Genomic DNA, 56863 nt, shown 5'->3' with positions numbered 1-56863 from the left:
TGCTCGTGCTGTCGCTGCGTGATCACGCGTACGCCAAGGCGCCCTACCTGCTGGCCGGCGGCGGCAAGGACCTGATGGGCGAGGAGAAGGCCACCGAGGCCCAGCTCGCGCACATGGACGTCCTGGCGCTCGCCGAGGGCAACCGTCCGCTGATCGGTGGCGTCGACGAGAACGGCATCATCGACCCGGACGTGCTCTGGTCCTGCACCACCTGCGGCGCCTGCGTCGAGCAGTGCCCGGTCGACATCGAGCACATCGACCACATCGTCGACATGCGCCGCTACCAGGTGCTGATCGAATCGAGTTTCCCCTCCGAGGCCGGCGTCATGCTGCGCAACCTGGAGAACAAGGGCAACCCGTGGGGCGCACCGCAGAACACCCGCGAGGACTGGACCAAGGGTCTGGACTTCGAGGTGCCGCGGGTCGGCGAGGTCGAGGACTTCGAGTACCTGTTCTGGGTCGGCTGCGCCGGCGCGTTCGAGGACCGGGCCAAGAAGACCACCCGCGCGGTGGCCACGCTGCTGAACGAGGCCGGCGTCAACTACGCCATCCTCGGCGAGGGCGAGACCTGCACCGGTGACCCGGCCCGCCGCATCGGCAACGAGTTCATCTTCCAGATGCTGGCCCAGCAGAACGTCGAGACGCTGCAGGAAGCCAACGTCAAGAAGATCGTGGCCACCTGCCCGCACTGCTTCAACACCCTCGGCAACGAGTACGAGCAGCTCGGCCTCAAGGTCGAGGTGGTGCACCACACCCAGCTGCTCGCGCACCTGGTCAAGGAGGGCAAGCTCACGCCCGTCCAGCCGATCGAGGGCGACGTCACCTACCACGACCCCTGCTACCTGGGCCGGCACAACCGGGTCTTCGACGCTCCTCGCGAGGTACTCGGGGAAACCGCCACCCTCGTCGAGATGCCGCGGAACCAGGAGCGTTCCTTCTGCTGCGGTGCCGGTGGCGCGCGGATGTGGATGGAGGAGCGGATCGGCAAGCGGATCAACGTGGAGCGCACCGAGGAGGCCCTGGCCACCGGCGCGAAGACGATCGCGGTCGGCTGCCCGTTCTGCTACACGATGATCGGCGACGGTGTGACCGGCAAGGGCAAGCAGGACGAGGTCGAGGTGGTCGACGTCGCGACCGTCCTGCTCCGCTCGCTCAAGCAGGAGGCCTAGTCGTTGGTGGCCGGTCGCCTCAGCGGCCGGCCACCTGCTCAAGAGCCTCCGCCGCCACCCCCACCGTCGCCACCACCCCCGCCGTCGCCACCGCCTCCGCCTTCTCCGGCGGCGACCACCGCGACGACCACCGCCGTCTGCACGTTCTGGAACGCCCGGCGCACCGCGTCGGCCGCCCAGTTGCCCTCGCTGATCTCCTTGAGCCGCGCCTTCACCAGCTTCCGGTCCAGGTCAGCGAAGAGCTTGCTGTCCATCCCGGCGGCGGACACCAGGGCACAGAGAGCACCGGTACGAGCATCGATCGTCCCGCTCCGCAGGATCGCCCCGGTCATCCGCTGCCGGGCATCGCTCCGGGCGACCGGCTCCGTCCCGTACGCCGACGGATACCTGGTCCGCGGGAAGACCAGCAGTACGGTGCTCCGCTCGGCCCGCAGCACCTCCGCGGTGACCAGCCGATCCAGGACCGCCTGCCGGATCCACTTGGTGAACTTGGCCACCCAGTGCGAAGCCTTGCGTTGCTTGGTGTCGTCGCCGATCCGGGCCAGCGCCTCGTCCAGGATCGGATCACCGAGCGGGCTGCGGTCCAGCACCACGACCTTGTCGTCCGCGATGTCGATCCGCCCGCCGAGGGCGAGTTCCATCAGAACCGCGCCACCGAGCCCATGAGCGAGCCGGGTGGTGTCGATGATCCGCGCCCCGCGGTCGTCGTGCGCGAGGAGGGCGAACTCTTCCAAGAGGTTCATACCTTGACGGTAGGACCACTTGTCATCGACACGGTTAGTGCCGGATGGTCCCGGTCCGGCACAATGAAGCCCGAGGTGAAGCGATCATGGACGGCCTGTTCCTGACCGCGGTGCTCCCGTTGGCGGCATTCGCGCTGCTCACGGCGGGCAACGCGTTCTTCGTGGCCGCCGAGTTCGGGCTGGTCACGGTCGACCGCGCGGAGATCGACGCGCGGGCGGCAGCGGGTGACCGCCGGGCCCGTACCGTCCGTAACGCGTTGCACGGGCTCTCCTTCCAGCTCTCCGGCGCTCAGCTGGGCATCACGCTCACCGCCCTGCTCACCGGTTACCTGGCCGAACCGGCGCTCTCCGAGCTGCTGGCGCCGATCGTGGAGCCGCTGGCCGGATCGTCCACCGAGACCGTCACGCACGTGGCCGCGCTGGTCGTGGCGACCCTCCTGTCGATGCTTTTCGGCGAGCTGGTGCCGAAGAACGCTGCCCTGGCCCGCCCGATGCGGGTCGCCCTGCTCACCGCGGCGCCGCTGCGTGGCTTCTCCACCCTCTTCAAGTGGCTGATCGCCGCGCTGAACGGCACCGCGAACTGGCTGGTCCGCCGTCTCGGCATCGAGCCGCAGGAGGAGCTGGCCAGTGCCCGCTCGCCGGAGGAGCTTGGCCTGCTCGCCGCGATCAGCGCCCGGGCGGGCGCGCTGCCCGCCGAGACCGCGACGCTGCTGCGCCGGACGATCCGCTTCGGCGAGAAGCGGGCGGCCAAGGCGATGACGCCGCGTGTCGACGTGGTCGGGCTGAAGACCACCGCGAGCGTCGCGGACCTGATCACGGTGGCGCGGGAGACCGGGCACACCCGCTTTCCGGTGTACGAGAACACGCTCGACGTGGTCACCGGGGTGGTCGGCGTGCGGGAGGCGCTGGGCGTACCGCTCGAGCGCCGGGCCGCCACCCGCGTCTCCACCCTCGCCAGGGAACCGGTCTACGTGCCGGAGAGCCTCAGCCTGGACAAGGTGCTGGCGGCCCTGCGGGCGGCCGACGCGGACCTGGCGATCGTGGTGGACGAGTACGGCGGCACCGACGGCGTGGTCTCCGTCGAGGACCTGATCGAGGAGCTGGTCGGGGAGATCGCCGACGAGTACGACACCGACGTCGGCGAGACCGCCAGCCAGGAGCTGACCGCGCCCGGCGGCGAGAAGACGTTCCTCGTCGACGGCCTGCTCCGCGAGGACGAGGTGCTGGAGCAGGCCGGGTTCCGGCTGCCCGAGGGGCCCTACGAGACGCTCGCCGGTTTCCTGCTCGCCCGGCTCGGCCACATCCCGGTGGTCGGTGAGTCGCTGGAGGAGCAGGGGTGGGAGTTCACCGTGATGGAGGTCGACCGGCACCGCATCGAGCAGGTACGCGTGGTCGCCCCGCCGGAGCCCGCCGATGACTGAGCTGCTGTTCGTCGCCGTCCTCCTGATCGGCAACGGACTCTTCGTGGGCGGCGAGTTCGCCCTGATCGCCTCCCGGCGGACCGTGCTGGAACCGCTGGCCGAGACCTCCAAGGCGGCTCGCTGGGCGCTCTCCGCGATGAGCCAGATCCCGCTGATGATCGCCGGTGCGCAGCTCGGCATCACGATCTGCACGCTGGTCCTCGGTGCCATCGCCGAGCCGACCATCGCGCATCTGCTGGAGGGCCCGTTCGCGGCCACCGAGCTGCCGGCCAACGCGGTGCACCCGGTCGCCTTCGTGATAGCCCTGATCATCGTGACGTTCCTGCACACCGTGATCGGCGAGATGGTGCCGAAGAACATCACGCTGGCCGGTCCGGAACGTTCCGCGCTCGTCCTCGGCCCGTTCATGCTCGTCTTCTGCACCGCGACCAAGCCGCTGCTGAACGCGATGCGCTGGGCCTCCCGCATGATCCTCAAGCTCTGGAAGATCGAGACGACCGACTCGGTCAAGACCGTCTTCACCGCCGAGGAACTCGCCGGCATGGTCACTCAGGCGCGCAGCGAGGGCATGCTCGGCTCCGAGCAGTACGCCCGGATCCACGCCGCGCTCGGCCTCAACAGCCGGACCGCCGCCGACACATTGCTCCCCTGGTCCCGGGTCACGACGGTGGCCGCCGACGTGTCGCCGGCGACCTTGGAGGCGGTGGCGACGCGCAGCGGCCGCTCACGCTTCCCGGTGGTCCAGCGCGACACCCGCAGGGTGCTGGGCTTCGTGCACGTCAAAGACATCCTTGGGTACGCGGCCACGCAGCGCCGCCTGCCTATCCCGGCGGAGGTGGTCCGCCCCCTGGCCGTGGTGGCGCCCGAACGGAGCCTCGCCGACCTGTTGCTCACCATGCGCCGGGACCGATTGCACATCGTGCTGGTCAGCGACGGCCGGCGACCGCTGGGTGTGATCACATTGGACGACGTCCTGCACGCGGTGGTCGGTGAGCCGGCCGGAGCGGCGCATCCGGTGACGCGGGCCCGCTGACGTATTTCCGTCAGAACCACGCGGAGTTTCCATTTTGCGGTTAAGCCGCAATGCGGACAATAGCCCCATGCTTTACTCTCGACGGCGCGCTGCGGCACTCGGCGCCCTGTCCGCAACACTTGTTCTGATTTTTCTCGCGCACCATGCTCATGCCGCGGATGCCGGGCGCACCCCGCCCACCGGTGGGCTGCTGAACACCTCCGACGCACTTCCCGAGCCCAGCGTGCCCGGGCGCATCGGGGTGGCCGACGGCCCGGTGACCGTCCGCTACACGTTCGATCACGGCCCCGGCCGTCCGATCGTCGACGTGACCGGACGGCATCACCTGCGACCGGTGGGGCAGAACGGTGGACTGCTTCGTCTCGTACCCCAGCGCGGTGGCCTGGCCGTCGCCTACCCGGACCGCTGCGCCATGCCGAGGGAACGGGATTGCCCGCGCGCCATCCTGGAAGGCATCCGCGACGATGCCCTGAACCCAGGCCGGCGCCCGTTGCGCTACGGCGCGTCGATCCTGATGACCCACGCCGACCTGGCCGACGGTGCCAACGTGCTCCAAAAGGGATATTCGGTCGGCGGGGTGAGCCAGTTCAAGCTTCAGGTCGATCATCGGCAGGGCCATCCGAGCTGCGTGATCGCCGGCCAGCGAGCCCCGATCTACCGGGCCGAGCCGTTCATCGACGTGGCCGACGGGACATGGCACGACCTGGAGTGCCGCCGCACCTCAGACCGCCTCATCACGATCGTCGACGGGCTGCCGCGCGCCTGGGTGCCGGTCCCCCCGATGCTGTCGATCGCGAACGCCGAACCGCTGCGAGTCGGCGGCAAGGGCCCCGGCCGAGGCAACGACCAGTTCGCCGGCGCGATCGACGACGTCTTCGTCAGCATCGGCGACCTGAAGCCGGCTACGAACGGCGGCCGATGATCTTCTCGGTGTGCGGGCGGCGCGCGTCGACCATCCGGCGCAGCGGTGGGAACAGTGCCAGCAGCACCACGACGAGGCCGGCGGCAATAGCGGTGCAGGCCAGGAGGAACGCCGGACTGGGGTCGGCGTACACCGCGCCGGCCGCGTAGCTCAGCCTCGGAATGGTGCATCTAGGTAGGTTGCCGGTGTTTCGGAACGTACTCGGCAAGCGGGCCTGGGTGAAGAGAGGTGGCGAGCCGGCTCCCGCAGCACCCGCCGGAGGCGCCAAGCCGCAGGAGGTTTGACGCTGTTGCTGGCCGATCGTCGGATTTCGACATGGGTATCCCGCTGGTACCACTTCCTGCTATGCCTTCACACGACGAGCTGCCGGCACCTGAGCAGTCCACCAAATCGGAACCGGCAGGCTCGGCACCTGCGGGACGAAAACACTTTCCACCCGCGGTGTTCCAGCGTTGGGGGGCCTCGATGGCGGCGCTGCGGGACACAACGATGGTCGCGGGCGAGGACCTCCGAGAGGCATGGAAGACAGAGCCAGGGCGGCACATCTACTCGACGGCGGTGACCCTAATTCTGGGCTTTCTTGCGGCTGGTGTCGCCCTGTACACGTCGCTGCAAGCATGGCAGGCATCGATGACGACGACAGCGGCCAATCTGAAGGTGACTGCTGATCAAAACCACTGGCAGCAAGTCGAGGCTACAAGGGTTGAACGCAGCCAGGTCTACGTCGAGCTCCTGACGTCTGCCACCGAGATCCGGACAGCGACGAACCGCCTCATACGTTCGTGCCCCTCGATCAACAAGGCCAGCAACTTACCGGTCTCCGAGGCGTGCGAGGAGAGCAACATGCTGGAAGCAGTGGACCGCTTCCAGCGCGCTACGTCGAGAATGCGTGCGATTGCGTCGGCCGACGGACGCGGCGCGGCGGACGAGTTGGCGGCCGTGTTGCCCACGAGAAGCTACCGATTCCCAGATGGGACGGTGCATGGTGTCGACCGCGAAGCGTTCACCACCGCCTACACCAATGTGCTGAGGGCAATGTGTCTTGATACCCGACGCAACGGAGCGGAAGTGTGCGGCTGAGTGGGTGGTTCTCGGAGCGGTTGAGGTCACGTGGCTCTTCTTTTGAGAGGAGCGGTCCGTCCGCCGGCGTGGCGGCAGGTCTGGACGTGCATACGCACGGGTGGTCCCGATCGAGGCTGTGGCTGCCATCCCCGGGCGGCCCTCCACGGAATCCTCGCCCCGCGTGCGCGACCTCGGCGCCGCCTCATCTCGGTCACGACCGGATGAGGCGCACGCCCGTCGCGAGCAGCCAGACGAGCCAGGCGGCGAACCCTAGGAGCCCGACGAAGATCAGCGGCGAGCCGTCGGCGATCGCGAGGTTGCCCAGCCCCGCAGCGAGCAGCAGGCTCCCGCCCACCATGCCCAGCAGGCGCTGCCAAGCCGGAGTCAACCCGCTCGCGTGCGCGGCGAGGGCCGAGCCGATGCAGGTGGTGCCGAGCATCGGCAGCGCCAGCGCGAACGCCGCTGCGTGAATCTGCCAGACGAGCCCGAACGCGGGCGTCGGCTCGGCGAGCCCGCTGGCGGAGAGCGCGAGCCCGATCTGCAGGACGTTGACAAGCACGAAGATGGCCGACAGCGTCGCGCCAGCGGCCAAGGCGAGGCGTGACCAGTCGGTGCCCGCTCCGCCGCGCCGCTCCACGAGGCCGTGCAGGCCCGTCACGAACACGAGCAGCAGCGGCAGGTACAGGGCTACCAGACCGGACACGATCGCGACCGCGTCGCGGTTGGCCGCGTAGTAGGCCAGCACGTCCTCGATCGGAGCGTCGTAGGGCAGCGCGCCCGTTACCGCAAACAACACGTTCTCGATCACCACCAACACCGCGAACGCGATCGCCGCGGCACCGACGAGCCGGCCTCGAACGAACGAACTGCGGGCTGGCGTGGTGGCGGTCTTCTTCGGTGATCTCATCTCTTACTCCTTCGTTACGGTCGGATGACCGGCGGGTTGTCGAGCGGGTTCGGGGTTTTCGCTGATTCGTACACCGTACGTCGTACACTGTACGACGACCGTACGCTCGACGATCGTCAAGCCGTTCGAGCGAGTGAGGAGACCCGTGTCCGGGAAGAAAAAACGCCAGGTCGCGCCAGACGCGGGGCTGAGCAAGCAACGGGTGGTAATGGAGGCCATCCGGATCGCCGACCGCGAGGGGGTCCACGGGCTGAGCATGCGCCGGCTGGCCGGCGCGCTCGGCGCGGGCGCGATGTCGCTCTACTACTACGTGGCGAACAAGGAGGAGCTGCTGGACGCCATGATCGACATCGTGTTCGAGGAGATCGAGCTCCCACCCGCAGAGACCGACTGGCAGTCGGCGATGCGACGGCGGGCGGCATCCACCCGACAGGTTCTCGCACGCCACCCGTGGGCGATCAGCCTGATGGAGTCACGCACATCGCCTGGGCCCGCGAACCTCCGCCACCGCGAAGCGGTCACCGCCTGCCTGCGGGGGGCCGGCTTCTCGGTCCTGATGGCGACGCACGCCAACTGGCTGCTCGACAGCTACGTCTACGGTTTCGCCCTGCAGGAAGCCAGCCTGCCGTTCGACACCGCCGACGAGCTCGCGAACATGACCGAGGACGTCTACCTGCCCCAGCTTCCTCCTGACGAGTTCCCCTACCTCAACGAGTCCGCCGCGGCGCTCGTCGCTGCCGGCTACGACCCGGCAGAGGAGTTCATCTTCGGCCTCGGCCTCATCCTGGGCGCCCTCGAGCCCCTAAGAGCCTCCGCATAGCGACGCTCACCGACGGGAGGCAGACCGGGGATCGCCGACGCGATGGATGCGGCGGTCAAGGCGCTCCGGCGCAAGCCGAGCAAGCGCAAGCCGAAGATGGCCGGCGATGGCGACGGACCGGCCGCCAAGGCGAGCTAATGGCCCGTTAATGGCCCATTCCTGTTTCAGCATGACCTAGCAATATGGAAGCCCTGGCGGGACCATCGGTCCTGACCAGGGCTTCCGTCTGTGGAGCGGGTGACGGGAATCGAACCCGCACTGTCAGCTTGGGAAGCTGATGTTCTGCCATTGAACTACACCCGCAAGCGGCCCCACTGTACCTGATTATCCGGTGTGGTGGCGGGACCGCCCCGCCGTCTTCAGCCGGCGACTGCGAGGGTCCGCCGTAAGTTGCTTGGGGCGCGCCAAGTCTGCGCGAACGCCGGGGTGAAGGGAGTGGCGGCTAGCGGGAGAGCGCCGGCTGGGCCGTGGTGGCGGAGCATCGCGGTTTCGATGGTGAGCTCGTAAAGTCGCCAGTCGACGTCGGGTGAGGCGTGCAGGGCGCCGGCCAGGCGGGTGATGGTCAGCGGGTCGTGGACGGGCTGGGCGTGGCCGGTCAGGCAGGCCTCGTCGTCGTTGTCCTCCGGTGGGTACGAATGCAATGCGTACCGCCCGTCGCGGTCCAGGTCGCGGCGTTTCGGTGAGTCGACGATGAAGCAGTAGAGGCCATCGTCGGTGAAGACCGGGGAGACCGGGTGGACGCGCGGGCCGCCGTCGGGGCGGATGGTCGCCAGGTAACCCATGCCGGGGCCGTACTGCTGGAGGAGCGCACGGATGCCGGCGGCGAGCATCGGCTCGGCGGCGGCGAAATCGGACCAGGAAGCCATGGGTGCATTCTATCGAACATACGTTCGACACGGCCACCGAACACGCCGATTCGGGCAGGTCGGTATGGTGTTGCGATGCTGCTCTCCGACCGTGACCTGGTCTCCGAGATCAAGTCGGGCGATCTCTCGCTGGAGCCGTTCGAGCCGACGCTCATGCAGCCGTCCAGCATCGACGTACGGCTGGACCGCTTCTTCCGGGTGTTCAACAACCATCTGTACACCCACATCGACCCGGCCGAGCAGCAGGATGACCTGACTGCCGAGGTCGAGGTGGAGGATGGTCAGCCGTTCGTGCTGCACCCGGGCGAGTTCGTGCTCGCGTCGACGCTCGAGGTGATCAGCCTCGGTCAGGGGCTCGCTGCCCGGCTGGAGGGCAAGAGCAGCCTGGGCCGGCTCGGGCTGCTGACGCACTCCACCGCGGGCTTCATCGACCCGGGGTTCTCCGGCCACGTCACGCTGGAGCTCTCCAATGTGGCGAATCTGCCGATCAAGCTCTGGCCGGGGATGAAGATCGGCCAGCTTTGCATCTTCCGGCTGTCCAGCCCGGCGGAGCATCCCTACGGCTCGACCGTCTACGGTTCGCGCTATCAGGGCCAGCGCGGCCCGACGGCGAGCCGATCCGCGCAGAATTTCCGCACCTGGCCGACCCGCTGACCTCAGCCACGCCGGACGCGCGAGCCCGCTGAGCAGGGTGCGATCCGGTGGCCTACGGATGAGGTAAGCGACGCCGGGCGCGCACACGGGGGGCACGCGGGCAGGTGCGCTCCGGTCGCCTCGGATGAGGTCAACGGCGCTGGACTTGCACGCCGCTCGCGGAGGCCGCACCGAGCACCTGGTCGATCTGGGCGGGGCTCAGCCCAGCCGTCGGTACCGGCAAGAAACGGGTGCTGCCCAACCGGAACAGGAGCTGTCCGGAGAGTTCCTCCACCGAACGGAAGGCGCGCCAGGCGTACGAGTGGCGGCTCTCCGCGTTTGAGCTGGCCACGCCGCTTTCGCTGAGCTCGTAGGTGGTAGTCCGGCCGGCGCGCATCACGCGCCGGGCATGGTGGTTGAGCAAGAACATCGGAATCAGTACGCCGAGTGCGGCGCCGCCGGCCACCAGGAAGACGCTCAGGCGTCCCGTGCCGAATTGGATCACCAGGGCCCCGAGCAGGAGCGCCCAGCCGGCACAGCGGGCCAACAGGACCGGCCGGCGCAGGCCGTGGCGGACCGCGGCCGCGATCAGGGCCGGGTCAGGGGCTGCGGTGATCTGGATCTGCACGGGTGAAAGGTAGCTTTTGCCCGGGACAAATCGGCACCGGCTGGACGGTTGGCTCATCCTCGGCACCCTCTGACCAAAGCCGTGATCGGCGCCGCTTCCGGAGGACCGCGTCATCACCCGATCGGGCGAAACACCGCTCACCTGCCATGATCGGCACGCCAGGCGGGACCGGCTGAAGCCGGCCAAGAGCTGGCCGGCGGGCGAAGAATAGAGCCGGGATGGACGGGCAGGCCCGGGGGTTGGGCGAGGGGGCCGCAAGGCGCGGGGTAGGCGAGGGGCCGCGAGGCGGCGGGGTAGGCGAGGGGCCGCGAGGCGGCGGGGTAGGCGAGGGACCGCGAGGCGGCGGGGCCCGGAGTTGTGCGAGGAGCCGCGAAACGACCGGGCAGGCGCGGGTTGAGCAAGGAGCCGCGAAACAGCCGGGCAGGTCCGCAGCTAAGCGAAGAGCCGCAATACAGCCGCCCAGATCTACGATGACGGCGTGTATCTGATGATTTCGAAGTACCTGAAGCCCCTCGACGAGGTCGACGCGGCCCGCGAGGACCACCTGAACTTCGTGGCCGACCTGGAGAAGCGCGGCTTCTCGGTCACCGCCGGCCGCCAGGACCCACCCCTCGGCGGTGTCATCCTGCTCGACGTCGACACCGAGGCCGAGGCCCGGGAGCTGATCGCCCAGGATCCGTATGTGCAGCGCGGCCTGGCCAGCTACACGGCCACCGGCTGGCAGCCCACTCGCGGCGCCCTGGCCGGTTACCAGCGCGTCCGTAACTGATCACACCTCGGCGAGGACTCGCTCGGTGTTCCACTCGGCGATCTGCAACATCGGGCCGCGGTCCGGGAAGTCTCCGTCGAGCAGCAGCAACGGCCCGGCGACCAGGGACAGGTACTGCACCAGCCGGTACAGCGCCATCCTCGCCGGGTCGAGTTCGACGGTGTGCAGGGCCGGGTAGTCGGCGCCGAACCGGAGCTCCAGGAACGCGTGCTCCCACTCCACGTCGAAGATCATCGCGCCCTCGATGTCGATCAGGACCGGTTCGCCGGCGGCGTCCATGAGCACGTGGTCCGGCCCCAGCTCGCCGTGGACCCACCCGTGCCGCCGGCGGGGCCGCACCGAGGCCAGGCGCGTGCGTAGCGCGTACCCCAAACGGTCTTGCTCCGCGGAGATGAGCGGAACGCGCCGTGCGGCCTCGGCCAGGGCTCGCCGGCCGCGCTCGGCGACGATCTCCTCGCACGGCTCCGGATGGTCCGGGCGCACGCCCGGCGCCGTGTGCATGCGGGTCAGCTGGTCGCGCAGCCGGGCCAGCGCCTCGCGGCCTGCGGCCGCATCGTGCGCGAGCAGAGCCTCCAGCGAGCCGCCCGGGAGGTCTTCGACGAGCGCAAGGTCGGTGCCTCCAAGACCGAAAACGATCGGGACGCGTACGCCCAGAGCCCGCAACCGGTCGTGCCGGTCGAGGAACACCGCCCGCCCGGTCCCGGCGCCAAGCGGCCCGACCGTCAGGACCGTCTGCACCGGCCAGAAGCTCTCGTCCGGATGCCAGCGGTAGGCCAGGCAGGTCCCGCCGCCGGCGAAGGCCAACCGGTAGACGCCCTTGCTGGTGCCGCCCTTGAGCCGGTGCAGCCCGGTCAGCGGTCGGTCGCCGAAGGCGGCCCGGATCGGCTCGTCGAGCCCGGCATGGTCCAGTGTGGTGCGCACCGGGCGACCTTACGGGTCAAGGTCGGCACCCGTCAGCAGACTTTTGATCCGCAGCTCGGCGGTCACCGGGGGCGGGCACTCGTCGACGATCACCGCGGCGCCGAGGTACCGGCTGCCCAGCAGGTCGCGCAGCCCGCGAGCCTGGGCGCCGGTCGACGCCCAGTCGTCGACGACCAGGACCCGGTCGTCGTCGCCGATCAGGCGCTGGCGTACGCCGAGGTGTTGCACGTCGCCGCGGTGGTCGGCCGGCACCTCGGCCCAGATCATCGGTTCGGCGATGGGCCGGCGTGCCCCGGCCCGGTACGCCTCCACGAAGCCCACCCCGAGCGCCCGGGCCACTAGCGGGCCCAGCAAAAATCCGGTGACTTCGGGCGCGACCACCACGGTCGGCCGCTCGGCGCGGAAGAATTCCGCCAGCGCCGGGCCGAGCCCGTCCAGGATCCTCGGCTCGCGCCACCATCCGGAGCGGTCGCTGACGAGATATTCGCTGTTCGGGCCGGGGTTGGTCCAGCGGAACTCGGCGCGCAGAAGATCACGGAGATGGTGGGTCACCGGGACATCCTGTCACCGTGGCGCAGCCCTTCGTGGACCGACCGAACGACCTCAGAACTAACAGGTGGACAGACTCGGATCAGCCTAGGGGTCAAGTTGATGCCCGATCTGGGGCCGATCGGGCATGCTGTTCCCGCAACCATGCCTACTTTCGCACCGGGCCGCCGCCCGCTGAGCCCAGGGAACCGCGCCGGACTCGGCGCGGCCCTCGTGCTGCTCGCGGTCGTGTCCGCGGTGGAGCTGGCGGACGGGCGCCCGGCGGGCTTCGTCGGGCTGCTGGCGACCGTCCCGTTCGTGGCCGCCGTCTTCGCCGCCTGGCAGGTGGTCCTCGTGGTCGGTGTCCTGGCCACGGTGGTCGGGGCCGTCTTCGTCGGTATGGCCGGTGACCACGACATGACCGGGCTGGTCAACCTGATGGGCATCATGCTCGCCACTGGTGTGGCGGCGGCCGGCGCCACGATCCGGGAGCGGCAGGCCGACCGGATCGCCGACCTGCTGCGGCTGGCCTCGGTCGCCCAGCAGGCGGTGCTGCGGCCGATCGGACCGCAGGTGGGTTCGCTCGCGGTGGCCGGGCGGTACATCTCGGCGACCGCCGCGGCGGACATCGGCGGGGACCTCTACGAGGCGCTGAACACGCCGTACGGGGTCCGGATCATCATCGGTGACGTACGCGGGAAGGGCCTGGACGCGGTCCGGCTGGCGAGCATCGTGCTGGGGTCGTACCGGCACGTGGCCTACGAGCGGGCGGACATCAAGTCGATCGTGGCGGACCTGGACCGTGCGGTGGCCCGCAGCGTGGGCGACGAGGACTTCGTGACCGCGGCGCTGGTCGAGGAGCGCGGCGGCACGCTGACGATCGTCAACTGTGGACATCCGGCTCCGCTGTTGCTGCGGCGTGGCCAGGTCATTCCGCTGGAGCCGCCGGCGCCCGCACCGCCGCTCGGTTTCATGCCCGAGGTGAAGGCGCGGGTGGAGCGGCTGGAGCCGGGAGACCGGCTGCTGCTCTTCACCGACGGGCTCGGTGAGGCTCGCCGGGAGGGTGAGTTCTTCCCCACCGCTGACCGGGCGTGGCGGCTGCTGGGCCACGGCACCGTCGGGGACGGGCTGGCGTCGCTGGAGACCGCCCTGCACGACTGGGTCTACGGCCGTCTCGAGGACGACATCGCCCTGGTTCTGCTGGAGTACGCCGGGCCGGACGGCGGCGCTGCCGTTTCCGTGCCCAGCTGGGAAGTCGGAGCCGCCGGTAGTTAGCGGGGTTGCATCGGTTTTCCGCCGCGGGGCAGGCCCAGCTAATCAGGCTGCGGCGTTCTCGTCCGGTTCGGCCGGCGCCGGGGACACCGGCGCGGGTGCCGGTGCGGGCTCGGGCACGCGGTGCCGGCCGACGTAGTTGCGGGGCTGGCTGGCCTGGCGCGGCTCCGGAATCAGACTCTTGATGGTGGCGAACATCGCGTCCCCCTGGGTACTCGGCGAAACGTTCTCCGCTGTCTATCCGGTGAAACGAACCTTCTGGGCCCGCGATACGTGGTCTGAGTGTCGAAGTCGGCAAATGGCCGAACGGCTGTACCGCAGGCCACCTGATCGGAGACGTTTGGGCCACGAACCGACGGACAACCGCCCCCCTCCTGGTGGGTTCCACCGAAAATCTTGCCCGGGTTGTCGCTGCCTACCGATGAGTAATACAGTGGGGTTACTGACGGGTAACTCGCGTCCGGAGAGCGGGGCCAAGCAACATGACGCATTACAAGAGCAACCTTCGGGACCTCCAGTTCAACCTGTTCGAGGTCTTCGGAGCGGAGAAGGCGTTCGGCCAGGCGCCGTTCGACGAGATCGACGCGGAGACCGCGCGCGACATGCTCGCCGAGGTCAACCGGTTGGCGCGCGAGGATCTCGCGGCCAGCTACACCGAGGCAGACCGGAACCCACCGGTGTTCGACCCGGCGACGCACACCGCGCCGCTGCCGGAGTCGTTCAAGAAGTCCTACGAGACCTTCATGGCCTCCGAGTTCTGGCGGCTCGACCTGCCGTCCGCGCTGGGCGGCACGATGGCGCCGCGGACCCTGTGGTGGGCGATCGCCGAGCAGATCCTCGGCGCCAACGCCCCGATCTGGATGTACTCCTCCGGTCCCTCCTTCGCCCACGTGGCGTACACCGAGGGCACCGAGGAGCAGAAGAAGTGGGCCAAGCTCTTCGTCGAGAAGCAGTGGGGCTCGACCATGGTGCTGACCGAGCCGGACGCCGGTTCGGACGTCGGCGCCGGCCGTGCCCGCGCGATTCCGCAGGCCGACGGCTCGTGGCACATCGAGGGCGTTAAGCGCTTCATCACCTCGGGTGAGCACGACCTGACCGACAACATCATCCACTACGTGCTGGCCCGCCCGGTCGGTGTCGAGGGTGAGGGTGGCCCGGGCACCAAGGGCCTGTCGCTGTTCATCGTGCCGAAGTACCACTTCGACGCGGAGACCGGCGAGCTGGGCGAGCGCAACGGCGTCTACGCCACGAACGTCGAGCACAAGATGGGCATCAAGGTCTCCAACACCTGCGAGATGACCTTCGGCGAGCACGGCACTCCGGCCAAGGGCTGGCTGCTGGGCGACAAGCACGAGGGCATCCGGCAGATGTTCATGATCATTGAGTACGCCCGGATGATGGTCGGTACGAAGGCGATCGCCACCCTCTCCACCGGTTACCTCAACGCCCTGGAGTACGCGAAGAACCGCGTACAGGGCGCCGACCTGGTGCAGAACACCGACAAGGGCGCTCCGCGGGTGACCATCACCCACCACCCTGACGTACGCCGTTCGCTGCTGCTGCAGAAGTCGTACGCGGAGGCCCTGCGCGCCCTGGTCATCTACACCGCCAGCTGGCAGGACAAGGTCGCCATCGCTGAGGCGGCCGGCGACGAGAAGGCCGCGAAGGCCGCGAGCCGGGTCAACGACCTGCTGCTTCCGCTGGTCAAGGGCGTCGGCTCGGAGCGGGCGTACGAACTGCTCGGCCACGAGTCGCTGCAGACCTTCGGCGGTTCCGGCTTCCTCCAGGACTACCCCCTGGAGCAGTACGTCCGGGACGCGAAGATCGACACCCTGTACGAGGGCACGACCGCGATCCAGAGCCTCGACCTGATCTTCCGCAAGATCGTCAAGGACAACGGCCGGGCTCTCGGCACGGTGGCCGCGGAGATCCAGGGCTTCGTCGAGAGCGAGGCCGGCAACGGTCAGCTCAAGGAGGAGCGGCTGGGCCTCGGCAAGGCGCTCGGCGAGATGCAGCAGATCCTCGGCACCACGCTGGGCTGGCTCCAGGCGGTCCAGGGCGGTGAGGCCCGCGAGCTGTACAAGATCGGTCTGACCTCGCGCCGGGTCCTGCTCGCCCTCGGCGACGTCGTCCTCGGCTGGCTGCTGCTGCGCCAGGCCGAGGTGGCGCTCAACGCGCTGAACGGCGACGTTTCCGAGACGGACAAGAACTTCTACACCGGCAAGGTGGCGGCTGCCCGCTTCTTCGTCCGCGAGGTTCTGCCCCGGATCGGCGCCGACCGGCGCATCATCGAGAACACCAACCTGGACGTGATGGACCTGTCCGAGGACGCGTTCTGATCTGAAGCTTTTCCCACTCTCCTGAAAAGACGGAGGCCGGCGGACAATGGCGTCCGCCGGCCTTCGTCTGTCCAGATTGTTATCTGTGCGCGCCGCAGGCGCTGACTCCGGCGACGTCGTTGCCGGGCTGGGCGATCGGGTGTCCGCTCCCCGGGCCGTACCGGGTCTGAACGCGTTCACCATCGAGCTGTCGCTCGCCGATCGTGCGGCCACGGTCGCGACGCCGACCGCCAACCCCGCGGTGCGCTATGCGGAACCCGAGATCCAGATCGGTGCCGACGTCGATCCGCTGGGACCGGCGAACCGGAACAGCGGCGCCGTGAACCAACGCCGACCCGACGGCCGGCACGATGACCCCGGCTGCTTCGGCGAGGGTTCGCGGCACGTTCACCAGCACGCTGGGCGGAGTCACCGGCAACATCCGCGAGTACACCCGCACGGCGATCACGCACAACCAGGGTCCGACCGTGTCGATCACCAAGGCGCCGCGGAACAAGGCGAAGGTCAAGGGCACGGTCAAGGTCTACGTGAAGGCCGCCGACGCGGCCGGGGTCGCGCGGGTCGAGCTGGTCGTGAACGGCAAGGTCGTGAGCAAGGACGTGAAGGCGGGGTACGTCCTGAGCGTCAACACCGCGAAGCGGAAGAAGAGGATGAAGGTCCAGGTCCGGGCGTACGACAAACTCGGCAACGTCACCTACACGACGATCCGGACCTGGTACCGGAAGTAGCCGGGCTCAGCCGCGGGCGGTGTGCTGCCGGACCAGGCGCATCGCCCCCGGCTCGGTCTCGGCCCACGGCCGGTCGCCGCTGTGCACGGCCAGGCCGGCGGTCTTCAACTCGACGACGGTGCCGGTGAACTCGTCGTCCGGCACCAACAGAGCGGACACTTCGGACATGGTCGGGTTGTGGCCGATGACGAGGATGGTCCGCACCGTATCGGGGACCGTGCGGAGCAGATCGAAGACCTCGGTACGCCCGCCCCAGTAGAGGCCCTCCTCGTAGTGCACCTCCGGAGCGGAGGACGACCGCTCGCCCTGGACCAGGGCGATCGACGCGGCCTGCCAGGTCTGCCGGGTGCGTTTCGCCGGCGAGCAGATCACCAGGTCGGGGTGGAGTTTCTCGTCGGCCAGCCATGCACCGGCCGCGTCGGCATCGGACTCGCCGCGGGGGGCGAGCGCACGGTCGTAGTCGTCGATTTCGCCGGGCGTCTCCGCCTTGGCGTGGCGAAGCAGGATCAGCGTCCGCGAGGTCATTGGAACAGCTTGCCTGATTGGAACTTCACACGTGCGGGTAAACGGTCGATCGACGCATTCACCACGGTCGAGCGCCCTCGCCCGGCCGCGCGGACACCATTCGAGGAGGGTCCGATGGGCATCGGTGCAAGCATCTTCCTGCTCGCGCTAGGAGCGATCCTGGCGTTCGCCGTGGAGGCGGACATCAGTGGTCTCGACATCGGTGTGATCGGCTGGATCCTGATGGTCGCCGGCCTGGCCGGTCTGATCATCACGCTCTGGTTCTGGAACAGCCGTCGCCGCACCGTGGTGACGCGTCCGGCCCAGCACCCGGCCGCCACGACCGGTTACACCACCGAGTACCGCGAGGTTCGCCGCGACGACGTGCCGCCGCCGCCCCCGCCGGCGTACTCCTGATTGGCCGGCGGCCCGGGCATCCCGGGCCGCCGCCGGTCAGGCGTAGAGAGCGAAGTAGACCCCGATGTGGTGGCAGATCGCGGCCACCAGGGTGCAGGCGTGGAAGAACTCGTGATGGCCGAAGATCTCCGGCCACGGGTTCGGCCGGCGTAGCGCGTAGAAGACCGCACCGACCGTGTAGGTCACGCCGCCCGCGATCAGCAGCACCAGGCAGGTGACGCCGCCGGCCAGCACATCGGGCAGGATCGCGACGGCGGCCCAACCGAGGGCCACATAGAGCGGAGCACCCGCCCAGCGGGGCAGGTGCGGCCAGATTATCTTCAGCGCGACGCCACCGAGCGCGCCGCCCCAGACCAGGCTGAGCATCAGCGTGGCCTTCCCCGGGTCGAGCAGGAGCACGCAGAACGGCGTGTAGGTACCGGCGATGAAAATGAAGATCATCGAGTGGTCCATCCGCCGCATGATCTGGTAGCCGCGTTCGCTCCAGACCCGCCGGTGATAGAGAGCGCTGGTCCCGAACAGTCCACAAACCGTGATGCTGTAGATCAGGCAGCTGATGAAGGGCGCTATGCCCGGGCGGCTGAGCGCGATCGAACACAGCACGACGCCGCAGACCAGGGCGGCGAAGAACGCGTACTGATGCAACCGGCCGCGCAGACGCGGCTTACCGAGGTCGGCCGGCTTCATCCGGAACCGGGCTGAGGCTGTCACGCGATCCAGGTTACGGCACCGTAGGTTACCGGCAAGTAGTGATGCCGGATACGGTCGGCGGTCCGGGATGATTTTCTCATGAAGGTACGACGCGTGGGCGCTGCGGCGTTGCTGATCGAGTGTTCCGACCCGGAGCGGGTGGAAGCGTGGCGGGCCGAGCTGTGGCGCCGCCGGGAGAGCGGGGAACTCCGGGCCGCTGAGATCGTGCCGGGCGCGCGTACCGTGCTGATCGACGGTGTCGCGCAGCAGACCGCGACTCTCCTCGCGGGGTGGGAGCCTGCGCCGGGCGAAGCCCGTGCCGAAGGCGAGCTCGTGGAGATCCCGACCGAGTTCGACGGCGCCGACCTGGCGGCCGTCGCCGATCTCTGGCAGGTCTCCCGCGACGAGGCCGTGCGACGGCTCGTTGACACCCCGCTCACCGTCGCCTTCTGCGGCTTCGCGCCCGGCTTCGCCTACCTGCGCGGACTTCCCGAAGCGTGGGCGGTGCCCCGGCTCGCTGCGCCTCGCCCCCGGGTGCCGGCCGGCGCGGTCGCGCTGGCCGGCAGCTACGCCGGTATCTATCCCACGGCCTCGCCAGGCGGGTGGCAGTTGGTCGGGCGCACGGACAAAAACCTTTTCGACGTACGCCGAAAGCAGCCGGCCCTGCTCTCCCCGGGGACACGGGTCCATCTGGTGGCCTCGTGATCACCGTGCTGAGGGCCGGACCGCTAACCACCGTGCAGGATCTCGGCCGGCCGGGATACGCGCATCTCGGGGTGCCCCGGTCCGGCGCGCTCGACGGTCCGGCGCTGGTCCGAGCGAACCGGCTCGTCGGCAATCCGCCGGAGGCGGCCGGGCTGGAGACCACTCTGATGGGGTGCAAGCTGCGCTTCGAGGAGGCGGTCACGGTCGCGGTCACCGGGGCTCCGGCAGTTGTCAAAGTGGACAAGGCGGTGGTGGACGGGCCGGTTGTCGAGGTGCCGGCGGGAGCCGTCCTGGAGATCGGCCGGGCTGCCGCGGGGGTGCGCTCCTACCTCGCGGTGGCCGGGGGGATCGCGGTCGAGCCGGTGCTGGGCAGCCGGTCCACCGACACGCTCTCCGGCCTCGGACCGGATCGGCTGACCGACGGCATGACGCTGCCGGTCGGGGCCGCCTCGGGTTCGGACCGGGAGGATCCGGGCGCTCCGGCGGGATACGACGGGGAACTCGTGCTCGGTGTGCGCCTGGGGCCGCGGGACGACTGGTTCGATGTGGCGGGACTGTTCGGTTACTCGTACCAGATCAGCCCGATGAGCAACCGGGTCGGTGCCCGGCTGGCCGGCACCGCCTTGACCCGCGCCAAGGCCGGCGAATTGCCCTCCGAGGGCGTAGTCCTCGGCGCGGTGCAGGTGCCGGCGGACGGGCAGCCGATCATCTTCCTGGCCGACCACCCCACCACCGGCGGTTATCCGGTGATCGGCGTGGTCGACGACGTGACTCCGCTCGCGCAGGCCCGTCCGGGGACTACGGTACGTTTCCGTGACCTCGATTGACCTCAACGCCGACCTGGGCGAAGGCTTCGGCGCCTGGCGGCTCGGCGACGACGAAGCCCTGCTCGACGTGGTGACCTCGGCGAACGTGGCCTGCGGGTTCCACGCGGGTGATCCGTCCACGATGCATCGGGTGTGCCGGCGGGCCGCCGAGAAGGGCGTCGCGGTCGGCGCCCAGGTGGGGTACCGGGACCTGGCCGGGTTCGGGCGTCGGCGCATCGACTACGACCACGACGAGCTACGCGACGACATCCTCTACCAGATCGGGGCACTCGAGGCGTTCTGCAAGGCCGCCGGCGACCGGGTCCGGTACGTGAAACCGCACGGCGCCCTCTACAACACCGCCGCGGTCGACGTCGTCCAGTCCTCAGCCGTGGTGGACGCCGTGGTCGCCTATGACCCTGCGCTGCCGGTGCTCTGCCAGCCCGGCTCGGTGCTGGCACAGCGGGCGGTGGACGCCGGGCTGACCGTGATCGGTGAGGGTTTCGCGGATCGGGGCTACCTGCCGGACGGGCGGTTGGTGCCTCGGTCGGCGGCCGGCGCTCTGGTGCACGACCAGCGGCAGGTGGTCCGGCGGGCGGTGCGAATGGCCACCGACGGTTCGGTCGTGGCCGTCGACGGTTCCGAGGTGGCGTGTCCGGTCCGGTCGATCTGCCTGCACGGCGACACACCGGGTGCGGTGGACCTGGCCGGTTCGGTGCGGGACGGACTTCGTGCCGCGGGGCTGGAAGTCCGTCCCTTCGCCGCGGGTCAGGACCGCTGACTCAGTTCGGTTCGCCTCACTCGTCCAGGCCTCGCAAGATCAACGGCAGTCGCGACGGGCCGGCCGGGTCGATCACGATCGGTACGCCCCAGTCCTGCCGGGTCAAGTGGCAGGCGCCGAACTCGGCGTCCACATCGCACGTCGCGGCCTGTGCCACGACCTGCAACACACCCTTCGGTACGTCAGGGTTGAGCACTATTTTTCGTGACAAGTCGGTGGTGATGCCCTCGCCCTCCAGCAGCAACTCGGCCGGGGACGCCGACACGGTCAGCCGCAGCGGGGAACCGAACTGGCTGTCCAGCTTCTGTCCCGGCGCCGGAGTGAAGATGACGTCGAGGGTGACCTCGCCCGGGGCCAGGTGCGACGGCGGGCGTTCGGTGCGGTGCCGCTCGCCGGTGACGGTCTTGACCACACCGGGCGCGAGGCGGGTCAGCCGGTGTGCCGCCGACTCCACCACGATCACCTCGTTCGTGCTGGTCACCAGCACGTCGCTCGGCTCGGCCAAGCCCGAATCGACGGTGGACACCGCGTTGGCCGCCGGGTCGAAGCGGCGGACCGCCCCGTTGTACGTGTCGGCGACCAGCACCGAACCGTCCGGCAGCGCGGCCACGCCGAGCGGGTGCTGGAACAGCGCCTCCGCGGCCGGGCCGTCCACGTGCCCGAAGTCGAACAGGCCCTGGCCGACCGCGGTGTGCAGCACGCCGTCCTCGACGAAGCGCAGGGCGGAGGTCTCGCTGTCCGCGATCCAGAGCCGGTTCCGATCCCGGTCGACCGAGAGACCGGACGGCTGGGCCATCCAGACGTCCGGGAGCGGGCCGTCGCGCAGCGCCTCGACCGTGGTGCCGGCGTAGACGCCGACGGTGCGCTTGATCGGGTCGAACCACCACAACTGGTGGATGCCGGCCATGGCGATGATGACCTTGTCGTCGTACCAGGCCAGATCCCAGGGGGAGGAGAGGTCGGCGGCGAGCGCGTCGTGCGCGTGGTCGTCCACCGTGGAGCGCCATGGCTTGCCGGAGCCGGCGACCAGGGTGATCTCTCCGGTCTCGGTGTTGATCGCCCGGAGCTGGTGGTTCACGGTGTCGGCGACGACCACGTCGTAGCCGACCATCTCGGCTGTCTTCGACGGCAGCAGCACCAGGCCCTGCGGCTCGCTGAACGGCTCGTTCCGGGCCTCGCCCCCGAAGCGGCGAACCAGCGTCTCGCCGTCCGCGGACAACTCGACCACCGAATGCCGGGCCGAGTCGGAGACCAACAGGTTGCCGCCGGGCAGCTCGATGGCCTTGCCGGGGAAGCGGAGCAGGCCCTCCGGGACGGGCGGCGGGACGTACGGGCCGTCGCCGCGGTGCAGGGTGCCGTCCGCCTCGTGCTTGACGATCAACTCGTCGATCAGCCGGGACAGGCCCTCTGCGTGACCCTCACCGGCCATCGAGGCGACCAGGTAGCCGGTCGGGTCGACGACGGCCAGCGTGGGCCAGGCCTTCGCGGCGTACTGCTGCCAGAGGTGCATGTCGCCGTCGTCGACGACCGGGTGGTGTACGCCGTACCGCTCCACGGCCGCGGCCAGCGCCACCGGGTCACGCTCGTGCTCGAACTTCGGCGAGTGGACGCCGATCACGACGATGGCGTCGCCGTACTTCTCCTCCAGCGGGCGCAGTTCGTCCAGGACGTGGAGGCAGTTGATGCAGCAGAACGTCCAGAAGTCCAGGATGAGGATTTTGCCCCGGAGGTCGGCAAGGGTGAGCGCCTTGCCTCCGGTGTTGAGCCAGCCGCGACCCTTGAGTTCGGGAGCACGCACGCGAGAGTTCATGATCCCATCGTCCCTCAGAGCCCCGGTCCCGCTCATGCGGGACCGGGGTCGGGTTGATCAGGTGTTCGGTTTCAGGCGTTCGGCTTCAGGCACAGAACCTGGTTGCCGTCGTTCTTGGGCACGACGATGTACGGCTGGGCGGGGTCGGCGCACTGCTCCTTCGCCGGAACGATCGACACCACCTGGAACGTGCCCGCCTCGGAACAGGCCGCCACCACCGGGGTGTCGCCGTCCCGCTTGACGCAGTCGCCCTGCGCCACCTTGAACTCGTCGTCGCCCGAGATCAGCCAGGTCAGCCCGAAGACCAGCGCCAGCAGCAGGGCCGCGCCGACCACGACGGCCACCATGACCGGCACGGTACGCACGTGCACCTTCGCCGGCTTGGCCGGCTCTTCGGCCGCCTTGAACTGGTCGAAACCGCCCTGCTCGTCGGCCGGGCCAGGCCAGCTCGTGGTGTCCTCGGGCCCGGGCGGGGTGACCGTGGCGCGAGCCGCCGGGTTGTGCGGATACGTGCCACCCGCCCGCGGATCCGGCTCGCCGGGCATCGGCGGCAGAGCGGGCGCCGGCACGTACGGCGAACCGCCCCGGCCGGCGACGTCCGTCGTGTGCTCGTTGTACTGGTCCGGCCCGTCCGAATACGGCGAACCGGGGGGCGGTCCGGGCCTAGCCGGCGAACCGGGCGGTCCGAACGGCGGGGCACCGGCACCCGGGAACTGCGGGGAGCCCGGCATCGAATACGGCGTGCCGCCCGGCGGCGGGAACGGCGTCCCGCTGCCCGGTGCCTCCGGCGGAGTCACCCGTGCGCTCGCCGAGGCGCGGGCGGTGGCTCGGGCCGGCGACTGCGGGGCTACACCCGGACCATCACCGTGAGCCGGCGCTGAGCCGAATCCGTGCGGTCCGTCACCGTGCTGAGGGAACTGTGGTCCGTCACTGTGGCGGGAGCCGGGGAAGGGCTGTCCCTCGTTCTGGGCGCCGGGGTAGGGCTGTGCCTCGCCCTGGGCGCCGGGGAATTGTGGCCCGTCGCCGTGGCGGGAGCCGGGGTAGGGCTGTCCCTCGCTGTGGGAGCCGGGGAACGGCTGTCCCTCGCTGTGGGAGCCGGGGAACTGTGGTTCGTCGCTGTGGCGGGAGCCGGGGAAGGGCTGTCCCTCGCTCTGGGCGCCGGGGTAGGGCCGTCCCTCGCCCTGGGCGCCCGGGAACGGCTGGCCATCGCCGCTGTGCTGGGTGCCGGGGAACATCTGGCCGTCGCCGTGCTGAGGGCCGGAGGCGGGGCTGCCGAAGGCGCTGCCGGGCTCCTCGCCGGGACGTGGCCCGAACGGATTGGTCTCGCCGGGGCGCGATCCGAACGGACTCGTCTCGCGGGCCTGCGGGGCGTAAGGGCTGCCCTCGTCCTCGTGCTGTGCCGCAGCCGCGAAACCGTAGGTGCCGGGTCGCTGATCGTCACCGCGTTGCGGGAAGGCCGCGCCGCGCTGGTCGTCATCACCGCGCGCCTGCCCGAACGGGATGCCGGTCAGACCGCGATGTCCAGGCTTCTCATCGTCATGCTGCGACGCAGCCGCGAAACCGCCCGACGGGTCGCGCTGCGCGGTGCCCGGGAAGCCGCCGGAACCGTCGCGCTGCGGCGCTGCCGGGAAGCCGCCGGAGGGGTCGCGGTCCGAGGCGCCCGGGAAGCCGTCACGCTGCGGCGCTGCGGGGAAGCCGGCCGAGCCGTCGCGCTGCGGCGCTGCCGGGAAGCCGGCCGAGCCCTCACGCTGTGGGGCTGCGGGGAAGCCGCCGGAACCGTCGCGCTGAGGCGCTGCGGAGCGGTCACGCTGCGGTGCTGCCGGGAAGCCACCCGAGGGCTCTTCATCGAGACGGCTCGGGAACGGAGGAGAGCTCTGCTCGCCGGCCTCGGTCCCGCCGGCTGCGGGGGCCGCCCGTCCGTAGACGCGGGCCTGCGGAGCGGCGCCGGCTGGCGGCACGTCGTTGCCGTCGGACGGGGGTGTGGCCCGGACGCCCGGCACCGAAGCGCTGGCCGTGACCGGACGCGCGGAGCCGACCGCGGGTCGCTCGGCCGGGTCCCGCGGCTGCGGCACGGCACCACCGGACGTCGGAGAGGGCTCCGGAATGCTGCCTCCGGTGCTGAGCGCGGCGCCGGGTACACGTTGCGGGTAGCCGGAACCGCCGGCCGGCGGCTCGGCAGAATTCGGTGTTCCCGGATCGGCCGGCGGTCCGAGGCGTTCCGGCTGCTGCCCGAAGGAAGCAGAGGGTCCGGACCGCTCGGGCAACTGCTGCCCGAAGGCGGCCGACGAACCGGGGCGCCCATCGTTCTGACCGAACCCGGAGGGCGACTCCTGGCCGAATGCGGAGGGCGAGCCCGGCCGCTCCGGTCGCTGACCGAAGGGCGCCGGGGAGCCGGATCGCTCGGCATCCTGCTCGAAAGCGCCCGGCGACGACTGCTGGCCAGAAGCGCCTGAAGAGGACTGCTGACCGAAAACGCCCGGCGACGACTCCTGGCCGAACGCGGGCGAGCCCGGACGCTCCGGTCGCTGACCGAAGGGCGCCGGAGAGCCGGATCGCTCGGCATCCTGCCCAAAAGCGCCCGGCGACGACTGCTGACCGAAAGCAGGCGATGACTGCTGACCGAAAGCCCCAGAAGAAGGCTCTTGCCCGAAAGCCCCGGACGACGGCTGCTGCCCGAAGGCCGCAGACGACGGCTGCTGGCCGGAAGCGTCAGAGGCAGGCGGCTGCCCGAAAGCGCCGGACGACGGCTGCTGGTCGGGCGCTCCAGGCGCCGCCTGCTGGCCGAAGCCGGCTGATGAAGACTGCTGACCGAGGCCACCGGGCGCGGCCTGCTGGCCGAAGGCGCCCGGCAACGGCTGCTGGCCGAATGGCGGCTGCCCACTGGCCGGGTAGTCGCCCAGCGGCTGCTGGCTGCGGATCGGCAGGTCGAGCCCGGGCGGCGGGGCGCCGGCGTCGGCCGCCGGGCCGGCCGGGGCGCGCAACGGGAAGCCCGCGCTGTCGCCGCGGCGGGACGGGAACGTGTCCGGCGTCTGGCCGGTGTCGGCGGATCGGGTGAGCCAGCTGTTCTGTGCCGGGCCGCCGGTGTCGCCGCCATCGGCGGGACGGCTGGGCGCGTCCGGAAGGTCGGCGAGGCTGGCGCCGGGAACGCGTACCGGCTGGTCGCCGAAGGCGGAGAAGCCGGGGGTACGGCTGCCGAACTCGTCCGCGGGGGTGGTGGCACCCGGCGTGCGGGTCGGCAAGCCGCTCGGCGGCGGCGCGCTGTCCGGCCGGACGAACGGGGAGGCCGGCGGCGGAACGGCGGCTGAGGCCTGCGCGGCACGGCCGGGCGGCGGGAAGCCGGCGGGGTCGAACGGGCTGCCAGCCGGGTCCGCCGGATCCGGAGTCGGAGCCGAGCTCGGCGGCGCGGACGCACCGGACTCCTGAGGAGCCCAGGGTGACTGTGCTGCCTGCGGCTGGCCAGCCGCGGGGTCGGCATCGAACGGTGAGGCCGAGCGGAACGAGGCGGAACCGGGCGCCGCACCATAAGGCGAGGCGGATCCCGACACCGAAGCCGAACCGGAGACCGAGGCGGACCCAGAGGCCGGGGCGGACCCGGAGGCCGGGGCGGTGCCGTAGGACGGGCCGGGCGGGGGCGTGGAGCCCGCTCCGTACGGCCCGGCGGATCCGTTGTTACCAGGAGAAACCGACCCGTACGGCGAGGCTTCCTCGGGCTGTGGCACCCGGGCCGAGCCATACGGGGTGCCGCTCGGGCTCGGCCCGGCGCCGAAGGTCGACACGGCCGGTACGACGAACGGCGAGCCGCCGTTCGGAGCGGTCTGCGGAGGTGGCCCGTACGAGGTGGGGAAGCCCTCGGCGGGAGGTGGGGCCGAAACCCGGCCCGGAAGTCGCTGACCGTCGGGGTCGGGCGGGAAGTTGCCCGACGTGGGTCCGCCCGACGTGGCCTCGGCCGGCTGACCGGCGTGCTGCCCCTCGGACGTCATACGCGCCTCCTCATCGATGCGGCCGTGCCAGCTTTGCACGGACGCGACCCCACCGGCGACCTACCGCCGCAGGGCCGTGCCAGCTTTCAGGCCAGGCCGTGCTGGGGCCGAACCGGGAAGTTGCCCCGGAACCCCTGGTCACCCGCACCGACCGGCCGCGCCCGTTTGGGGACCGTGCCCAACCGTACCGGGCGGACCGGGCAGGAGGAATCCCGGTGTACGCCCCGGAGGGACGAGTGCCCGATCTTCACGAGTGGCGTCCGACACGAAACGGCCCGCCCGGGTGATCCCGGACGGGCCGTCTGCGTTCGCTGTCCCTCAGTACGGCATTCGCCGCTGGGCGAAGACCGCGATCTCGTCGCGCAACGCCTGCGTGGGCGCCGCTTCCCAGGCCCGGTTGATGGCCCTGGCCTCGCGGCTGATCATCCGACGCCGGCGGATCCGATCGATCATGCTCATGGCAGTTGCTCTCCCCCCGGCTCATCGCCGGTCGATCCCTGACGAGCGTCGCCGGCCCGCTTGTGGCGGCCACCTTCGGCGCACGTCTCGCTGTTGATCCAAGTATGCGCTTCCGGCAAGGATCTAAACAAATTATTAGGGGGTGAGCTGGGTCATCTGCCTAAGGATCGAAGGTCAACCGCCGATCAGACCGAATGACCCTAGGTCCACGAAAGCATCGCCCCCTCCGGGTCCTCCAGGAACGTGCCGATGTCACGCAGGAACTTCGAGCCCAGCTCGCCATCGATGATCCGGTGGTCGAAGGACAGGCCCAGCGTGGTCACCTGACGGATTTTGATCTTGCCCTTGTGCACCCACGGCGTCGGCCGGATCGCACCGAACGCGAGAATCGCCGACTCGCCCGGAGGCAGGATCGGCGTGCCGGTGTCGATCCCGAAGACACCCACATTGGTGATCGACAGGGTGCCACCGGACATGTCGGCCGGCGGGGTCTTTCCCGACTTGGCGGTGCGGACCAGGGCGTTCAACGCCTCGGCCAGCTCGGGCAGGGCGAGCCGGCCCGCGTCCTTGATGTTCGGCACGATCAGGCCCCGCTCGGTCGCCGCGGCGATGCCGAGATTCACGTACTCCTTGACGACGATCTCGTTCGTCGCCCCGGACCAGGTCGAGTTGACCATGGGGTGCCGCTTCACCGCGAGCAACACCGCCTTCGCCACCAGCAGCAGCGGAGAGACCCGCAGCTCGGCGAACTCCCGGCGGGTCTTGATCTTCTCCAGCGTCTTCATCGAGCGGGTCACGTCCACGGTCAGGAACTCCGTGACGTGCGGCGCGGTGAACGCCGACGCGACCATGTTCTCCGCGGTCAGCTTCCGCACACCCTTGACGGGGATGCGCTGCTCGCGAGCGGCGTCGAAACCCGCGACGGCCGGCGCGGGCACGATTGCCGCCGGCTTCGCAGGGCCTTCGGCGGCTTGGTGTACGTCCTCGCGCGTCACCGAACCGAGCGGACCGGTGCCGTTGACCGTGGTGAGGTCCACACCGAGGTCCCGGGCCAGCTTCCGGACCGGCGGCTTGGCCAGCACCGGACCGGTTCGTGCGGCCGGAGCCGCGACGGCCGGAGCCGGGAGCTCCGGTGCGGGCGTGGCGGGAACGGCCGAGACACCGGCGGTAGCCGCCGCAGGCGGAACAGGTGTGGCCGCCGCGCGGGACGCCTCGGGCGTACCGATGCGGGGTCGCCGTTTCGCGCTGGTGGTGCGCGGACCGTAACCGACAAGCACCGCCGTTCGCCCGCCAGGTGCCGGACCGCCGATCATGCCGGGCTCGACCGGCTCCTCGGGCCGTGCCATCTCGACCGCGGACAGGTCGTCCGAGGACGGGGCATCCTCGGACGGATCGGCCGGCAGCGGACCCGCGCCGGGGTCGGTGTCGATCGAGAACAGCGGCTTGCCGACCTCGACCACCGTTCCCGCCTCGGCGTAGATCCTGGTGACCACGCCGGCCCACTTGGCCGGCAGCTCCACCGCCGACTTGGCCGTCTCGACCTCGACGATGGGCTGGTTCAGCTCCACCGTGTCGCCGACCTTCACCAGCCAGTCCAGTACCTCACCCTCGGTGAGGCCCTCGGCGAGGTCAGGCAGGTTGAACACCTTGATCCGGGACATCGGCGTCACCAGCCGAACGCGCGGTCGACGGCGTCCAGCACCCGATCGAGATCAGGAAGATATTCCTCCTCGACGCGGGCCGCCGGGTACGGCGTGTCGTAGCCGGTGACTCGGAGTACCGGCGACTCGAGGGAGTAGAAGCACTCCTCGGTCACCCGGGCGGCGATCTCCGCGCCCAGGCCCAGGTTGCCCGGCGCCTCGTGCACGACCACAGCGCGGCCGGTACGGCGGACCGACTCGAAGACCGGACCCAGGTCCAGCGGCGACAGCGTCCGCAGGTCGATGACCTCGAGGTTCCGGCCGTCCTCGGCAGCCGCCTGAGCGGCGTCCAGGGCGGTGCGGACCATCGGACCGTACGCCAGAATCGTCGCGTCCGTGCCCGGCCGGACCACCCGGCTGGCGTGCAGCGGCTCCGCCGCGGACAGCGGCGTGTCCAGCTCCACCACACCCTTCTCGTGGTAGCGCCGCTTCGGCTCGAAGAACACGATCGGATCGTCCGAGGCGATCGCCTGCCGGATCATCGTGTACGCGTCCTGCGGCGAGCCGCACGACACGACCTTGAGGCCGGCGGTGTGCGCGAAGTAGGCCTCCGGTGACTCGGAGTGGTGCTCGACCGCGCCGATGCCGCCGCCGAACGGAATCCGGATCACCATCGGGATCCGCAGCCGTCCCTGCGAGCGGTAGTGCATCTTGGCCACCTGCGACACGATCTGGTCGTAGGCGGGGTAGACGAAGCCGTCGAACTGGATCTCGCAGATCGGCCGGTATCCGCGGATGGCCAGGCCGACCGCGGTGCCGATGATGCCGGACTCCGCGAGCGGGGTGTCGATCACCCGGTCCTCGCCGAAGTCCTTCTGCAGGCCGTCGGTGATCCGGAAGACGCCGCCCAGCTTGCCGACGTCCTCGCCCATGATGACGACCTTCGAGTCGTCCTCGAGAGCGCGGCGCAGCCCGCGGTTGAGAGCCTTGCCCATGGTCAGGGTCTCGGTGGCCATCAGTGCGCGCTCCCCTCGAACGAGTCCAGGTACTGGGCCATCTGGTCGCGTTGCGCGTCCAGGTGCGGGGAGCCGTTGGGATAGACGTTGTCGAACAGGCTCAACGGTTTCGGGTCGGGCATCTCGAGTACCCGCTCGCGCAGGTTGAGGGCGACCTCGTTGGCCTGCGCGTCGACCTCCGCGAAGAACGCCTCGTCGGCGAGGGTCTGCTTGCCGAGGAACGCGCGGAACCGGGCGATCGGGTCCTTGGCCTTCCACGACTCGACCTCGCTGGCGATCCGGTACCGGGTCGGGTCGTCGGTGGTGGTGTGCGCGCCCATCCGGTAGGTGTAGGCCTCGACCAGGGTCGGTCCCTCGCCGTTACGCGCCCGGTCCAGAGCGTGCCGGGTCACCGCGTACGACGCGAGCACGTCGTTGCCGTCCACCCGGACGCCGGGGAAGCCGAAGCCGGCGGCGCGCTGGTAGAGCGGGATCCGGGTCTGCCGCTCCAGCGGCTCGGAGATCGCGTACTGGTTGTTCTGGCAGAAGAACACCATGGGGGCGTTGAAGACGGCCGACCAGATGAAGGCCTCGTTCACGTCGCCCTGCGAGGAAGCGCCGTCGCCGAAGTAGGCGATCACAGCTTCGCCGTCGTCGGTCCCGGTCTTGCCGTCCATGTTGATGCCCATCGCGTACCCGGTCGCGTGCAGGGTCTGCGCCCCGATCACGATCGTGTACATGTTCACCTTGAACTCGTTCGGGTCCCAGGCACCCTGGTCGACGCCGCGGAACAGGCCGAACGGCATGATCGGGTCGATGCCGCGGCAGTAGAGGACGCCGTGTTCCCGGTAGGTCGGGAAGGCCATGTCCTGGGTCCGCAGTGCCCGCCCGGAACCGACCTGTGCGGCCTCCTGTCCCAGCAGGCTGGCCCAGATGCCGAGCTCACCCTGACGCTGCAGCGCGGTGGCCTCGGCGTCCAAGCGTCGTACGGTCACCATGTCCCGGTACAGGCCCCGGTACTCCTCGTCGGTGAAGTCGACGGAGTACGTCGTCCCGTCAGCGGCGGTGACGCTGTCGACGTGATCGCCATCGGGGGTCAGCAGTTGGACGAAGCCGCCCGCCGGGACATCCGCGTTCGGTATGCGGCTTTCCGCGCCGTCCGAAGGACCAGGCGCCGGTGGCCGCGCAGCCCCGACTTTGCTCTCGCCTTTCGCCATCCGTGTCTCCTGTTTCGTCTCTTCGCCCGCGGCGGGTGTCTCCCGGCCGCGCGGCTGAACCGCGGGGGTCTACCGCGCCTGGCCCGGGTGGGGGTTGCCGCGCGGCTAACTCCGGCAGGTGGCGTTCCCCTGCCGGGACGGCCCGCCGTGGCCCCGCTTTGTGGCGGAAGGCGACGGCGGCGGTGCCGTCGATCCCCATCCTGACAGAGGGAGTGACCGTGATTACAGACTGCGTAGATCACGAAACCAGATTTCTGCCAAGCCATCGTCGAGGGTACTTGTCCGATTTAGTGTTTTTGTGCAACCACGAGCGCGCGAACGACGTTTCGGCGCCGCTGCCGAATCGCTGATGCGTCGTTCCCCTCTTCGACCGAGACGGATCCGAGTTGACCTTTCCCTGGGGAGTTCCGCGTGGCGCACCTGCCCGACGACGACGGCCTCGTGCCGCCACCCAAGGTGCTCCGCAAGCGCCTGAACGGGGTGTACCGGGAAGATCTCGGCTTCTCGGGCCCGACGCGTCGTTACGTGCTCATGGTGGCGTTGCTGGTCGGCCTCGCCTCGGTGCCCACCTTCGCCGTGCTCACCACCGGCTCGAACGAGATCGCCGGCGAGGACCGGCCCGGTGCGATGGACGTGCCGTTCCTGCCGCCTCCGGTCACCGGGCCGATCGGGCCTCCTCCGTCGGGTTCTCCGCCGCCGTCGAAGCCGGCTGACGCGACCGGAAAAGATCATTCGGAAAGGCAGCGCGGTGATCGGAAGTTGTCGGAGCCGAAGAGGTGGACGGGTTATCCCAAGTCCGTTTCTGAGCCGCCAAAACGGTCAAATAGGTATAGAAAGAAGTTGACTCGGCCGGTTCGTCCCGTGGTGCCCAAGCGGCCGAAGGTGCCGGGTCTCCCGGTTGTGCCGGGTCTCCCGGTTGTGCCGGGCCTTCCGGTTGTGCCGGGCCTTCCCGCTGTGCCGGAGGACAGCGACGTGACCCGGCCGGAGGCTCCCGCCGACTTCCCGTCGATCCCGGACCTCCCCGACGTGCCGTCCGAGAAGGACGACTCAGGCGAACCTGACCAGCCGGACGAGCCGCACCCCGCACGGCGTCGTCCCTGCGAGGACACGCCGGCTCCGGAGTCCTGGTCCCGCCGGCGGGCTGAGCGCACCGCGGCCGTCGCCGCACCCGCCGGTGGCCCACCCGGCTCCACCGTCCACATCCCACACAGCCGGAGGTCAGCAGTGACCGAACGCCCGTACAACATCCGAGCCGCTCGCATCCTCGAGCGCAGCTACGCCGGAGGCGGTAGCAACATCCGCCAATCGCTGGCTCAGCCGCGCTCCGACGAGCACCGCACCGGCAACCGGCCCTATCGCGGTCAGCACCGGGCCGAGCAGGCCCAGCACGCCGACGAGTGGACTCCCGCCCGGCAACGCAGTTCCCGCGTCGGCCGTCATCACGCCGACCCGCTCGACGAGCACCGCACCAACCACCACCGCTGACCACGATCGGTCAGTCGTCGCGATTGGCCTCCAGCCAGGCGTCGATCGCGGCGGTGTCGCTCGGGTCGACGCCCTCGGCGATCAACTGGGCCACCGCCGCCGTCGCCGGGCTGCGTCGCTCGCCCGTCGTGTACAGCCGGGCGAACTCGGGGATCATGTCCTCCACGGCCGCCTCGGTCTCGGCGACCGCCGCCTCGGGCAGCGCGTGCCGGCGAGTCGCGTACGCCGACCAGGCCCGCACCACCCGCGGCAGCATCGCCGCATCGTCCATGTCCAGCACGGCCCGGCGGTGCACCCAGTCCAGCAGGAAGAATTCGGCGACCGTCGGACTCCAGCGCAGCGGGTCCGCCCCCGGCAGGGTGGCCGCATGATCGAGCAGGAGGCTCAGGCAGAAGTCCAGCGACGCGCTGTCGACGGGCGGAACCGAGGACGCGGTCAACCCGAAGCGGGTCGCCTCCGGCGAGGTGAGGAAGTCGCGGGTCAGATCGGCGGGATTGGGACCGCCCGGCTCGGTGAGCGGTGGGGTGGTCACCGCCGGCAGCAGTGCCAGACGGGCCACGGCGAGCGCCCGATCCGTGGCGAGTGACCCATCCGCGGGCAGGTCACCGAGCTCATCGGTGACCTGAAGGTGCCGGCCCACCTCGTCCCGGAGCCGGCCCGGATCCTCGGAACGGAACCAGATCAGCTCGTCACCGGCGCACATGGCGCGCACCTGCTGGAGCAGCACGCCCGCCGACGCGGACACGAAGACGTCCTTGGTGATGCCGATGTTGTGGTCGACCAGCGCCACGACCGCGTGCTCCGGCCCGCCGTCCGTCCGGTCCTCGTACGCGAACGTGACGAGGTAGGAGGTCTGGTCCCCGTACACGTCGCCGTACGCGTAACACCCGGTCGGCCGGACCCGCCCCAACTGGACGGCCCAGGACGGCGCGTGCGCGTCGAGCCCCACCTCGGCCGCACCGTCGGCGTCCGGGACCAGGGTGGCGAAGACTTTCCGGATGGTGGCCGCCTCCGGCGTGTGCGAGCTGTCGGTCGCTGTCAGGAACCCGCCGACGAAGTCACGCACCGCCTCGGCGCGGTCCGCCGAGGCGACCGCGTACACGCTGCCGAGCAGCGCGGCACCGAGCATCTCGGCATCGAGTGCGCAACCCAGCTTGGTGACGTCGCGGGCCGCGTGCAGCACTGCCTCGTACGCGGTCGGGGTTGCCGGCATGCCGCGAGCGTACGCCCGCGGCCGCCACCAGACCTATCTGAACCTCCCGCAACCTGGCATCGAGTGAGGTTCACTCCGAACGCACGACGCCGAGTGCTTCCCTCGCCTGGGCGTACGCGTTCAGGACTTCCCGCACCGGGGAGACCACGTATCCGCGTCCCACCTCGGTGACCGCCGCCCGCAGCCGTTGTTCGGCCCGTCTCCGGGCCCGCCGTGCGCCGGCCTCGACGAGCGGTTTCACCAGCAACCACAGCAGCAGTCCGGCCAGCAGCCCGCCGAGGAACAGCACGGTCGGCAGCGGGACGACACCGATCTCGGGATAGTCGATCGCGGGCAGGCCGAGGATGCGCAGTGCGTACCCGACGATCAGCCCGGCGAGACCGGCGCCCGCGGCGGCCAGGAAGGTCCACTGCAGCAGCCCGACGGCCCGCCACCAGATCGGCCGGCGGTCCATGCCCAGGTCGGTCTTGGCGACCGCCCGGTCCAGGGCGTCGGGCAGATCGTCGGAGCGGGACCGCGCGGCGGTATTGATCGCCGGCGTCCAGATCTCCGGCAGCGGTGCCGCGGCACGGGTCGCCACCGCCCGCACGGAGAGCCCCACGGCCGACTTCTGCGCGGCGTCGGCGGCCGGCACCGAGGTACGCGGTACGACATCGGTGGACACCGCGTCCGTCTTGGCCGGCTCGCCCAGATGCAGCCGGCGCAGCGGGTCCGGCCGGAGGCGGCGCAGTCCCCGCACCAGCGGCCATCCGGTCGCCGCCGCGGCCCGGTGGCGGTACGCCGCCGCCGTGGCATCGGCGACCGCGGGCACCCCGGCCGAGGCCGCGAGGGAGTCGGCGAGCTGCCGTACGGTCGTCCGGTCCACCTCGTCCTCGGCGGCCGGCGGCCCGATCATGGTGGCCAGTTCCTCGCTGACCGACTCCAGATCGGCGGCGAGCCGGCGCAGCGCGGCCTGCCGATCGGCGACGGTCCGCTCCAGCGCTCCCCGCAGCTCGCCGAGCATGCCGGGCTGCTTCGCGGACGTGGCCAGCACCGGGGTGCCGGTCAGCCCGTCCTCCTCGAGCAGCCGCGTCAGGTCGCCCAGGACCACCTCGGTGTCGCCGGGGCTGAGCCGGTCGGCCTGGTTCAGCACCACGATCGTCACGCCGGCGTGCGCGCTGAACTGCGACAGGTACGCCCGGTGCAGGATCCGGTCGCCGTACTTCTGCGGGTCCACCACCCAGACGATCTGGTCGACCAGGCCGAGCAGCCGGTCCACCTCCAGCCGGTGGGTACGTTCCACCGAGTCGAAGTCGGGCAGGTCGAGCAGCACCAGCCCGCGCAGGGCCGCCTCGTCGTCGCCGTCCAGCGCGCTCTCCCGGACGAACCGTTGCCGGGGCAGCACGCCGACCCAGTCCAGCAACCGGTTCGCCGGTTCGAGCGGGCCCCAGACGCAGGCGTGCGCGGTGCCGGTGGTCGGCCGCCGCACCCCGACCTGGGAGAGCTTGAACCGGGCGAGCGCGTTGAAGAGGCTGGACTTGCCGCTGCCGGTGCTGCCGGCGAGCGCCACCACGGTGTGGTCCAGCGACAGCGACAGCCGGTTGCCGGCCCGCTCCACCAGGGTGTGCGCCGCGACCAGTTCGCCGTCCGGCAGGTACTGCCCGGCCACCCGGAGGAAGCGGGACAGCGCGTCCAGACGCCGGGCCAGGTCCTGGGCGTCCACCCGATCGTCGACCTTCTCCACCAAGTTCATGACCCCGACCCGGTCAACGCGAGTTCCTTCCTGGCTTCCTCCACCTCGGCGGCGGCCTGACGCAGAAGCGCGCCCGGTTCCACCTCGAGGCGTACAGCTGCGGTCCGCTCGGTGTATCGGGCGGCCTCGCTCTGGAGCAGTTCGTCGACCCGGGCCAGCAGTTCGGTCCGCGCCCGGGTGGCGAGCGTCCGGATCGCCTGGTCCCCGAAGACCGCCTCGAGCACCTTCTGGGCGGCGACCGCGCTGCCCGCACCCGCCGCGACCTCGAGTCCGGTCGGGATGAACGCGGTGCTGGTGAAGACCGCGATCATGACAGCGAGCCCGACGCCGTTGACCGCGTACGCCGCGCCGCGCGCGACAACCCGCTTGTCCGCGGCCTCCCGCCGGACCAGATCGAGGATCCACTGCTGCCAGTCACGGACCAGCCGGTCGGCGCGCTGCGGCAGGTCGGCGGAGGGGTGCTGGAGATCAGGAATGAGCAGGCCGGCACCGGCCGGGTGCGCCTGCCAAGCCGAGTACGCCTGCTCGGCCGCGTCCGCCGTGACCCCGCGCAGCAGTGTGACCAGCTGGGACTCCATCGCGATCTGGAGGTTACGCCCCGGTGCGGGCCGGCCGGTGATCGCCGCCACCAGTCGATCCCGCAGATGACCCACCCGGGACTCGAGGCTGCGCAGGAACTCCCCGGTGCCGATGAACTCCTGCCAGCGGGCCAGCACCTCGCCGCGGAGCAGCCGGCCGTCCTGCAGCCCTTCCTCGGTGGTACGCCGCGCGTTCCGGTAGGCCGCGTCGACCCGCTCGTCCAGGTGCTGTGCCGTGCGGGCCTGCTCATCGGCGGCGTCGGCCAGTCCGGTGAGCGCGGGGGCGAAGGCGCCGAGCGCGCCGTCCAGGGTCTGCCGTACCACCGCCGACCGGGCGTCCGCGTCCACGGCCAGCTTGGCGAACCAGAGTCGCATCGGCCCGACCGCGGCGTCCGGCAGCAGGCCACGATCGTCCAGATCGGTCTCCGGCAGCACGAAGAGCGGCGCCGCGCCGAGGTCATGGGCGGTGAGCATCTCGCCCAGGTGCGCGGAGACCTCCGCGGCCGCGTCGATCGGCACCCGGTCCAGCACGAGCGCGATCACGGTGCCGCGCAGCCGGGCCGTCTTGAGCAACTCCCAGGGGACTGCGTCCGCGTACCGGGCGGCGGTGGTGACGAAGAGCCACAGGTCCGCCGCGGCCAGCAGCTGCGCCGCGAGCTTGCGGTTGTGGTCCACCACCGAGTCGACGTCCGGTGCGTCGAGCAGGGCCAGACCGGGGCCGATGGTCGGCGCGGGGACGACCTGCAACGCGTTCGGGTCGGTGCTCGGCTCGCCGGTCCGGGTGAGCCCGGGCAGCAGGCCACCGCGCCCGAACCAGGCCACGTCGTCCGGGTGGGTGACCAGCACCGGTGAGCGGGTGGTCGGCCGGAGCACACCGGCGCTGCTCACCGGCGCCTGGACCAGGCTGTTGACCAGAGTTGATTTGCCCGCCCCGGTGGAACCGCCGACCACCACCAGCAGTGGGGCGTCGAGCCGCGCGAGGCGCGGCAGCAGATAGTCGTCGACCTGGGCGTGCAGTGCCGCGCCGACCCGCCGGGCCTCCTCCGCGGATGGCAGGACCAGGGGGTACGACACCGCGCCGAGCGCCGCGCGCAGCCGGCTGAGGGCTGTCGCGAGCCGGCCGACGGCGGGCGGGGGCTCCACCGGGTGAGGGCTGTTTCCGAGGTTCACCGGACGGGTCCGTCCCATCCCCGTACGCTCTGATGGGCCACTTTCGGCCACGCTGACCTGGTCTTTCTCATCTGATACGGCGGGGACGGCGGAAAGGGCCGACGGACCGACCGCGTCTCCGTGCGTCGTCACGGGTAAAGCGTGCACGATCTATGCATCCAGGACAACGGGTCCCGGTATGCCGTGACCGGACAGGTATGTAGGTGATTTCCGCACCAACTGCCTCAGCCGCTGACTTGCGTCTCTCTGACTCAACTTCGATTTGACGACGTGCGGGCTCGTGGCATCATTGAGTCGGTTCCACTCAACCCTGTACGGACCCAGCTGTAAGAAGCGAGGAACACCATGGCACGTGCGGTCGGCATCGACCTCGGCACCACGAACTCCTGCGTCAGCGTTCTGGAAGGAGGCGAGCCCACCGTCATCGCCAACGCGGAGGGCTCTCGGACGACACCGTCGATCGTCGCCTTCGCCCGCAACGGCGAGGTGCTCGTCGGTGAGGTCGCCAAGCGTCAGGCGGTGACGAACCCCGACCGGACCATCCGCTCGGTGAAGCGGGAGATCGGCACCAGCTGGTCGATCGACATCGACGGAAAGAAGTACACCCCTCAGGAGATCTCCGCGCGGGTGCTGATGAAACTCAAGCGCGACTCCGAGGCCTACCTGGGCGAGACGATCACCGACGCGGTGATCACCGTCCCGGCCTACTTCAACGACGCGCAGCGCCAGGCCACCAAGGAGGCCGGTGAGATCGCGGGTCTGAACGTCCTGCGGATCGTGAACGAGCCCACCGCCGCCGCCCTGGCGTACGGGCTGGACAAGGGCTCCAAGGAGCAGACCGTCCTGGTCTTCGACCTCGGTGGCGGCACCTTCGACGTCTCCCTGCTGGAGCTCGGCGACGGTGTCATCGAGGTGAAGTCGACCTCCGGTGACAACCACCTGGGTGGCGACGACTGGGACCAGCGGATCATCGACCACCTGGTCAAGACCTTCCGCGGCGAGCACGGCATCGACCTCTCGCAGGACAAGATGGCCCTCCAGCGTCTGCGCGAGGCGGCCGAGAAGGCGAAGATCGAGCTCTCCGCCGCCACCACCACCAGCATCAACCTGCCGTACATCACGGCCGGCGCCAACGGCCCGCTGCACCTGGACACGTCGCTCAGCCGGGCCGAGTTCCAGCGCATGACGCAGGACCTGCTGGACCGCTGCAAGGGCCCGTTCGAGTCCGCGATCAAGGACGCCGACGTCAAGCTCTCCGACATCGACCACGTCATCCTGGTCGGCGGCTCGACGCGTATGCCGGCGGTCACCGAGCTGGTGAAGAGCCTGACCGGCCGCGACCCGAACAAGGGCGTCAACCCGGACGAGGTCGTCGCCGTCGGTGCCGCGCTGCAGGCCGGTGTGCTCCGGGGCGAGGTCAAGGACGTCCTGCTACTCGATGTCACCCCGCTGTCGCTGGGCATCGAGACCAAGGGCGGCATCATGCACAAGCTGGTGGAGCGCAACACCACCATCCCGGCGCACCGCTCCGAGGTCTACACCACGGCGGACGACAACCAGCCCTCCGTGCTGATCCAGGTCTACCAGGGTGAGCGCGAGATGGCGGCGTACAACAAGAAGCTCGGCACCTTCGAGCTCAGCGGTATCGCGCCGGCCCCGCGTGGCGTACCGCAGATCGAGGTCTCCTTCGACATCGACGCGAACGGCATCGTGCACGTGTCCGCCAAGGACCTGGGCACGGGCAAGGAGCAGAAGATGACGATCACCGGCGGCTCGGCGCTGCCGAAGGACGACATCGAGCGCATGATGCGCGACGCTCAGGACCACGCGGACGAGGACAAGAAGCGCCGCGAGGACGCGGAGACCCGCAACCTGGCCGAGCAGCTCCAGTGGCAGACCGAGAAGTTCCTGGCGGAGAGCGGCGACAAGCTCCCCGAGGACAGCAAGAACAACATCAGCGAGGCGCTCGGCGAGCTGCGTGGCGCGCTGGGCGGCACCGACATCGAGAAGATCAAGTCGGCGCACGAGCGGCTTTCCCAGGTCTCCCAGGAGGCCGGCTCGCTGCTCTACTCCCAGGGTGGCGAGACTCCGCAGGCCGCGCCGGGTGGCGCCGGCGCGCCGGGCGATGCCCCGGGTGCCGGTCCGGCCGCGGGCGGGGACGACGTGGTCGACGCCGAGATCGTGGAGGACGACAAGAAGTGAGCGCCAAGGACGACGAGAACGACGGTCCGGCGACCGAGCGGGAAGTCATCCAGGGCGAGATCGATTCGATGGCCGAGGAGACCCCCGCTGGGGAGCAGCCGGTGAAGCCGGTGGGCGCGCACCGCGCCCCCGACGACGAGGACGTGACCCCGGTGACCGGTGAGAAGTCCGGCCTCGGTGCCGAGCTGGCGGCGTTGCGGAGCGAGCTCGACGAGCGGACCCACGACCTGCAGCGCGTCACCGCGGAGTACGCCAACTACCGCAAGCGGGTGGACCGCGACCGGGGTGCGGCGGCCGAGCAGACCACCGGTGCGGTGCTCACCGCCCTGCTCCCGGTACTCGACGACATCGACCGCGCCCGGGAGCACGGCGACCTGGTCGGCCCGTTCGCCTCGGTGGCGGAACAGCTCACCGCGGCGACCGGCAAGCTGGGACTCGTCGCGTTCGGCGAGAAGGGCGACCCCTTCGATCCGAACCGCCATGAGGCGGTCGCGCACCAGACGTCCGCTGACGTCACGGAGCCGACCTGCGTCGAGGTGATGCGGCGTGGCTACACGCTGGGCGAGCGGCTGCTGCGCCCGGCGATGGTCGCGGTCGCCGATCCGGAGTGAGGTACCCATGTCCCGCCCGCCGGTTCGCCGGCGGGCGGGGCGACATCGGAGTCGAGGAGGAGGTGGACTGAATGAGCTCGAAGGACTGGCTCGAGAAGGACTTCTACGCCGTGCTCGGCGTGACCAAGTCCGCCTCACCCGACGAGATCAAGAAGGCGTACCGGAAGCTTGCCCGGGACCTGCATCCCGACCGCAACCCGGACAACAAGGAGGCGGAGGAGAAGTTCAAGGCCGCCTCCGAGGCGTACGACGTGCTGGCCGACGACAAGAAGCGCAAAGAGTACGACGAGATGCGCTCCCTGTTCGGCTCCGGCGCGTTCCGTCGCGGCGCGCGTACCGGCGGGGGCGCGCAGTTCGACCCGTCGGACCTGTTTGGCGGCTTCTCCGGAGCGGGAGCAGCGGGAGCCGACCGCCGGTTCGGCGGCAGCGGTTTCTCCGACATCTTCAGCTCGATCTTCTCCGGCGGCGGCGCCGGCGGTCCCGGCCCGGCGCGGCGCGGACCGCAGCGTGGCCGGGACGTCGAGACCGAGGTGACGCTCGACTTCGCCCAGGCGGTACGCGGCACCACGCTTCCGCTGACGCTGCGCACCCCGGGCGCGTGTGACACCTGCCGGGGTTCCGGAGCCAAGCCGGGCACCACCCCGCGCTCCTGCCCGAAGTGCCACGGCACCGGCCTGATCTCCAGCAATCAGGGCTCGTTCAGCTTCTCCGAGCCGTGCCGGGACTGCCAGGGCTCGGGCAGCGTCGTGGACGAGAAATGCCCGGAGTGCCGGGGGTCGGGCGGGGTCACCAAGAGCCGGACGATCAATGTCCGCTTTCCCGCCGGCGTGGCCGACGGCCAGCGGATCCGGCTCAGCGGCAGGGGCGAGCCGGGCGACCGCGGCGGTCCGGCCGGCGACCTGTACGTGCAGGTCAAGGTCCGTCCGGACGACCTGTTCGGGCGTAGCGGCGACGACCTGACCCTGACCGTGCCGATCACGGTCGCCGAGGCCGTGCTCGGTACCGATCTGCGGGTTCCCACCCTGGACAGTCCGGTCACGCTGCGGGTCCCGCCGGGTACGCCGAGCGGCCGCAAGCTGCGGGCCCGGGGCAAGGGCGTGGTCCGCAAGGAGGGGCAGGCGGGCGACCTCATCGTCACTGTCGAGGTGCAGATCCCGGCCGGTGTGACCGGCGAGGCCCGGGACGCGCTGGAGAAGTTCGCGAAGCTCACCCCGCCGCCGGCACGGGAGCGGCTCGACGCACGTCTGCGCAAAGCCGCTGGTTAGGACCCTCTGGGAGGTGGCACATGTATGAAGAGATCAGCATCTCGGTGGACCAGGCCTCCGACGCGAAGGTCCTGATCATCTCGGTTGCCGCCCGGTTGGCCGGGATGCACCCACAAACGCTCCGCCAGTACGACCGGCTCGGGCTGGTGCAGCCCGGCCGGGCCGGCGGGGGCGGGCGGCGGTACAGCGAGCGGGATGTCGCGCTGCTCCGTGAGGTGCAGCGGCTCAGCCAGGAGGACGGGGTCAACCTGGCCGGTATCAAGCGCATCATCGGCCTGGAGCAGCTGGTCGGCGACCTCCAGCAGCGGGTGGCCGAGCTGGAGCATCAGCTCGACGAGGCGTACTCGCGGATCGCCCAGATGGAGGCGATGAGCAGCCCGTACGCGAGCCGGGACCTGGTACCTCAGGAACGGCACTCGACGGCGCTGGTCGTCTGGCGTCCGCGCCGCTCGCCGGATAAATGAGCAACGGCGGCCCCCTCTCGGGAGGGGCCGCCGTTACAACTCGTAGTGACCGGATGAATACCCAGCGTGGTCAGCGTCGGTTGAAGAGACCGAGCCGCCGCGGGTGGCGGACCAGGCCGCCCTCCATCCAGTCGTGGTGATCGAACAGTTCCGGCCGGGTCATCAGGACGCGACAGTTGTGCGCCCAGATCTGCATCGGCTCGTCGCCGACCTCTTCGGCGCGCTCCACGAATTTCTTCAGCCGGCGCTTGCGCTGGCTGCTCGCGTTCTGCCGCACGCCGTCGGCCGCGTAGATGTACATGCAGTGCTGCGCGAACCGCCGTGCCGGGCACTGCCGGTCCATGGCCAGTTCGAACAGGGTCGGGCCGAGTACATCGCCCGCGATCAACAGATCCCAGTCCTTCGGCATGCTGCTCAGGGGGACTGAGTCGGGGTTGTATGCCCAGGACTGCAGCTCGTCCGGCCGGGGATCCACGGGGTTGCCGAATCCGAGGAATGTCGCTTCTCGCACGCTCACGCCGCCGCCTCACTCAACCGTTGACAGCGTGCGACCGGCATCCCACTGCCAGTCGCAAGTGTCGTACATCCCAATACTCTGAGTCGTCGCCGCGCAACGTTAGCGCGCTGAGTGTTTCTAGGGAAGCGTCAAGAGCTCACATTCAGATACTGGGCAGTAACTTTAGGCTTTCCTATGGAGACGCAGGTCACTCGGGGGTCGGCAGCGGTTTTGTGGCACGTTGTTGAGCCGCCATCCGGCGCCGAACCAGCTCTTTGAACCACCGGTAGTCGGGCAGGCGCGCCAGCATCGGCCCGGTCACCACGGTGATCAACACGTACGCCGTGGCGAGCGGGGCGAGCCGCGGGTCCACTCCGTACGCGACTGCCAGGCCGGCGATGACCACCGAGAATTCACCCCTGGGCATCAGCGCCAGACCGGCGCGGAGCCGGCCCGGCAGCGCGATACCCACCCGGCGGGCGGCCAGGTAGCCGGTGATCACCTTGGTCAGCATGGTGAGCACGGCCAGGCCCAGAGCGGGCAGCAGGACCGGTGGCACGTCGGCCGGATCCGTGGACAGCCCGAAGAAGACGAAGAACACCGCGGCGAACAGGTCGCGCAGCGGCGAGAGTATCTGGGTGGCGTGATGAGCCACCGGCCCGGAGAGCGCGATGCCGACCAGGAAGGCGCCGACCGCCTCGGAGACCTTCAGCTCGCCGGCCACCCCGGCGATGAAGAGCGTCAGTCCGAGAACGCTGAGCAGCAGGGCCTCCGGGTCCTTCACCGACATGAAGCGGCTGATCTCGCCGCCGTACCGGATCGCCACGACCAGGACCGCGATCACCGTGACCACCGCGACGCCGAGCGTGCTCAGCCCGGGAATCAACCCGGACCCGGCCAGCACCGCCGTGGCGATCGGCAGGTAGAAGGCCATCGCCAGGTCCTCGATCACCAGCACCGAGAGGATCACCGGAGTCTCCCGGTTACCGACCCGGCCCAGGTCGCTGAGCACCTTGGCGATCACGCCGGACGAGGAGACCCAGGTGATGCCGGCCAGCACCAGGGCGGCCTCCCAGCCCCAGCCGAGGAGGAAGGCGAACGCCGCACCGGGCAACGCGTTCAGCAGCATGTCGATCAGGCCGGCCGGTGCCGCCGAGCGAAGGTTGTCCACCAGTTCGTCGGCGGAGTACTCCAGGCCCAGCATCACCAGGAGCAGGATCACGCCGATCTGGGCTCCGATGCCGATGAACTCCTCGCTGGCCGAGAGCGGGATCACCCCACCGTGCCCGAACGCCAGGCCGGCCAGTAGATAGAGCGGGATCGGGGAGAGACCGAAGCGGCGGCCCAGACGACCGAGCATGCCGAGGCCGAACAGCAGCGCGCCGATCTCGATGAGCAGGATCGTCGTGTGGTGCTGCACGGCGCTCAGCCGTCGTCGTCGCCGGCCAGGATGGCGGTGACGCCGTCCAGGCCCTTGCGGGTGCCGACCGCCACCACCACGTCGTTCGCCTCGAACTTGAACGCGGGACCCGGGGAGGCGATCACCTCCCGATCGCGGAGCACAGCCACGATGGAGGCGCCGGTACGGCTACGGGTGCGGGTGTCGCCCAGCTTGCGGCCCACGAACGGGGAGCCGGCGGGCAGGGCGATCTGCTCGGTGAGCAGGCCGGCCGCCTGCTGCCGGAGGCCGGCCAGCTGACCCAGCATCAGCGACGCGCCGAGGACGTCGGCCAGGGCCTCCGCCTCGTCGTCGGTGAGCGGGATCGAGGCCAGGCTCGAGTCGGGATCGTCCACGTCGTACAGGACCAGGTCGCGGCGGCCGTTGCGGTGCGAGACCACCCCGACCGTACGACCGGAGGAGGTCACCAGGTCATGGCGGACGCCGATTCCCGGCAGCGGAGTCTGTTCCACCCGTACGCGCACGACGCCAACGTTAGCCCGCAGATCGACGGTTCCAGCCCCGAACCAGACGGACCGGCCGGATCAGTCGTATTACGCCTGGTCGACGGCCGTTTGCGGGGCGGGTTCGGCGGGTTGCCCCGAGTTCGAGGCCGGTGGCCGGAAGATCAGCAGCAGGAGCAGGCCCAGCGCGCTCAAACCTAGGTTCAGCCCGTACGCCAGGCGGAAGCCGAACTCCTGGGCGAGGCCGAAGAGCGGAGCGGCGAGGATCTGCGCGATCGGGAAGGTGTTGGTGAACATCGTCGTGGCCCGGCCCGGGTAGCGGGGCATCATGTCCTGGAAGTAGGAGATGCCCAGGCCGGAGACCGCGGCGATCAGGATGGCGTTCGGGACCTGGGCGGCCGCCAGCATCCACACCGACGTGGCCGACCAGGCAAGGGCCTGGTAGAGGACTCCGCAGGCGGCGCCGACCAGAATGATCCGGCGAATCGGGAGCCGGGTGGAGAGCCAGCCGAAGCCCAGCATCAGCGGGATCTCCAGCGCGGCGCACAGGCCCAGGACCAGGCCCGCGTCGCCGACCGAGCCGCCCAGCTCGGTGCTCGCGAACAACGGCATCGCCTGGACGCCGAGCACCATGGAGGTCTGCATCAGTGCGAAGCCGACCAGGATCGGGTAGACCACCCGAGGCGGGCGGGCCGAGTGGGTCTCGCCGTCCCGGGGTGCGGCCGGGGCCTCCATCTCGGGCAGCCAGCGCACCGCCACGAGCGCGGCCACCAGGTACAAGATCGAGGCGGTGCCGTAGACGTACCGGAAGTCGCCGGCCTCCAGGAGGAAGGCGGCGAGCGCCGGGCCGCCGACCCAGGCGATCGAGAACACGGTGCGGAGCATGCTGATGCCCATCGCGGCCCGGCTGGGATCGTCACGTTGGAGCGCCTGTCGCGCGTACGCGAAGGATTGGGGGAAGAGTGACCCGGCGATGGCCGTCGCCGTCGCGGTCAGAGCGAGCAGCACCCAGTAATCGCGGATGAAGGCGGTGAGGCCGGCGCCGGCGCAGCCGGCCAGGGCGGCGATGATCAGCAGAGTGCGTCGCATCGGCCGCCGGTCCGAGATGCGGCCGATCGCCCAGGACATCGCCACGCCGGAGAGCGAGGCGGTCACCAGGAAGAAGGTCGCCTGAACCGGGCTCGCCTCGACCGCCGTGCTGAGAAACAGGCCGAGGAACGGTCCGACCACCGCGGTGGCGATGCCGGTGGTCAGGAACATCAGGCCGAGAGGAACGAACCGCCGGGACAGGGACACGACTGCTTACGTTACGGCTTCTTACCTGTTGGCGGCCCGGTGCGGTGTTGACCGTCACCGCTGGCGACACCGCGCTAAAGTTGAGCGGAACGCGCTCAAGTCTTGGGGAGCTGATGAACACCGAACGTCTGACCACCAAGAGCCGCGAAGTGATCACCGCGGCGGTCGCCGACGCGGGTCGGCGCGGACACGCCACGGTGGAGCCGTGGCACCTGCTGCTGTCGCTGCTGGATACCGGGGGATCCACCGCGACCGCACTGCTGAGGGCGGTCGGAGCCAACCCGGCGGACATCCGCCGTGCCGCCGCTCGAGCGATCGAGCAACTTCCCTCCGCGCGCGGGGCCAGTACGGTCGAGCCCGGCCTGTCCCGCGAGTTCGTCAACGCCATCGGCTCGGCCGATCTGATCGCCAAACCGCTCGGCGACGAGTACGTGTCGACCGAGCACCTGCTTGCCGGCCTGGCGCGGGTCGGCGGCGTGGTGAGCGGGGCACTGAAGGACGCCGGTGCCACCGAGGACGCGCTGGTCGCGGCGTTCCCGCAGGTTCGTGGCGGTGACCGGCGAGTCACCACGGCCGATCCGGAGCAGACGTACCAGGCGTTGGAGAAGTACAGCGTCGACCTGACCGCGCTGGCCCGGGACGGCAAGATTGACCCGGTGATCGGGCGGGACGCCGAGATCCGCCGGGTGGTGCAGGTGCTGTCCCGGCGTACCAAGAACAACCCGGTGCTGATCGGCGAGCCGGGCGTCGGCAAGACCGCCATCGTCGAAGGACTGGCGCAGCGGATCGTGGCCGGCGACGTGCCGGAGACCCTGCGCGACAAGAAGCTGGTCTCGCTCGACCTCGGCGCGATGGTCGCCGGCGCGCAGTACCGCGGCCAGTTCGAGGAGCGGCTGAAGAGCGTCCTCGAGGAGATCCGCAACTCGAACGGGCAGGTCGTCACCTTCCTCGACGAGCTGCACACGGTCGTCGGCGCAGGCAAGGGCGAGGGCTCGATGGACGCCGGCAACATGCTCAAGCCGATGCTCGCCCGTGGTGAGCTGCGGATGGTCGGCGCTACCACGCTGGACGAGTACCGCGAGCACATCGAGAAGGACCCGGCCCTGGAGCGGCGTTTCCAGCCGGTCGTGGTCGGCGAGCCCACGGTCGAGGACACCATCGGCATCCTGCGCGGCCTCAAGGGGCGGTACGAGGCGCATCATCGCGTACAGATCACCGATGCCGCCCTGGTCGCGGCCGCCAGCCTGTCGGACCGCTACATCAGCGACCGGTTCCTGCCGGACAAGGCGATCGACCTGATCGACGAGGCCGCCTCCCGGCTCCGCATGGAGATCGACTCCCGGCCGGTCGAGCTGGACCAGCTGCAACGCCAGGTGGACCGGATGCGGGTGGAGAAGCTGGCACTGGAGAAGGAGACCGACCCGGCCTCGGTGGCCCGGCTGGAACGCCTGGTGGCCGACCTCGCCGACCGCGAGGAGGAGCTCACCGCGCTGAACGCCCGGTGGGAGCGCGAGCGCGGCGGCCTGAACCGGGTCGGCGAGCTGAAGAAGCAGCTCGACGAGGCCCGGGCCGCCCAGGAGCGGGCGCAGCGTGACGGCGAGCTGCTCGAGGCGTCCCGCCTGCTCTACGAGGTGATTCCGGCTCTGGAGAAGGAGATGCAGGCCGCATCCGACTCCGAGCAGGAGGACAACGAGCCGCCGATGGTCAAGGAGGAGGTCGGCGCCGACGACATCGCCGAGGTGGTCTCGTCGTGGACCGGCATCCCGGCCGGCCGGATGATGGAGGGCGAGACCGCCAAGCTGTTGCGCATGGAGGAGTCGCTGCAGGCCAAGGTGATCGGCCAGAAGGAGGCCATCGCCGCGGTCGCCGGGGCGGTCCGCCGGGCGCGGGCCGGCATCGCCGACCCGGACCGGCCCACCGGCAGCTTCCTCTTCCTCGGTCCCACCGGCGTCGGCAAGACCGAGCTGGTCAAGGCCCTGGCGGGCTTCCTCTTCGACGACGAGCGGGCGATGGTCCGCATCGACATGAGCGAGTACGGGGAGAAGCACTCGGTGGCCCGGCTGGTCGGCGCCCCGCCCGGTTACGTCGGGTACGAGGAGGGCGGCCAGCTCACCGAGGCGGTGCGGCGCCGGCCGTACAGCGTGGTGCTGCTGGACGAGGTGGAGAAGGCCCACCCCGACGTCTTCGACCTGCTGCTCCAGGTGCTCGACGACGGCCGGTTGACCGACGGCCAGGGGCGTACGGTCGACTTCCGCAACACCATCCTGGTGCTCACCTCGAACCTCGGGTCGGCGAACTCCGACTTCACCATGAGCGACGAGGAGCGCCACGATGAGGTGCTGGCCGCGGTCCGGGCGCACTTCAAGCCGGAGTTCCTGAACCGGCTGGACGACATCGTGGTCTTCCACGCCCTCACCAAGAGCGACCTGACGGCCATCGTCGACATCCAGCTCGCCCGGTTGCGCAACCGGCTCGCGGACCGGCGGCTCGACCTGGACGTCACCCCCGCTGCGGTGGACTGGCTGGGCGAGCACGGATACGACCCGATCTACGGCGCCCGCCCGCTGCGCCGCCTGATCCAGTCGGCGATCGGCGACCAGCTGGCCAAGGCGCTGCTGGCCGGCGAGATCCGCGACGGCGACACCGTGGCGGTCGAGCTGGGCGAGGCCAAGGAGGGCCTCGCGGTCCGGCGCGGCTGATCACGTACCCGAAAAAGGGCCCCGGGGTTTCCCGGGGCCCTTTTTCTACTGCTCTGCCTCCCGTTGCCGGTAGGCGTGTGTCATGAGGATGTCCGTGATGGCGTGCTCGCCGTCCGCGGACCAGATCCGTATCCCGTTGCGGTGCAGCTGGTACCGGACGTCTTTGAACCTCGTCCGGGTGTCGTCATGGTGAATGACGGTGAGCGTGTCGGCATGGGGCATGGAAGTCACCGGTCCTGAAGTCTGGGGCGGCCGCGGCGTGGTCACGCGGCCTGCCTATTGGGATAGGTGCCGTAAGCCGGTCTGCCTCGGCCCCGGAGACCTGTGCTCGGGGCGGGCGACTCGTGCGGGCAAGGCGTGCCGCTGGAGGAACCTGTTGCCAGCTGGACGCCACGGGGTCGAAGTCTAGGTGGCCGTGCGAAGCCGTGTCGCCCCCCGAACGAGCGACCTTTTGGGGTGGTTGAGGCCATCGTTGCCCGATGTTGCCACACGGTTGCCGACCGTGAGACCCGGTCGCGGGATATGGCCTCCGACCGATACCGTAAATGGATCTAGAGGAGGGCAGTGTGACCGTTCCCACATATTCATCACCAAATCCGGCACCGTCCCCGCGGCCGGCGCGGCCGGTCACCGTGACCCTGGCGTCGCTCCTGCTCTACGGCGTCGCGGCGGCGCAGCTGCTGATCGCCGTCGTGCTGCTGGCGACTCTGGGCGACGTGGAGGACGCCTACGTCACCTCGTACGGCGGCACCGAGTTCGACAGCGAGGTGGGCAGCGTCATCAAGGCCACGCTCGTCGTCTTCGCCGGGCTCTACGTAATCATCGCGGTCGGGCTGGTGACCCTGTCGATCTTGAATGGCCTCGGCAAGAACCCGGCCCGGATCGTCACCTGGGTCTTCGCCGGCATCGGGCTCTGCTGCAACACCGGTGCCCTGCTCGACTCGGTGCCCGGTGCGGTGACCACCAGTACGACCGAGGGCGGGCCGACCGACCAGCAGTTCGAGGCGACCCTCACCGACACGCTGCCGAGCTGGTACACGCCGGTGGTGATGACGCTTACCGTGCTGACCCTGATCGCGCTCATCGCTGTGATCATCCTGCTGGCGCTGCCGAAGTCGAACGCCTACTTCCGCAAGCCGGTGGCCTGGAACCCGGCCGGGCAGTATCCGGGCTACCCCGGATACCAGCCGGGGGCGTACGGGCAGCCGGGGTATCCCGCTTACGGCCAGCCGTATCCGGGTCAGCCGGGTTCTGGGCCGCCGTATCCGGGTCAGCCGGGCTCTGGGCCGCCGTATCCGGGTCAGCCGGGTTCTGCGCCGCCGTATCCGGGTCAGCCGGGTTCTGCGCCGCCGTATCCGGGTCAGCCGGGTTCTGCGCCGCCCTATCCCGGCCAGCCGGGTTCCGCGCCCTCCTATCCGGGCCAGCCGGGCCAGCCGGGCTCTGCTCCGCCGTACCCCGGCCAGCCGGGTTCCGCCGGGCCGTACCCCGGCCAGCCGAATCCGTACGGCACGCCGCACTCGAGCGCACCGAGCGGCTACCCCGGACACCTCGGCACGCCGGAGCAGTACGGCCAGCCGGGCCAGCCGGCACCGGGCCTGCCGCCGTACCCCGGCCAGCACGGCACTCACACCCCGGGTTCTGGGCAACCGGCCAGCGATCCCTGGGCCGCACCGCCGCCCAGCGGTGACCAGCCGCCGGCGGAGGACGACCGGCAACAGCGGCCGCCGACCGACCCGGCCTGATCGAATTCGGACCGGACCTCCTCCGAGAGGTCCGGTCCGGCCACGTGAACGCACAGCAGGCGGTAGGTTTTTGCCAGCCGACCCTGCGGGAGCCATCGATGTCGTACGCCGTCCAGCCGCCCGTCGTCGCGCCGCCGGCCCGGTCTCGGCCCGCCGCCGTCACGACAGCCGTCGTTCTGCTCTGGACCATGGCAGTGGTCGGGCTCGCGTACGCGATCGGCATGGTGGCGATCGCGCCCGGCACCATCGACCGGTTCCGGGATGCCACCGGGGACACCGATCAGGTCGAGTCGTTCATCTCGGTGATCTGGATCGACGCCGCGGTCGCCCTCGTGATGGCGGTCCTGGTGGTCGCCCTCTTCGCCGTCCTCGGGGTGGGTCTGCGTCGGGGCAGCCGCCTGGCCCGGGGCGTCACGCTGGGTATCTGTGTTCTCGGCTTCCTGGCGGGCATCGGTTCGCTGCTGGCGATCGCGGGTCAGCGGGCCGGTGAGGCGCTGCCGGGCTCGGTCGGGGCGGCGCTGGGTGCGGCGTACCCGAACGGCTGGATCAGCCTGAACGTCGCGGTGGCCGCCGCTCAGGTGCTCGCCTACCTGGTGGTGGCGGTCCTCCTACTGCTGGCGCCGCGGCCGTTCTTCGCAAGCGGCAGCGCGGCAAGCGGCAACCCGCCGGCCCACCCCCACCTCGGCGGCTATCCGTACCCAGCGCCGGGAAATTGGCCCGGCGCGCCGGCCGGATACGGGCAGCCGCCGGCTTATCCCGGGCCCGGCGCCTACCCGCCGGCCGGCTGGGGGTATCCGGCATATCAGCCGCAGAGTGCTCCGGTGCCTCCACACTCGACCACCGGTGACGACCACCACACGTGGGCCCCGCCACAATCACCGCCCATACCGGGTCCCGAACAACCCACCAGTTCGTCCGAACAAACAGGAGAACGCGAGCCCGGGTCGCAACCGCGGGACTGAACTCTTCGGTAACTTCGCAAACCCGGTCCCGTATCGACGACTGTGGGTCACTCGAACGGGTACTGTCCGTTTCGGTTGCCGTCACTCGATCGGCTGTCCGGATAGATCTAGGTCGGCCAGTTGGTGGTTGTTTTCGCCTGGACGGACAAACGTGATTTCGGGGCTTCACAGCACCTTCACAGCCCACCCACCAGGTGATCCTGGGGGTTACGCGGGTACCGTACGGTCGTTACCTGCTTTGAGCTGCATCTATGGTCGCTGGAAAGGCTGAGATCCGTAGTAAGATCTGTAAACCTTGTTTACAGAGGCTGGCAAAGCCGTGGGTCAATAGTTCCGTTCCGCCCCGGCGGGGCGAAAGATTCCGGTTTCCTTCAAGCCAGTACGCTCGATGTCATGGAAGCACGGGACGACCTGCGTAAATTCATCACTGAATTGGCCGTCGCGCAGCGTGGCGTCGTGCTTTCATCGGGTCGTGAGCTGTTGGGTCGGAGAGTGGCGGTCAAATGATCGCGCAGTGCGGCGTGATGGAGTCGATGCGTTCTGTGCCGGGTCATCGTCGGGGATCGGTGAGCCGAAACAATCGACGAAATGACAATGTGGCCCGCCTCACTCCGGAGACGGGGATCGAGAGCTCGACACGGATGGGTAGCGACCAGATGGCGGCTGAGGCGTTGCAGAGGCAGAGACCGAAGTCGGTGTCGCGGTTTTGGTTGATCGGTTGAGCGTGTTGGCACAGACCGCCGACTCGCTGGGCTGATCGTCCGACCCGGCGATCGAAGTCGGCCTTACGGCCTGAAAGTTAGCCGGTTCGTTCCTGCATACATGCAGGAGAATCGATGCAGTTGGTGGAAGGATGGAGATCGTGGGAACTGCGTTGGCGGAAATGACTATGCCTCAGATCTCGCCGCTTGCCGGCGAGCCGATTGAACGCGCTGACGCCGAGCGCCTGGCGGGAGTGCTGAAGGCGCTCGCCGACCCGGCCCGGCTGCGGCTGCTTAGCCTTATCCAGTCCGCTACGGACGGTGAGGCTTGTGTCTGCGACCTGACGGCTCCTCTGGGCCTGTCGCAGCCGACTGTGAGCCACCACCTGCGGATCCTTACGGAGGCTGGTCTGCTCGAGCGGGAGAAGCGGGGTGTGTGGGCGTACTACCGGCTGGTGCCGACGGCCATCGCCACCATCGCCGACCTGCTGACGCCGCCGCGTAAGCGGGCCACCAAGAAGGCCCGCTGACCGTTGGGTATCGCCTGGCGTCACCGAGCATGGGGGTCGTGACGCCAGGCCGAGGACCTTTCGTCGAAGCGGATCGAGGAGGAACGGGTGAACTACGTTCCCGGCGACCTGCGTGATCAGCTCGCGCACGTGGGTTACGACGTGGTCCAAGCCGGCCTCGTGTGCGGATCGGGCGGCAACCTGTCCGCCCGCATCCCCGACGAGGACGCCATCTGGGTCACCGCGAGCGGCTCCTGGCTCGACCGGCTCAGCCGGAACACCTTCGCGCCGGTTCGGATCTCCGACGGTGAGCCCGCGATGATCGGCACCATGCCGCCACCGCGGATCGAGCCCACCAGCGAACTGGCGCTGCACCTCGCGCTCTACCGGGCGCGGCCCGACGTCAACGCGGTGGTCCATCTGCACCCGCAGACGGCCCTGCTGCTGGACGCGTTGGGCGAGCACATCCGGATCGTCACCACCGACCACGCGTTCTACCTACGGCGTGTGTCGATCGTGCCGTTCCGTCTCCCCGGCAGCACCGAACTGGCGGCTCTGACCGCGGCCATGGCCGCGGACGGCACCGACTGCCTGGTGCTCAGCCAGCACGGCTGCGTCGTGATGGGCGACTCCGTCGAACTGGCCCACAAGCGGGCCCGCAACCTGGAAGAGGCGGCCTCGCTCACCTACCGGGCGCTGGCGGCCGGCCGGCTGGAAAATCTGCGCGACTGCCCGGAAGAGTTCGCCGACCGGCTCCACGGCACCAGCGGCGCCGTCACGGTCTGATCTCCCGTGGTCGCGGTGGGCATTTCGGTTTCGCAACATCATCATCGGTACGCGTAACCGGCTGTCCCCGAAACCACACCTTCACCGAATCACCACGCGGGCACCTGCCTGCTCCCGGCCGAAGCGCGGGCTTCCGGCGCAAGTGGGTGGCAGGCGGCGCGCTCACAGCGACGACACCACAGAAACGGCCGGCCCCGGGTTACCCGGAGCCGGCCGTTTCTGTTGGTTCGTGTCAGCCGCGCGGCCACTGCTGGTCGTCGTACGGCTGCGGCTGCCCGTAGCCCTGCTGCCTCGGCTGAGGGGCCGGGGGCTGCCCGTACTGCTCCTGGTCGTACTGCGGCTGACCGTACGCCGGCTGTTGCTCGTAGCCGGGCTGCTGGCCGTACGTCTGTGGCGGCTGGCCGTAGGTCTGCGGCTGGCCGTAAGTCTGCGGCTGACCGTAGGTCTGCTGCGCCGGGTAGGCGTCCGGGGCCTGGTAGGCCGGCACCTGCTGGGCCGGGTGCGCCGGCTGCTGCTCGTGGCCGTGGTGGTGGTGCTTCTCGAACTCGTCGTGCGCGGCGTCGGCGAGGCCGGCGACGGTGGCCGCGGCGACCACACCGATCGCGGTGGCCGGCTCCGCGATGGACGTGCCCTTCTTCTTCGCCCGCCGCTCGCGCAGGATCTCGATGAGGATGGGCAGCACCGAGATCAGGATGATCAGCGCGACCACCGGCAGGATGTAGTGGTCGATCTGGTCGCCGATGGCGGCGTAGATCTGCTCGGCCAGCAGGTAGCCGATCAGGATGATGCCGTCGGTCCAGAGAATCGCGCCGACCACGTTCCAGATGAAGAACTGCTTGGCCGGCATGCCGAGGGTGCCCGCGACCGGGTTGAGGAACGTCCGGACGATCGGGATGAACCGGGCCAGCACCACGGCCTTGGCCGGGCCGAACTTCTCGAAGTAGTACTCGGCCTTCTCGACGTACTCCTTCTTGAACAGCTTCGAGTCCGGCTTGTCGAACATCCGCCGGCCGTACTTCGCGCCCAGCCAGTGCCCGAGCTGCGCGCCGACGATGGCGCAGATCGGCGCACCGATCAGCAGGCCGGCGATCGACAGCCGGGCACCCTCGCCGAAGATCGAGTCGGCTACGGCCGATGCCGCCACGCCCGCCAGGAACAGCAGGGAGTCACCCGGGAAGAAGAAACCGACCAGAAGGCCGGTCTCCGCGAAGAGGATGGCCAATACACCCGGCAACCCGAAGGCCTGGAGCAGATCCTTCGGGTCCATCGGGTTCAGGGCGAGCGGCTCGGTGAGCGCATGGATGTCCACGAGGAGCCAGGGTACCGGCCCGTTGCGGGCCGGTACCTGTATGAATGCTGTGGATGAGGCGTGCCCGGTAAGAACTGGCCGTACGGTCAGAGCCGCGGGTCGACCGGCTCGGACTCCGCGGCGAGGATGGCGAAGACCAGCTCGTGCACACGCCACGGCGGCGCGCCCTCGGCGAGCCGGTCCAGTGCCGCCAGACCCAGCCCGTGCTCACGCAGTGCGAGCGAACGCTTGCGGCCGAGGTTGCGCTGGCGCAGCCGGTCCAGCTGTTCCGGCCGGGTGTACTCGGGACCGTAGATGATCCGCAGGTACTCCCGCCCGCGGCACTTCACCCCGGGCTGCACGAGACGGCCGTTGTCGTCGGTGGCGGCGAGACCGGCCCACGGCTTGACCACCATGCCCTCGCCGCCGGCCGCGGTCAGCGCCAGCCACCAGTCGGTCGCGGCGGCCTCATCGGCCGGATCGGCCAGGTCGACGATCATGCGCCGGGTCGGCGTGAACAGTTGCGGGTCTGCCGCGACCAGGCGGTCCGCGAGCGCCAGGTGCCAGTCATGGTCCTTTTTCGCGTACGAGACGCCGGCGCCGGCGAGCACTGCGAAGGGAGCGAGCGTGACACCGGTGAGACCGTCGGTCGGCTTCACGTACGCCCGGTAGGCCGCCGAGTAGCCGTCGATCTCCGCCGACCGCAGCTCCAGGCGGTCCCGCAGAGCGGCGACGTCGAGCCCGCGAGCCGAGGCCTGGTCCAGCACCCGCAGCGCGGCCGGCAGGGCGGCCCGGCCGGCCGCGCCCACCCCGGCGTAGTGGTCGCGGATCAGCGAACCGGCCTTCGCCGACCACGGCAGCAGCTCGGCGTCGAGCAGCAGCCAGTCGCTGCCCAGCTCGGTGAAGAGCGGCCCGGCCGCGGCCCGGACCCGGGCGAGCAGTGGCTCGTCCAGCTCCGGCCCGAAGAACGGCCGGCCGGTACGGGTCCAGATCGCGTCGCCCGCACCGGACGCCGAGACCCGCACCACGGCCCGGGAACCCATGTGCTTCTCCTCGCAGACCACCCGGCTCACCCCGGCGGCGCGCAGCTCGGCGAAGGCGGACGACGGATGCTCGAGGTAGCCGTCGACGGTCGAGCTGGAGCACGGTGCCATGGTGGGCGGCAGCCAGACCAGCGTCTCCGGGTCGACCGAGAACCGTCCCATCACCTCCAGTGCGGCGGCCGCGTTCTCGGCGGGGACGGTCGTCCGCCCGTACCCGTAATCGATGTGCCTGCGACCGGTCACGTCCGCGATGTCCAGGCCCTGATCGGGTTTGGTCGCGACCGCGATCAGCGGTCGCACCGGGGCGTAGTACTCCTTCGCCGCCTGCACCGCGACCAGCTCGCGCGACGGCCAGCGCAGTGCGGTGAGCGCGCCGCCGAAGACGCAGCCGGTGTCCAGGCAGATGGTGTTGTTGATCCACTCCGGCTGCGGCGTGGGCACGTGACCGTAGACGACGGCGGCCGAACCGCGGTACTCCTTCGCCCACGGGTAGCGGACCGGCAGGCCGTACTCGTCGGTCTCGCCGGTGGTCTCGCCGTAGAGCGCGAAGCTGCGCACCCGGCCGGACGCCCGCCCGTGGTACGCCTCCTTCAGCCCGGCGTGCGCGACCACCAGCCCGCCGTCGTCGAGCACGTAGTGGCTGATCAGGCCGTCGATGAAGGCGCGCACCTCGGCGACGAAGGCCGGATCCTCGGACTCCAGCTGCTCCAGGGTCTCCGGCAGCCCGTGGGTGAGCTGGACGTTGCGCCCGTTCAGCTTGCGGGCGAGCTTCTGCTCGTGGTTACCCGGTACGCACAGCGCGTGCCCAGCCTTGACCATGCCCATGACCAGCCGCAGTACGCCCGGCGAGTCCGGCCCGCGATCGACCAGGTCGCCGACGAACACGGCCTTGCGCCCCTCCGGGTGCACGGCGTCCACCGGCCGACCCTGCTCGTCCCGGGTCAGCTCCCAGCCCAGCTTGCCGAGCAGCGCCTCCAGCTCGGCCCGGCAGCCGTGCACGTCGCCGACGATGTCGAACGGACCGTGCTCGGTGCGCAGGTCGTTGAAGAGCTTCTCGTAGCGGATCTCGGCGGCCGCGATCTCGTCGACGCCGCGCAGCACGTGAATCTTGCGGAATCCCTCGCGGGCCAGCTGGCCCAGCGAACGCCGCAGGTCACGGTGCATGCGGGTGACCACCTGACGACCGAAGGTACGGTCCTCGCGCGCCTGCGTCCGCTCCCAGGCCAGCGACTCCGGCACGTCCAGCACGATCGCCACCGGCAGCACGTCGTGCTCGCGGGCGACCTTGACCAGTCCGGCGCGGGCGTGGGTCTGGAGGTTGGTGGCGTCGACCACGGTGAGCCGGCCGGCCGCCAGTCGCTTGCCGGCCACGTAGTGCAGCACGTCGAAGGCGTCGGACGAGGCCGACTGATCGTTCTCGTCGTCCGCCACCAGGCCGCGGAAGAAGTCCGAGGAGAGGACCTGGGTCGGCTGGAAGTGCGTACGGGCGAAGGTCGACTTGCCGGAACCGGAGATGCCGACCAGCGCCACGAGCGACAGCTCGGGAACGTCGAGGATCATGCGGTCACCTCCGTGCTGATCGTGAAGAGGGCGAGCTGGGTCGGTGAGCCGGTGATCTCGTCCGGATCGCCGACACCGCGGACCGTCACGGCGTAGCCGTACTCCGTGGCGATCCGCGAAGCCCAGTCGGCGAACTCGGCGCGGGTCCACTCGAAGCGATGGTCCGAGTGCCGCATCCCGGTGAGGCCCTCGTAGTGCACGTTGTACTCCACGTTCGGCGTGGTCACGACGACGGCGGTGGGCCGTGCGTGGCCGAAGACCGCGGCCTCCAGGGCCGGCAGGCGCGGCAGGTCGACGTGCTCGATGACCTCCATCAGCACCGCGGCGTCGAAGCCGCGCAGCCGGTCGTCCCGATAGGTGAGTGCGGTCTGGATCAGCTTGATCCGGTCCTTCT

General features: G+C 70.1%; 52 protein-coding genes and 1 tRNA gene (2 of these 53 only partly in view). 25 read left to right on the top strand and 28 right to left on the bottom strand.

The annotated features are described in order from the left end of the window. Positions 1-1169, top strand: partial view of a (Fe-S)-binding protein gene (locus tag I4J89_RS03435; RefSeq protein WP_196412338.1) — the 3' portion only. The gene continues 967 nt to the left of window position 1, outside the view; only the last 1169 of its 2136 coding nucleotides appear in the window; its start codon lies off the left edge, out of view; the stop codon is at positions 1167-1169. Between the two features lie 38 nt (positions 1170-1207). On the opposite strand, the gene I4J89_RS03430 is transcribed toward I4J89_RS03435, so the two are convergent. Continuing rightward, the gene (locus tag I4J89_RS03430; RefSeq protein WP_196412337.1) at positions 1208-1912 is read right to left on the bottom strand and encodes a GOLPH3/VPS74 family protein; all 705 of its coding nucleotides are present in this window, start codon (positions 1910-1912) and stop codon (positions 1208-1210) included. An 86-nt stretch (positions 1913-1998) separates the two neighbouring features. On the opposite strand from I4J89_RS03430, the gene I4J89_RS03425 reads away from it, so the two are divergent. From I4J89_RS03425 to I4J89_RS03415, 3 genes are all read left to right on the top strand, one after another. Beyond that, the gene (locus tag I4J89_RS03425) at positions 1999-3333 is read left to right on the top strand and encodes a hemolysin family protein (RefSeq protein WP_196412336.1); all 1335 of its coding nucleotides are present in this window, start codon (positions 1999-2001) and stop codon (positions 3331-3333) included. After that, positions 3326-4366, top strand: a complete 1041-nt coding sequence (locus I4J89_RS03420; RefSeq protein ID WP_196412335.1) for a hemolysin family protein — start codon at positions 3326-3328, stop codon at positions 4364-4366. Before I4J89_RS03425 ends, I4J89_RS03420 begins: the two co-directional genes overlap by 8 nt. A 67-nt stretch (positions 4367-4433) precedes the next feature. Beyond that, positions 4434-5288 carry a LamG domain-containing protein gene (locus tag I4J89_RS03415; protein WP_196412334.1) on the top strand — a complete coding sequence of 285 codons (855 nt, stop codon included), beginning with the start codon at positions 4434-4436 and terminating at the stop codon, positions 5286-5288. Here the strand turns inward: I4J89_RS03415 and I4J89_RS03410 are convergent. Beyond that, entirely contained in the window at positions 5269-5496 is a 228-nt protein-coding gene (locus I4J89_RS03410) for a hypothetical protein (protein ID WP_196412333.1), read from the bottom strand. The two genes, I4J89_RS03415 and I4J89_RS03410, sit on opposite strands and share 20 nt — an antisense overlap. A gap of 107 nt (positions 5497-5603) precedes the next feature. Between I4J89_RS03410 and I4J89_RS03405 the strand changes: the two genes are divergently transcribed. Next, positions 5604-6368 carry a hypothetical protein gene (locus I4J89_RS03405; RefSeq protein WP_196412332.1) on the top strand — a complete coding sequence of 255 codons (765 nt, stop codon included), beginning with the start codon at positions 5604-5606 and terminating at the stop codon, positions 6366-6368. Positions 6369-6561: 193 nt separating this feature from the next. Here the strand turns inward: I4J89_RS03405 and I4J89_RS03400 are convergent, their stop codons facing one another. Further along, positions 6562-7257, bottom strand: coding sequence for a DUF4386 family protein (locus tag I4J89_RS03400; protein WP_196412331.1), 696 nt, complete (start codon positions 7255-7257; stop codon positions 6562-6564). Positions 7258-7465: 208 nt separating this feature from the next. On the opposite strand from I4J89_RS03400, the gene I4J89_RS03395 reads away from it, so the two are divergent. Then, positions 7466-8077: a TetR/AcrR family transcriptional regulator C-terminal domain-containing protein gene (locus I4J89_RS03395; protein WP_230858366.1), complete on the top strand. Its 612-nt coding sequence runs from the start codon at positions 7466-7468 to the stop codon at positions 8075-8077. 229 nt (positions 8078-8306) lie between these two features. On the opposite strand, the gene I4J89_RS03390 is transcribed toward I4J89_RS03395, so the two are convergent. Both I4J89_RS03390 and I4J89_RS03385 read right to left on the bottom strand, forming a co-directional pair. Then, positions 8307-8380: transfer RNA gene (locus I4J89_RS03390), tRNA-Gly, on the bottom strand. Between the two features lie 56 nt (positions 8381-8436). Further along, positions 8437-8943 carry a pyridoxamine 5'-phosphate oxidase family protein gene (locus tag I4J89_RS03385; RefSeq protein WP_196412329.1) on the bottom strand — a complete coding sequence of 169 codons (507 nt, stop codon included), beginning with the start codon at positions 8941-8943 and terminating at the stop codon, positions 8437-8439. A 75-nt stretch (positions 8944-9018) separates the two neighbouring features. Between I4J89_RS03385 and dcd the strand changes: the two genes are divergently transcribed. Then, entirely contained in the window at positions 9019-9597 is a 579-nt protein-coding gene (gene dcd, locus I4J89_RS03380) for a dCTP deaminase (RefSeq protein ID WP_196412328.1), read from the top strand. Positions 9598-9727: 130 nt separating this feature from the next. On the opposite strand, the gene I4J89_RS03375 is transcribed toward dcd, so the two are convergent. Next, positions 9728-10204, bottom strand: coding sequence for a YcxB family protein (locus I4J89_RS03375; RefSeq protein ID WP_196412327.1), 477 nt, complete (start codon positions 10202-10204; stop codon positions 9728-9730). Positions 10205-10691: 487 nt separating this feature from the next. On the opposite strand from I4J89_RS03375, the gene I4J89_RS03370 reads away from it, so the two are divergent. After that, complete coding sequence (locus I4J89_RS03370) at positions 10692-10973, top strand: YciI family protein (protein WP_196412772.1); 282 nt, start codon at positions 10692-10694, stop codon at positions 10971-10973. On the opposite strand, the gene I4J89_RS03365 is transcribed toward I4J89_RS03370, so the two are convergent. Next, positions 10974-11894 (bottom strand): phosphotransferase family protein, encoded by a 921-nt coding sequence (locus I4J89_RS03365; RefSeq protein WP_309238168.1) that lies wholly within the window; start codon positions 11892-11894, stop codon positions 10974-10976. A gap of 9 nt (positions 11895-11903) precedes the next feature. After that, positions 11904-12446: a phosphoribosyltransferase gene (locus I4J89_RS03360; protein ID WP_196412326.1), complete on the bottom strand. Its 543-nt coding sequence runs from the start codon at positions 12444-12446 to the stop codon at positions 11904-11906. Between the two features lie 141 nt (positions 12447-12587). On the opposite strand from I4J89_RS03360, the gene I4J89_RS03355 reads away from it, so the two are divergent. Beyond that, the gene (locus I4J89_RS03355; protein ID WP_196412325.1) at positions 12588-13697 is read left to right on the top strand and encodes a PP2C family protein-serine/threonine phosphatase; all 1110 of its coding nucleotides are present in this window, start codon (positions 12588-12590) and stop codon (positions 13695-13697) included. A gap of 42 nt (positions 13698-13739) precedes the next feature. Here I4J89_RS03355 and I4J89_RS03350 read toward each other — a convergent pair whose 3' ends face one another. Continuing rightward, positions 13740-13892 carry a hypothetical protein gene (locus I4J89_RS03350; protein WP_196412324.1) on the bottom strand — a complete coding sequence of 51 codons (153 nt, stop codon included), beginning with the start codon at positions 13890-13892 and terminating at the stop codon, positions 13740-13742. Between the two features lie 284 nt (positions 13893-14176). Here I4J89_RS03350 and I4J89_RS03345 point away from each other — a divergent pair, with 284 nt between their 5' ends. Together I4J89_RS03345 and I4J89_RS03340 are read left to right on the top strand one after the other, a co-directional pair. Next, entirely contained in the window at positions 14177-16033 is a 1857-nt protein-coding gene (locus tag I4J89_RS03345) for an acyl-CoA dehydrogenase (RefSeq protein WP_196412323.1), read from the top strand. A 350-nt stretch (positions 16034-16383) separates the two neighbouring features. Then, on the top strand, positions 16384-16761 hold the full coding sequence (locus I4J89_RS03340) for an Ig-like domain-containing protein (protein WP_196412322.1): 378 nt from the start codon (positions 16384-16386) through the stop codon (positions 16759-16761). A 6-nt stretch (positions 16762-16767) separates the two neighbouring features. Here the strand turns inward: I4J89_RS03340 and I4J89_RS03335 are convergent, their stop codons facing one another. Beyond that, positions 16768-17286 (bottom strand): SixA phosphatase family protein, encoded by a 519-nt coding sequence (locus tag I4J89_RS03335; RefSeq protein ID WP_196412321.1) that lies wholly within the window; start codon positions 17284-17286, stop codon positions 16768-16770. Between the two features lie 114 nt (positions 17287-17400). On the opposite strand from I4J89_RS03335, the gene I4J89_RS03330 reads away from it, so the two are divergent. Next, a complete protein-coding gene (locus tag I4J89_RS03330; RefSeq protein ID WP_196412320.1) occupies positions 17401-17682 on the top strand; it encodes a DUF6458 family protein in 282 nt (93 codons plus the stop codon). 36 nt (positions 17683-17718) lie between these two features. Here I4J89_RS03330 and trhA read toward each other — a convergent pair whose 3' ends face one another. After that, the gene (trhA, locus tag I4J89_RS03325) at positions 17719-18393 is read right to left on the bottom strand and encodes a PAQR family membrane homeostasis protein TrhA (RefSeq protein ID WP_196412319.1); all 675 of its coding nucleotides are present in this window, start codon (positions 18391-18393) and stop codon (positions 17719-17721) included. Positions 18394-18471: 78 nt separating this feature from the next. Between trhA and I4J89_RS03320 the strand changes: the two genes are divergently transcribed. The 3 genes from I4J89_RS03320 to I4J89_RS03310 are packed head-to-tail and all read left to right on the top strand — an operon-like array spanning position 18472 to position 20664. Continuing rightward, a complete protein-coding gene (locus I4J89_RS03320) occupies positions 18472-19077 on the top strand; it encodes a 5-oxoprolinase subunit B family protein (protein WP_196412318.1) in 606 nt (201 codons plus the stop codon). After that, entirely contained in the window at positions 19074-19904 is an 831-nt protein-coding gene (locus I4J89_RS03315; protein ID WP_196412317.1) for a 5-oxoprolinase subunit C family protein, read from the top strand. Before I4J89_RS03320 ends, I4J89_RS03315 begins: the two co-directional genes overlap by 4 nt. Next, the gene (locus I4J89_RS03310) at positions 19900-20664 is read left to right on the top strand and encodes a LamB/YcsF family protein (RefSeq protein ID WP_196412770.1); all 765 of its coding nucleotides are present in this window, start codon (positions 19900-19902) and stop codon (positions 20662-20664) included. The genes I4J89_RS03315 and I4J89_RS03310 overlap by 5 nt, the downstream gene beginning before the upstream one ends. A 16-nt stretch (positions 20665-20680) precedes the next feature. On the opposite strand, the gene I4J89_RS03305 is transcribed toward I4J89_RS03310, so the two are convergent. The 6 genes from I4J89_RS03305 to pdhA all read right to left on the bottom strand — a co-directional run bounded on the left by I4J89_RS03305 (position 20681) and on the right by pdhA (position 30765). After that, complete coding sequence (locus I4J89_RS03305; RefSeq protein ID WP_196412316.1) at positions 20681-22474, bottom strand: NHL domain-containing thioredoxin family protein; 1794 nt, start codon at positions 22472-22474, stop codon at positions 20681-20683. Positions 22475-22545: 71 nt separating this feature from the next. Next, a complete protein-coding gene (locus I4J89_RS03300; protein WP_196412315.1) occupies positions 22546-26454 on the bottom strand; it encodes an LppU/SCO3897 family protein in 3909 nt (1302 codons plus the stop codon). 318 nt (positions 26455-26772) lie between these two features. Next, positions 26773-26913 carry a hypothetical protein gene (locus tag I4J89_RS03295; protein WP_196412314.1) on the bottom strand — a complete coding sequence of 47 codons (141 nt, stop codon included), beginning with the start codon at positions 26911-26913 and terminating at the stop codon, positions 26773-26775. A gap of 200 nt (positions 26914-27113) precedes the next feature. Then, positions 27114-28574, bottom strand: a complete 1461-nt coding sequence (locus I4J89_RS03290; protein WP_196412313.1) for a dihydrolipoamide acetyltransferase family protein — start codon at positions 28572-28574, stop codon at positions 27114-27116. Between the two features lie 5 nt (positions 28575-28579). Then, entirely contained in the window at positions 28580-29569 is a 990-nt protein-coding gene (locus tag I4J89_RS03285; RefSeq protein ID WP_196412312.1) for an alpha-ketoacid dehydrogenase subunit beta, read from the bottom strand. Beyond that, on the bottom strand, positions 29569-30765 hold the full coding sequence (gene pdhA / locus I4J89_RS03280; protein WP_196412311.1) for a pyruvate dehydrogenase (acetyl-transferring) E1 component subunit alpha: 1197 nt from the start codon (positions 30763-30765) through the stop codon (positions 29569-29571). Before pdhA ends, I4J89_RS03285 begins: the two co-directional genes overlap by 1 nt. A gap of 411 nt (positions 30766-31176) precedes the next feature. On the opposite strand from pdhA, the gene I4J89_RS03275 reads away from it, so the two are divergent. Further along, positions 31177-32250: a hypothetical protein gene (locus tag I4J89_RS03275; RefSeq protein ID WP_196412310.1), complete on the top strand. Its 1074-nt coding sequence runs from the start codon at positions 31177-31179 to the stop codon at positions 32248-32250. A 10-nt stretch (positions 32251-32260) separates the two neighbouring features. Here the strand turns inward: I4J89_RS03275 and I4J89_RS03270 are convergent, their stop codons facing one another. The 3 genes from I4J89_RS03270 to I4J89_RS03260 all read right to left on the bottom strand — a co-directional run bounded on the left by I4J89_RS03270 (position 32261) and on the right by I4J89_RS03260 (position 37075). Next, entirely contained in the window at positions 32261-33463 is a 1203-nt protein-coding gene (locus tag I4J89_RS03270) for a hypothetical protein (RefSeq protein ID WP_196412309.1), read from the bottom strand. A gap of 70 nt (positions 33464-33533) precedes the next feature. Next, a complete protein-coding gene (locus tag I4J89_RS03265; RefSeq protein ID WP_196412308.1) occupies positions 33534-35195 on the bottom strand; it encodes a GTPase in 1662 nt (553 codons plus the stop codon). Next, positions 35192-37075 carry an ABC transporter gene (locus tag I4J89_RS03260; protein WP_373688091.1) on the bottom strand — a complete coding sequence of 628 codons (1884 nt, stop codon included), beginning with the start codon at positions 37073-37075 and terminating at the stop codon, positions 35192-35194. The genes I4J89_RS03265 and I4J89_RS03260 overlap by 4 nt, the downstream gene beginning before the upstream one ends. A gap of 213 nt (positions 37076-37288) precedes the next feature. Between I4J89_RS03260 and dnaK the strand changes: the two genes are divergently transcribed. The 4 genes from dnaK to I4J89_RS03240 all read left to right on the top strand — a co-directional run bounded on the left by dnaK (position 37289) and on the right by I4J89_RS03240 (position 41485). Further along, complete coding sequence (gene dnaK, locus I4J89_RS03255) at positions 37289-39145, top strand: molecular chaperone DnaK (protein ID WP_196412307.1); 1857 nt, start codon at positions 37289-37291, stop codon at positions 39143-39145. Beyond that, positions 39142-39756 (top strand): nucleotide exchange factor GrpE, encoded by a 615-nt coding sequence (gene grpE / locus I4J89_RS03250; RefSeq protein WP_196412306.1) that lies wholly within the window; start codon positions 39142-39144, stop codon positions 39754-39756. Before dnaK ends, grpE begins: the two co-directional genes overlap by 4 nt. Before the next feature lie 71 nt (positions 39757-39827). After that, positions 39828-41021 carry a molecular chaperone DnaJ gene (gene dnaJ / locus I4J89_RS03245; RefSeq protein WP_196412305.1) on the top strand — a complete coding sequence of 398 codons (1194 nt, stop codon included), beginning with the start codon at positions 39828-39830 and terminating at the stop codon, positions 41019-41021. 20 nt (positions 41022-41041) lie between these two features. Next, positions 41042-41485, top strand: coding sequence for a heat shock protein transcriptional repressor HspR (locus tag I4J89_RS03240; RefSeq protein WP_196412304.1), 444 nt, complete (start codon positions 41042-41044; stop codon positions 41483-41485). A 70-nt stretch (positions 41486-41555) separates the two neighbouring features. Here I4J89_RS03240 and I4J89_RS03235 read toward each other — a convergent pair whose 3' ends face one another. From I4J89_RS03235 to I4J89_RS03220, 4 genes are all read right to left on the bottom strand, one after another. Further along, entirely contained in the window at positions 41556-42002 is a 447-nt protein-coding gene (locus tag I4J89_RS03235) for a hypothetical protein (protein ID WP_196412303.1), read from the bottom strand. Between the two features lie 187 nt (positions 42003-42189). After that, positions 42190-43341, bottom strand: coding sequence for a cation:proton antiporter (locus I4J89_RS03230; RefSeq protein ID WP_230858358.1), 1152 nt, complete (start codon positions 43339-43341; stop codon positions 42190-42192). A gap of 65 nt (positions 43342-43406) precedes the next feature. Then, the gene (locus I4J89_RS03225; RefSeq protein ID WP_196412301.1) at positions 43407-43904 is read right to left on the bottom strand and encodes a cation:proton antiporter regulatory subunit; all 498 of its coding nucleotides are present in this window, start codon (positions 43902-43904) and stop codon (positions 43407-43409) included. A 69-nt stretch (positions 43905-43973) separates the two neighbouring features. Beyond that, positions 43974-45179, bottom strand: coding sequence for a sugar efflux transporter (locus I4J89_RS03220; protein WP_309238167.1), 1206 nt, complete (start codon positions 45177-45179; stop codon positions 43974-43976). Positions 45180-45292: 113 nt separating this feature from the next. Here I4J89_RS03220 and clpB point away from each other — a divergent pair, with 113 nt between their 5' ends. Further along, a complete protein-coding gene (gene clpB / locus I4J89_RS03215; RefSeq protein WP_196412300.1) occupies positions 45293-47878 on the top strand; it encodes an ATP-dependent chaperone ClpB in 2586 nt (861 codons plus the stop codon). A gap of 45 nt (positions 47879-47923) precedes the next feature. Here clpB and I4J89_RS03210 read toward each other — a convergent pair whose 3' ends face one another. Continuing rightward, the gene (locus I4J89_RS03210) at positions 47924-48100 is read right to left on the bottom strand and encodes a hypothetical protein (protein ID WP_196412299.1); all 177 of its coding nucleotides are present in this window, start codon (positions 48098-48100) and stop codon (positions 47924-47926) included. A 344-nt stretch (positions 48101-48444) separates the two neighbouring features. Between I4J89_RS03210 and I4J89_RS03205 the strand changes: the two genes are divergently transcribed. From I4J89_RS03205 to I4J89_RS03190, 4 genes are all read left to right on the top strand, one after another. Then, positions 48445-49620, top strand: a complete 1176-nt coding sequence (locus I4J89_RS03205) for a hypothetical protein (RefSeq protein WP_196412298.1) — start codon at positions 48445-48447, stop codon at positions 49618-49620. Positions 49621-49718: 98 nt separating this feature from the next. After that, complete coding sequence (locus I4J89_RS51240; protein WP_196412297.1) at positions 49719-50582, top strand: hypothetical protein; 864 nt, start codon at positions 49719-49721, stop codon at positions 50580-50582. A gap of 853 nt (positions 50583-51435) precedes the next feature. Further along, on the top strand, positions 51436-51813 hold the full coding sequence (locus tag I4J89_RS03195; RefSeq protein ID WP_014440216.1) for an ArsR/SmtB family transcription factor: 378 nt from the start codon (positions 51436-51438) through the stop codon (positions 51811-51813). Positions 51814-51900: 87 nt separating this feature from the next. Continuing rightward, on the top strand, positions 51901-52578 hold the full coding sequence (locus I4J89_RS03190; protein ID WP_196412296.1) for a class II aldolase/adducin family protein: 678 nt from the start codon (positions 51901-51903) through the stop codon (positions 52576-52578). 232 nt (positions 52579-52810) lie between these two features. Here the strand turns inward: I4J89_RS03190 and I4J89_RS03185 are convergent, their stop codons facing one another. From I4J89_RS03185 to I4J89_RS03175, 3 genes are all read right to left on the bottom strand, one after another. Beyond that, complete coding sequence (locus tag I4J89_RS03185) at positions 52811-53887, bottom strand: DedA family protein (protein ID WP_373688089.1); 1077 nt, start codon at positions 53885-53887, stop codon at positions 52811-52813. A gap of 86 nt (positions 53888-53973) precedes the next feature. Next, on the bottom strand, positions 53974-56469 hold the full coding sequence (locus I4J89_RS03180) for a polynucleotide kinase-phosphatase (RefSeq protein WP_196412295.1): 2496 nt from the start codon (positions 56467-56469) through the stop codon (positions 53974-53976). Next, positions 56466-56863: the end of a 3' terminal RNA ribose 2'-O-methyltransferase Hen1 gene (locus tag I4J89_RS03175; protein ID WP_196412294.1), read on the bottom strand. It continues 967 nt past the right edge of the window; the window shows 398 of its 1365 coding nt (coding positions 968-1365); the start codon falls outside the window, past its right edge; its stop codon occupies positions 56466-56468. Before I4J89_RS03175 ends, I4J89_RS03180 begins: the two co-directional genes overlap by 4 nt.

The organism is Actinoplanes aureus (assembly GCF_015704865.1).
In the GTDB taxonomy this organism is placed as follows: domain Bacteria; phylum Actinomycetota; class Actinomycetes; order Mycobacteriales; family Micromonosporaceae; genus Actinoplanes; species Actinoplanes aureus.
This window is presented reverse-complemented; position numbering and strand designations above follow the sequence as displayed.

Bases quoted from the DNA above. Each gene is read 5' to 3' on its own strand.
- I4J89_RS03430 (WP_196412337.1), bottom strand. From the start codon at position 1,912: ATGAACCTCTTGGAAGAGTTCGCCCTCCTCGCGCACGACGACCGCGGG.
- I4J89_RS03425 (WP_196412336.1), top strand. From the start codon at position 1,999: ATGGACGGCCTGTTCCTGACCGCGGTGCTCCCGTTGGCGGCATTCGCG.
- I4J89_RS03420 (WP_196412335.1), top strand. From the start codon at position 3,326: ATGACTGAGCTGCTGTTCGTCGCCGTCCTCCTGATCGGCAACGGACTC.
- I4J89_RS03415 (WP_196412334.1), top strand. From the start codon at position 4,434: ATGCTTTACTCTCGACGGCGCGCTGCGGCACTCGGCGCCCTGTCCGCA.
- I4J89_RS03405 (WP_196412332.1), top strand. From the start codon at position 5,604: ATGGGTATCCCGCTGGTACCACTTCCTGCTATGCCTTCACACGACGAG.
- I4J89_RS03400 (WP_196412331.1), bottom strand. From the start codon at position 7,257: ATGAGATCACCGAAGAAGACCGCCACCACGCCAGCCCGCAGTTCGTTC.
- I4J89_RS03395 (WP_230858366.1), top strand. From the start codon at position 7,466: ATGGAGGCCATCCGGATCGCCGACCGCGAGGGGGTCCACGGGCTGAGC.
- I4J89_RS03385 (WP_196412329.1), bottom strand. From the start codon at position 8,943: ATGGCTTCCTGGTCCGATTTCGCCGCCGCCGAGCCGATGCTCGCCGCC.
- dcd (WP_196412328.1), top strand. From the start codon at position 9,019: ATGCTGCTCTCCGACCGTGACCTGGTCTCCGAGATCAAGTCGGGCGAT.
- I4J89_RS03370 (WP_196412772.1), top strand. From the start codon at position 10,692: ATGATTTCGAAGTACCTGAAGCCCCTCGACGAGGTCGACGCGGCCCGC.
- I4J89_RS03355 (WP_196412325.1), top strand. From the start codon at position 12,588: ATGCCTACTTTCGCACCGGGCCGCCGCCCGCTGAGCCCAGGGAACCGC.
- I4J89_RS03350 (WP_196412324.1), bottom strand. From the start codon at position 13,892: ATGTTCGCCACCATCAAGAGTCTGATTCCGGAGCCGCGCCAGGCCAGC.
- I4J89_RS03345 (WP_196412323.1), top strand. From the start codon at position 14,177: ATGACGCATTACAAGAGCAACCTTCGGGACCTCCAGTTCAACCTGTTC.
- I4J89_RS03340 (WP_196412322.1), top strand. From the start codon at position 16,384: ATGACCCCGGCTGCTTCGGCGAGGGTTCGCGGCACGTTCACCAGCACG.
- I4J89_RS03335 (WP_196412321.1), bottom strand. From the start codon at position 17,286: ATGACCTCGCGGACGCTGATCCTGCTTCGCCACGCCAAGGCGGAGACG.
- I4J89_RS03330 (WP_196412320.1), top strand. From the start codon at position 17,401: ATGGGCATCGGTGCAAGCATCTTCCTGCTCGCGCTAGGAGCGATCCTG.
- I4J89_RS03320 (WP_196412318.1), top strand. From the start codon at position 18,472: ATGAAGGTACGACGCGTGGGCGCTGCGGCGTTGCTGATCGAGTGTTCC.
- I4J89_RS03305 (WP_196412316.1), bottom strand. From the start codon at position 22,474: ATGAACTCTCGCGTGCGTGCTCCCGAACTCAAGGGTCGCGGCTGGCTC.
- I4J89_RS03300 (WP_196412315.1), bottom strand. From the start codon at position 26,454: ATGACGTCCGAGGGGCAGCACGCCGGTCAGCCGGCCGAGGCCACGTCG.
- I4J89_RS03295 (WP_196412314.1), bottom strand. From the start codon at position 26,913: ATGAGCATGATCGATCGGATCCGCCGGCGTCGGATGATCAGCCGCGAG.
- I4J89_RS03290 (WP_196412313.1), bottom strand. From the start codon at position 28,574: ATGTCCCGGATCAAGGTGTTCAACCTGCCTGACCTCGCCGAGGGCCTC.
- I4J89_RS03285 (WP_196412312.1), bottom strand. From the start codon at position 29,569: ATGGCCACCGAGACCCTGACCATGGGCAAGGCTCTCAACCGCGGGCTG.
- pdhA (WP_196412311.1), bottom strand. From the start codon at position 30,765: ATGGCGAAAGGCGAGAGCAAAGTCGGGGCTGCGCGGCCACCGGCGCCT.
- I4J89_RS03270 (WP_196412309.1), bottom strand. From the start codon at position 33,463: ATGCCGGCAACCCCGACCGCGTACGAGGCAGTGCTGCACGCGGCCCGC.
- I4J89_RS03265 (WP_196412308.1), bottom strand. From the start codon at position 35,195: ATGAACTTGGTGGAGAAGGTCGACGATCGGGTGGACGCCCAGGACCTG.
- dnaK (WP_196412307.1), top strand. From the start codon at position 37,289: ATGGCACGTGCGGTCGGCATCGACCTCGGCACCACGAACTCCTGCGTC.
- dnaJ (WP_196412305.1), top strand. From the start codon at position 39,828: ATGAGCTCGAAGGACTGGCTCGAGAAGGACTTCTACGCCGTGCTCGGC.
- I4J89_RS03240 (WP_196412304.1), top strand. From the start codon at position 41,042: ATGTATGAAGAGATCAGCATCTCGGTGGACCAGGCCTCCGACGCGAAG.
- I4J89_RS03230 (WP_230858358.1), bottom strand. From the start codon at position 43,341: ATGCTCGGTCGTCTGGGCCGCCGCTTCGGTCTCTCCCCGATCCCGCTC.
- clpB (WP_196412300.1), top strand. From the start codon at position 45,293: ATGAACACCGAACGTCTGACCACCAAGAGCCGCGAAGTGATCACCGCG.
- I4J89_RS03210 (WP_196412299.1), bottom strand. From the start codon at position 48,100: ATGCCCCATGCCGACACGCTCACCGTCATTCACCATGACGACACCCGG.
- I4J89_RS51240 (WP_196412297.1), top strand. From the start codon at position 49,719: ATGTCGTACGCCGTCCAGCCGCCCGTCGTCGCGCCGCCGGCCCGGTCT.
- I4J89_RS03195 (WP_014440216.1), top strand. From the start codon at position 51,436: ATGGAGATCGTGGGAACTGCGTTGGCGGAAATGACTATGCCTCAGATC.
- I4J89_RS03180 (WP_196412295.1), bottom strand. From the start codon at position 56,469: ATGATCCTCGACGTTCCCGAGCTGTCGCTCGTGGCGCTGGTCGGCATC.